We start from the raw sequence: 57,671 nt of genomic DNA, 5'->3' as shown, positions 1-57,671 counted from the left end.
TCGTCAGGGCGCTCGGGAATGGAACCCCCCGCGTGACGGTGCCGTCACCCCGATTGTGTTGGAGCAGGCTGATGACCGTCTCAGCGACATCGACTACCCCTACCTGGTGAAACTAGCAGAAACGCTTGACACCACTATTGAACTAACCACGCAAGTTGGCTCCTATATCGGGGCGGGCACCCAGGTCGGCGTGGTTTACGCCGAAGTTGATGAGGCTGCCCTGACAAAAATCCGGAAAGGCCTGGTTCTCTCCCCGCAACGTTCCCTGCGCCAAGATATCGGCTTTGGTATCCGCCAACTCGTCGACATCGCCAGCCGGGCTCTGTCTCCGGGTATCAACGACCCCCTGACCGCGGTGGAAGCCATCAACGCCCTGCACACCATCTTGATAAGGGCGGTAACCCGACAGACTCCGGTACCTTACGTGACTGACAAAGCGGGTACGATCCGTCTGGTTTACCGTCCGCAAACCGCCGATGAACTGGTGGAACTGGCGGTCACTGAGATAGCGGTGTGGGGAGCGGGAGCAGTCATTGTTCCCGAGCAGTTGCGCCGTATGCTGGAAATCCTGCACGGCGTGGCTCGTGAGGAATATCGGGACACCCTCAATCGGATGACGGAACTGGTCAATGAACTTGACGAAACCCCAGGTCATGCCCGCGCCACGAATCCGGCAGAGAAATAGCTACTTTTCGACCAACAGCTGTGGGTCGGGTAGGGTGTAACCATGACTTTGAAAATTGTTCCTAAACTGTTCCTCCTCACTGGCGCCGCGGCGTTGACTCTGAGCTTGAGCGCCTGCTCCACTCAGGCCAAAGACCAGGCTGCCAGCCAGAGCCCGGCTGCGTCCAGCTCTGCCACCTCCACTCCTGAAGAACCCAAGTCCACCCCTGCTGCCATCGTCGAGGGCGACCGTCCTCAGGTGGTCGGTTCCGGGGCTGACACCGCGGTAGGGTTCCCCAAGGATATGCCCGCCCCGGACCAGAACACGGCGTGGGTCGTCCAAGAGGGCACGGGTGCGGTGGTCAGTGAAACCGACACCGTCACCGCTAACTACGTGGGTCAAGTATGGGGCCAGGGGGACATCTTCGATTCTTCCTTTGCCCGCGGGGAAGCCGCATCTTTCAGCTTGCAGCAGGTCATTCCCGGCTGGACTCAGGGGTTATCCGGGCAAAAGGTCGGGGCGAAAGTTATCCTCGGTATCCCTTCCGAAATGGCTTACGGTCAGGAAGGTCGTCCGCCGGCGATTCCGCCAAACTCGCCTTTGGCTTTTTATGTGGAAATCGTTGACGCCCAACCCGCTTCTTAGAGGCGATAGCATGGTGTCATGCTGATTTCTGACCGTGATATACGCGCTCTGGTAGCCCAAGGCAAAGTCGTGCTGGATCCTTGGGATCCTGATGCCGTCCAGCCTGCCTCGGTGGACATTCGTCTGGACCGGTACTTTCGCCTGTTCGATAACCACAAATATGGCTTGATTGATCCGTCGAAAGAGCAAACTGAGCTGACTCGCCTGGTGGATACCGGTGACAAGCCGCTCATTTTGCACCCGGGAGAGTTCGTGTTGGGTTCCACTTTTGAACACGTGACCTTGCCCGAGGATGTCGCGGCGCGCTTGGAAGGGAAATCCTCGCTGGGACGTCTGGGATTGCTGACCCACTCGACCGCGGGGTTCATCGATCCGGGCTTTACCGGCCATATCACCCTCGAGCTGTCCAACACGGCGACTATGCCGATTGCCCTGTACCCGGGGATGAAAATCGGCCAGCTGTGTTTCTTCCAGATGTCCTCTCCGGCCGAGGCTCCCTACGGTTCCGGCGCGAAAGGCTCTCGCTACCAGGGCCAGCGCGGCCCTACCGCCTCACGTTCTTACCTGAATTTCAGTCAGGTAGAGGTCCCCGAAGGGCGCGGGATTGTGGCTGTACCACACCCCGACACGGAACTGTGAATCGTTTTTCCCCGTTGTGGGCGCGGTGAACAAACGCCGCGAAACACCGCCGTGCTTGCCCCTTGCGACCCAGAGTGCCGCCCCGGTAGCCCTGCCCGGTAACGACCCTGCAGACCACTCTTTGGAAGGAATATAACCATGTTGTCACCGGCCAATCGCCACGATTCCTTGGATTTGCACGCCGCCGAGCCTTTTCACTTGCTGGCGGTAGCCGATGACGTGCAGCCCGAAGAGATCGACATTCTGGCAGGCCAAATCTGGACCGAGTGTTCGCGCCTGGGGCCAGGGCTTTTAGAGCTGAAAAAAGAGGCGTATCTGACCGGTCCTTGGGATTTGACGCCCGAGGCGATTGTGGGTTTGGGGCTGCCCAGCCGCCTGAAGTTCGCGTATTTGGCGGGGGTTCCCGCCTTGCGTGGGAAACCGGTGCCGCAGTGGCTACAGGGCAGTGACCCCTTGTGGGATGCGTTTCGCGAAGGTGGCCCGGAAGGGCTGGAACTGGAAGTTTTGCAAGGGCTACGGCGTATAGCGCGGCGTTTGGCTGGCGCCTTGCGGTTCTCGACTGGTCCCATCATTGTCCCGGATCCGGATTCCGCGGTGAATCTGCGGGTTTTGTCCGAAATTTGGTTGGAACCCGCGGCTTGCCTCCAGGTGGTGCAGCGAGCTTTGCCTATCGCAACCCTGCTGATGGGAAATGAAACTGAACAGACACAGCGCCGCTCGGGGCCTAAAGCACCTCGACTGACCACCCCCGAGGAGCGCGCCAACTACGATCCCGACGGATTGCGCTCCCGCATTCAAGCCGGAGTCAGCCCGGACGAACGGGCGTGGCTACACGCGGAAGCGGAAGCTTACGATGAGGCAGCTATGTCCATGCCCATGATGGTCGACGCTTACGCGATTGCTGCTGACGTGACCCAGAAATCATCTGTTCACGTAGTGGTGCAGGGAGAAACCGCTATCCCTCCGGCCTTGGGACATGCCGAAGACGGCTGCGTGAGCTACGCCATTTCCTGGATGGCCCCGGAAATCACCATCACTGAGGAAAGTAAACTGAAACGGGCGATGCGCCTGGATCGGCTGACCGTCATTGACGCCATCGAAGCTGTCGCCAGGGAGCTGGCCGAAGCGACTAACGGGGTCGTCATTGACCAGGACGATTTTGTCGTTTCCCTCTAAGCCCGGACTCGAACTTGGCGGGCTTAGACGCGTTCGATGCCGGCTTCGCCGTGTTTATTAATCCACCACTGACTGGCGGTACGCACGGTGAAACGCCTGATAATGGCTAACAAAACCCCGGAAAGAACCGCGAAAACGATGGCTTGAGCCAATCCGACCTCGATATCATCGTCCTTGGGGGGATTGGCTCCGGTGGCCATCCTCCATCCCAACCTGACGATGTTGTCGCTGACCAGACCGGCCGCGGCCACAGCCGCCACATTCACAACTTTTTGTCCGATGTCCACGTTTTCTCCTTAAATCCTTGTCAGGTTTACGCCAAACAACAGCGTCCCCTCCATGTTATCGGGTCAGGCCTCGGTTCGGTCGAGAGTACCGCCGCGGGTTTTGCCGATGCGGTCGCGCGGGGTGGAACGGGCTATTCCCCCAGGGGATTTTTTGGCAGACGATATTCGTTGCCCAGCCGCAGCGAGGGCGCGATGAGACCTTGTTCGCGCTTTTTCTCAAGCAGTTCCACCATTTCGTCACGCAACGTCCACGGGTCGACCGAGTTGAGGTAAATCCGGGTGGAGCCTTCGAAACCCGCCAGGGTCGAGGTGCGCTGCTTTAACAGGATGCGGAACCGCATGGGGACATCGAGGTCAACAGGTCGGTGATACCACTCCTCGTTGGTGGGCACCGCGGGCCCGACTGCACAGTGCAGCGCGTGCAACACGTCAGAAATCCCATCAACCTGTTCGCGAGTGTATTCCCACGGCAGCAGCGCCGGTCCCAACGGCCAGACCGCGATGGTCTGATAGCGGTGACCGAAGTCAGCGAACCCTACCGCGTAGTCGTTGCCCAGAATCATCATTTGCCGGTGGGCCACATAATGCAGGATTTGCCGGTAGATGGCTGGGTTTGCTGCCACGCGCGCCGCTTCGGCTTCAATCTGGACCCCGTATTCGTCCACTGCCACCAGCTGTTTATGCAGGTGGTCAAAAGACGCTCCGGCTGGTTTCAACCAATTTTGGAAAGCGGTGACGTATTTCACGGCGGGATTCAAGTTGTATAAATCTTTCAGAGCGGCGATGGTGTAGCCGATGTAGGCACGGTGTTCCGCAACGCTCAAGGTCCCGGCTGAAGCGTTTTGATCCGTCCGGGTCGCCCCGTCCACGTAGTGACGCCGTGCCACAATAACGTCATGCCCTCCGGCAAACAGGCCGTTGGCGTATTGCAACAAAGCATCATCGGGGATCGTTTCCAAGTGGTTCTCACCGGAAGCCTCCAGGCGCATTTTCACCACGTGCAAAACGTGGTCATACCCCTCGGCGGAAGCCAGGTAGTCAGCCATGCGCCGATTCTGGGACTCGGTGGGGTAGTGGTTGTGGTTTTCGTGCCAGTAGTCGTAGGAAACAATCTCAAAAAGATTGGGAATCCGCCGAAACTCTGCCACCATGTCGTGCATGGAGGCGGCGGGTAGGCCTTCAATGATGTGGAACTTGGAGTCCAAGCCTTTGACCAACCGGGATTTTTCCGGTGGGGTGTCGAAGTAGCGGTCCGCGCAAAAGGCGCAGGCGTTGGTGAACTCGGAGGGAAGCAGCAGCCGTGGCCGGTCGAGCAGAACGCGCCGGTGGGAGTGGGGTCGTTTCCCGCGGCTCGTCACGGTCCACACTTGGGTCCCGGTCAAGGGATTGCGCTGTTTGATGGTGCCGTCTGCCATCCGATCCATCGGGTCAGGATTCAGTAGGAGAGGGTTTTTATCCTTCATTATGAACAGTATTCCTTTGGGGTTGGCGCCTGAGCTTACATATTGAGCCAGGCTTTGGCTTGGCCGGACACGTCTTCGAGTACGGCTTTGGCCTCGGCCGCCAGCTTGGACGGCACAAAAATATGGGTGTGATAGATGCCTGAAAAGATGTTTGCCGGGATGGAGCGGGAGGACAACACTTGAGCAATCCCCGAGTTCAACCCCACCACGTCCAGAGATCCGGGCGCTGACAGGGTAATAATCGTGTAGGGATCGTCAGTGCTGAGACCGGCACGGGCGGCTTCTTCCAAAGTCACCCCGATAGTGATACCTTCCGGTTCGCGAATCAACGCGACCGGCTCCACGTCCGGTGGCAGCTCGGTGACGCTGGCGAACACGTACTCCACCCCGATTTTGGGGTCAATCTGGGCCAGCATTTGTTCGTATGTGGCGTTCTCGCTCATAAAATCCTATTCAATCGCTTCTCAGGGTCTTTCCCGGTGACGTGACCTTTTCATTCTAACCGCCCTGGGGAGCTCTTGCCCGAAGCCTCGGGAAATGTATGCCAGTTTCAGCGAAAAAGCGAAGTTGTGCGTCCCCCGTGAATTTGTGCCAAACTGACTACTGGTTTTTAAATTATTTAACTAATCCCGGAGGTCCTGATGCTGTTAAAGCTGTGGCGAGAGCACATGCCGCGGCGTTGGGCCTTCCTGGTGATTGTGATTATTGCCCAGGTCGTGCAATGTTTAGCCAGCCTGTGGCTGCCGACTCTGAACGCAGACATCATCAACGATGGAATCGTCGGCCAAAACCTCGCCCTAATCTGGAAACTCGGCGGCATCATGCTGGTCGCGACCATCATTCAGACCCTTGGCATGGTCGTCTCGGCCTATTTCAGCGGTCGGATTGCCATGTGGATTGGTCGCGATGTGCGCCAAAAGGTCTATGACCAAGTGTTGACTTTCAGCTCGTCCCAAATGCACCACTTTGGCTCCGCCTCGCTCATTACCCGTGCTACCAACGACATCAACCAGGTGCAAAGCGTGATTCTGATGACTCTCATCATCATGATTCAAGCCCCCATAATGGGCGTGGGTGCGGTCATCATGGCGGTGTCCCTGGATGCCCCGCTGTCCTTGCTATTCCTGGTGGCGGTGCCGGTGCTGCTGGTCGTGGTGGGCATCTTGATGCACTTCATGTCGCCTTTGTTCAAAGTTCAGCAGGAACGTATCGATGCGGTGGCGGCGCGTATCCGCGGGGCGCTCTCCGGGGTTCGTATCGTGCGGGCTTTTGGCCGCAAACAGTTCATGAACGAGCGTTTTGATACCGCTAACCGGGATTTGCGTGATGTCGCTTTGCGTCTGGGTAACCTGTTTGCGCTGATGATTCCCGCAGTGCAGCTCATCGTCATGCTCTCCTCGATTGGGGTCATCTGGTTTGGGGCGGGCCGCTATTTCTCGGGTCAGCTGGAAATCGGGGATATTGTCGCTTTTCTGACCTACCTGATGCAGCTGCTCGGGGCGGTCATGATGGCTTCGTTCATGTTTGTGATGGTGCCTCGTGCTGAGGTGTGTGCCAAACGTTTGTCTGAAGTCATCTCAACCTCGCCCGAAATCAGCTCGCCCCGCGCTCCTGTGGCTTTCCCCGCAGAGCCGTTGACTTTGAGTTTCAAGGGAGTTTCGGTGGGTTTCGCGGGAGCCAGCCGGCCGTTGCTGCAGGACCTGAACTTCTGTATCGAACCGGGCCAGAGCACCGCCATCATCGGCTCCACCGGTAGCGGCAAAACCTCTCTTTTGCGCCTGATGATGCGCTCTTTGGACCCCACCGCGGGACAGATTACGGTCAACGGAGTGGACTTACGGGACCTCGACCTTGACCAGTGGCATCGCCACATCGCTTACGTTCCCCAAAACAGCTACCTGTTCTCAGGCACTATTGCTTCCACCGTTTCCGGGATGGAGGCATCGCAAATCACGGATGAGGTACGTGAGAAGGTTTGGGCGGCGCTGCGTCAGGCACAAGCCGGGGACTTTGTGTCCGCTTTGGATGACGGCCTGGACGCCGAGGTCAGTGCTGGGGGCAAGAATTTTTCCGGCGGGCAGCGTCAGCGGCTTTCGGTGGCACGAGCCCTGTTCCGAGGCTCGGCGCTGGTGTTTCTCGATGACCCGTTTTCGGCTTTGGATTTTGCTACCGAGGCGAAGCTGCGCGGGGAGCTCAACAGTTTGGAGGGGCCGGTCAGCCTGATTTTTGTGGCGCAGCGTATCGCTTCGGTGCGCCACGCGGATCAGATTATAGTGCTCGATGAGGGCCGGATGGTGGGTCTGGGGACCCATGAGCAGCTGCTGGCTGACTGTGAAGCCTACCAAGAAATCGTGGAGTCCCAGCTGTCCTTGGAGGAGGTGCAATAATGCCTCCAAATCAGAGGAACTCTGCCCGGCGTGGCCCGCACGGGGCGCCCAACCCGCACGATAAGCCTCGCAATGCCCGCGCGGCTTGGAAGCGGCTGTTCGTTGAGCTCAAGCCATTCCTGGGATTAATCGGGCTGGAATTCTTTATGATTCTGGTGGGAACCGTCTCGATGAGCTTGGTTCCTGCGATTCTCGGTTTCGCCACTGATAATATTCTGGCCGGAAAAGTGGACCGTCTGGTACAAAACCTCGTGGTGGCATTGGGCCTCAGTATCGTCGCCGCAGTCCTGGGCTACCTGGGGCAGCGGATTAACCGGCTGGTGGTGCAGCGTTTGGGATATCGGCTGCGAAACGTCGCCAGCGATAAGGTCAACCGACTGTCGGTGTCGTACCTGGAGTCACAAGACACGGGCGACCTGGTGTCTCGCACCACTAATGATGTCGATAACATCACCCAGACCCTGCAACAGGTTCTGGGGCGAGCCCTGGACTCGCTCATTTCCATTGTGGCGGTCACGGTAATGATGTTCGTGATCTCCCCGTGGCTGGCGTTGCTGACCTTGCTGATTTTGCCGGTCGTCGGGGCGGGAGCCGGGTTTATCATGAAAAAGTCCCAGCCCTACTTTAAACAGCAATGGGACCAAACCGGGGTGGTCTCGACCTTGGTCGAAGAATCCTTCTCCGGTCAACAAATCCTCACTTTGCACGGTTTGACACCGACCTATTCCCAACGTTTCGCGAGGGAAAATGAGACGTTCACCCAAGCCAGTTTCAAAGCGCAGTTCATCTCCATGCTGATGCAACCGATGCTGATTTTGGTGTCTAATCTATCCTTCGTTTTGGTGGCGGTAATCGGTGCCTGGTTCGTGCTATCCGGCATGATGACCATCGGGGGAGTCCAGGCGTTTATCCAATACTCACGCAACTTTTCTATGCCGCTGGCCGCAGTCATGCAGATTTTGAACCTGATGCAAAGCGCGCTGGCCAGCGCCGAGCGCCTGTTTGGATTCATTGACGAAACCGATTCCGAAATCGAAACCGACCGGGCGGCCCGACTCATCTGCGGACCCAACCCCGCTTCTGACCAGGACGAGGGAACAGCCGACTGCGGCGCGGCGCTACAGGACGGTCGCATCGTGTTCGACAACGTGACGTTCTCTTATGTGCCTGGCAAACCCGTTATCCGAGACCTGAACCTGACCTTAGAAAAGGGCCAATCCATTGCCATCGTGGGCCCCACCGGAGCGGGCAAAACCACCCTGGTGAATCTGTTGGAACGCTACGTTGACCCTGATAGCGGCACCATCACTATGGGCGGCCTCGATATCCGCCGGATTCCTATTGAACGGCTGCGGGCCGAAATCGGCATGGTGGCGCAAGACCCCTGGCTCATAGACGACACGATTCGCGCCAACATTGCTTTTGGTGAACTCGCGCCGGACCCAGCCGCGGTGGAACTGGCAGCGACTCAATCCGGACTGGACTCCCTGGTGAAAGCCTTGCCCGCCGGATACGACACGTTGATTGACAACGATTCCACGGCGCTGTCAGCCGGGGAAAAGCAGCTCCTCACCATAGCGCGAGCCTTTTACGCCGACCGGTCTATCCTCATTCTGGACGAAGCGACCTCCGCGGTTGATACCCGCACTGAACTGCAGCTGGCCAAGGCAATGTCGCGGCTGGGGCATGGGAAAACGACCTTCACCATTGCGCATCGGCTCTCCACGATTCGCGGCGCGGACATTATTCTGGTCATTGACGAGGGCCGCTTGGTGGAATCTGGCAATCATGAACAATTGCTTGCTCAACGCGGCGCTTACTACCAGCTGTATCACAGCCAGTTTAATGCAGGCGTGAGCGGTGCGGCCCGTCGACCCGCGCGTCAGAAATCGAGCAATCTCGCGAATCAGCGACCGGTATTGACCGCGGCACTGGAACTGCCCGGCGTCACGTCCTGAGACTGAGCTACCAGTGATTCCGCTGGTGAGGTGTAATCCAAGCCAATCAAGGTGGCGTTATCGAAATAAAACGAGGTCACGGAGGCCAAGGCGCACTCGCGTTTCCGCGGGTCGTGCACTAAGGACTTTCCCTCCACGAAACGCCGCAGGGTCCAAATCGGCAGTTGGTGGGAAACCACCAGCGATTCCCGGCCGGGGGGAGTCAAGGCTCTGGCGTGAGCGACCGCGCGAAACATCCGCTGGGCGATGGCTCGGTAGTGTTCCCCCCAGGACGGCAGCCAGGGTGCCACATAGAGCGGCCAGTATCGCGGGCTGGCCAAGGTCAGCGGGGAACGGTGAATCTTTTGCCCACGTAGCTTATTGCCCGCCTCGGTCAGGCGTGAATCGGTGAAAATGGGCAGCTGGAAAATTTCGGCCGCGGGGGCGGCGCTTTCCTGGGCGCGCTGCAGAGGGGAGGACATAATCATGGCAATATCGCGGTTTTCCGTGGCTAGCCAGCGAGCCGTCAGGGCCGTCATTTCCCGTCCTCGTTCGGTCAGCCCAAAGCCGTCAAGCCGTTCGTATAGCACCCCTTCGGGATTATCGACTTCGCCGTGGCGCATCAGGTGGACGGTGGTCAGAGCCATGATTCCTCACTTTTCAGGGTTGACGGTCAGCGATTATCAGATTTTAGGCCGTTAGCGGCGCCGGGGAAACAGGAAATGCCATACCCGTCCCAGGGTGCGTAAAATCCGGCGAATTACGTATCTCCAGAGAACCCGCACAGTCCACAGGAAACCTACCATGATGGCGGGCAGGTAGCGGCTGCGCACCTTGATAGCAATATCCAAGCGGCGGTGCGCGAAATCATAAACCGGCCAGTGTCGACGTTTGGCGATCCGGCGTAACTTCGGTTCGGGATTGACCACGCGGGGGTGTCCGACCAGGTTAAGGAGCTTTTCGTCGGACATGGAATCGGAATAGGCATAGCACTGTTTCAGGTCGTAGTCGTGTTCCCAAGACAGTTCCAACACCGCTTTGGCTTTCATCGTGCCGTGCATCAAAGACTGCGGCATCTTTCCGGTGTAGCGTCCCCACTCATCGACTTCCACCACCGTGCCTAGAGCCCCGGTCAAGCCCAAGCGGTGCGCCATAGATTGGGCGATTTCTCGCGGAGTGGCGGAAACCAGCCAGACATCGTGACCGGCATCGAGGTGCTTTTGGATAATGTCCAAAGCTCCCGGAAAGAGCCGTTCCTGCAGGAACCGGTCGTAGAGTTCCTCGCCGACCAGCACCAGATCCGATTCCAGTTTGCCTTCGATAATCTGCAGGGACCGTTTCTTCACCTGCTCCACGCGGTGGATGTTTTCCCCGAAAATGACATAAAGCAAGGCTTGGTGAGCCGCAAAAACAAAAAAATCCAGCCCGAAGTAGCCGCGGGAATACAAGTCCCGCGCCAGATACCAGGTCGAGGCACCGCGAATCAAGGTGCCATCGACATCAAAGAAAGCTGCGATTTTCGCCACGAATCAATCTTACTGAAGTGTTGTTCAGACGCCCAGAAAAACGTGCGCGGGCCCGGATACAACCCGAGCCCGCCGACGTCTACTTCTTGTTGCGACGCTGATGACGCGTCTTACGAAGCAACTTGCGGTGCTTCTTTTTCGCCATCCGCTTGCGACGCTTCTTAATAACGGAACCCACGCCGACCTCCTAAAATAACTGCTGCCGCCTAACATGCAGCAAATAACCACACAAGTTTACCTTTTTCAGACAACCTAGCCAAAATGAAAGAACTTCGCCCGTGGCAACGTCACAAACTATTGCGCGACGGCTTCGTCGTCGTTGCCAACCATCCAGTTGTCCAGGTTTGACGCGGAAAGCTCTTCGACAGCTTTCAAAGGCACTCGAAACGAACGCTTGACACGAACGGCGGGAAGGTCGCCAGCATGAACCATACGATAAACAGTCATCTTTGAGACCCTCAACAAATCCGCGACTTCCGCTACGGTGAGGAACCGTGGTGCCTGGTTCTGAGTCATTCCCGTCATCCTAAATTTGCCTAGACGCGCTACTGGAGCCACTTTAGTCTCACACTTAACACGCGTTACATACAGAAATATAGCGGTAATTTGCATAAAAGTGTTAGTTCTCAGCTCTCAATTTTCTCTAAAACCCCGAATTTCGCCGAAATTCCTCCTTTTTGAGGGGCTAGTATTCCGGTTTTAGCCTGCCAGAGGGTAACGTTGTAACCGAGTTTTCCTCACGTGGTTTCCGCCAGGATTCCACCGGAGCGGTGAAAGCTCCGCCAGAAAAACAGCCGGAACATCTCTGTCGGGAAAAAGGAACGGGCGACCTTGAAGTTTTTTGCGAACCTGCGCGAGAAAAGCGGGAAGTGGTTTGATGAACTAGCCCGCCGCGCCCCCGCTCGCCTGACTCTGGCGGTGTTCCTTTCCATCATCGTCGTTCACACCGCCATCCTGTGCCTGCCGATTTCCACCCGCGATCCGGGTCGCGCCCGCTTCGTTGACGCGCTGTTCACCAGTACTTCAGCAGTGTGCGTGACCGGTTTGACGGTGGTGCCTACCGATACCTACTGGTCGCCGTTCGGTCTGGTGGTCATCTTGCTCGGCGTAGAAATTGGGGGGCTCGGGGTCATGACCCTGGCCTCTATGCTGTCCCTGGCTGTTTCGCGCCACATCGGCCTGACCGCCCGCCTCCTGGCTGCGGGGGAAAAGAAATCCTCCCTTGGGGAGGTCGGTTCGTTGGGGAAAATGGCGCTTTTGGTGTCGGTTTCGGTCGAATCGGTCATTGCCCTGATGCTTTTCCCCGAGTTCATCCGGCAAGACTACGGTGTCGGCATGTCGGCCTGGTATGCGGTGTTCATGGCGGTCAGTGTGTTCAACAACGCAGGTTTCGTCATAGTGCCGGGCGGAGTGGAACAGTTCGTTAGCGACTTCGGCATCATCGGCCCGATGTGTCTGGGAGTTTTCATCGGAGCCATCGGTTTCCCGGTTTCCTTGGACTTAGCCCGCAACTGGCGGCGGCCGAAGCACTTGAGTTTGCACTCGAAACTGACCATCACCACCTACCTGGCGCTGGCCGTGGTCGGCGGCGGCATCACCGGGGCTATCGAGTGGGATAATCCGCGGACTCTGGGGGCTTTGGACTTGCCGGGCAAGCTACTGGCAGTTCTACTGGGGGCGTTTAATACCAGGTCATTAGGGGTTTCCACGGTTGATGTGGGTTCTATGCACGAGGCATCCTGGTTCGTTTCCTCCATCATGATGTTTATCGGAGGCGGTTCGGCTTCCACTGCCGGAGGCATCAAGGTTACGACTTTCGCGGTCATGGTTCTGGCGATTGTGGCAGAAGTGCGCGGCAATCGTGACATCGAGGCATTCGGGAGGCGTATCGGTCCTTCGACGGTGCGTCTAGCGGTGGCGGTTGTCGCCATGAGTTCTCTGGTCATAGGTTTGTCCACCGCCGGACTGCTGCTGTTGACGGACTTGCCGTTGTCAGAAGCCCTTTTTGAAGTCAACAGTGCATTCGGGACCGTCGGTCTGTCTACCGGCATCACCGGTTCTTTACCGGATTCAGGAAAATTTTTGCTCTCCCTGCTGATGTTTACCGGCAGGGTGGGTTCCATGACTTTCGGTGCCGCCCTCGCCATGCGAAACCGCCGCCGGGTGATACGTTTCCCCGAAGAAGCCCCCAATATCGGATAGGTCATAGCGGGAGTTCAACGAAATGGCGGTAACGAATTGGGCCTTCCCCAATCTGGAGGCGAAGCCGGGGGCGTGGCGTCGGTACTGGGTGGTGCTGGTGGCTTTCCCCAATCTGTATCGGGAAATTTTCGCGGGTTCGACCCTGGAATCGTTTTGTTTGGGGATGGCCGACGACCCTCTGCATCGCAAACTGCTGGACTCCTATATTCGGGCGCGGGCTCGCAATGAAAAGCACGCCCTTAAGGCGTTGCAAAACGGTACTGATGTGCGCGATATTCCCGGTGCTGACAAGGCCATTGACGCGTTTAAAACCCGGTTTGATGAGCTCAATCAGGAAAATGCTCAGGGTCTGTCAGAGCAAAAGCTGCCGCTGCTGGTCGAACGGCTCTCCGCAGCCGTGTGTGACTACACATTTTGCGAGGATATGCACCCGCGAATCGCGGACCGAGTCATCGGGCCGAGCGGCCGAAATGATGCGGATAACCTGGCGCAGCAGTGGCTGGAGTTTCCCCTGTTAAAGTACCTCAAACAGCGTTTTCACCCCCTAGCGCATCATTTGCGGTTTGATTCTTTGGATGCCGTGACACTGCGCCAGCCTTCCGATTCCAGCGCGGTGCAGCGGGTTCCCGGGCAGCTGCCGCGTTACGGGGCACCTCACGGGGGGACGAATCCCCACACTTTTCCTTACGTGACGAGTTTCATCGGTCCGGTTCCCCCGATTCCCGATCCGACTTCCGGCTTGCACTTCCCACAAGCGCCGCTGCTCCAGTTTGCCTGTACGCGTGACCTGTTCGACCCGGTGTGGGCGGCCAGTTCGGAACAGGCGCGCGAGATTCCGTTCCACTTTGATCAGATTCCGCCCCTCAACTTTGACCGGGTCTATCAAGTAAACACCCTAGAAAACTGGCGTGAACTGGTCAGACGCTACCCGCTGGAGTTCACTAACCTGGAGGTGCGCCAGGAGTTCCAACGCTTGAGCGGCAAAGACGCGGTGTTCCTGGGGGTCGATTGGGAGCGGGTTCGACAGGATTATGACGTGGTGTTTTTCGGGTTCACGGCGGTTTTGGACTGTGCCGATGTGGGTGTGGACATCGAGGCGAGTGAGCTGGGGGAGCTGGCGCAATCATGTTCGGGGGTGCGCCTCACCGCGGTCATGTATCGGGTGGTGCCGGGTTCGACCTATTGGCTGAACCTCTAAAGTTCCCTTCAGGGGCGATTCGCGAAATCTTCGAGCAGTTCTCCGTCCCCTGACACGATAATCAGGTCATTGGCTGCCACTACCGTGTCCGGGCCGGCATATTCAAAGTGTTGTCCTGGTGAGATAACGCCGAGGATATTGACCCCGTAGCGGCGGCGCACATCGGATTCCAACAGGGTAAATCCCTGGATTTCTGCCGGCGGGCGCATCTTAACAATCGAGAAGCCTTCCCGATCCATCTCTACGTAGTCCAGCATCCTGCCATCAACCAGGTGCGCGGTACGCCTTCCGGCGTCAAATTCGGGGTAAATGACGTGGTGGGCGCCAATACGGCGCAGGATTTTGCCCTGTTCTCGGCTGATGGCTTTGGCCCAGATTTGTTCCATCCCCAAATCGACCAGGTTGGCCGTAATCAGCACCGAGGCTTCCAGAGCGCCAACCCCCACTACGGTGGACGAAAAATCTTTGGCACCCAACTGTTCCATAGCGTCCAGGCGGGTCGCGTCCGCTTCCACCACGGGAAAGAGTGGGGAAAAACGCTCGACTTGAGCCGGGTCGCTTTCGACTGCCAGAATTTCGCGATCCAAAGAATTCAGCGTCATCGCGACCGCGGATCCGAAACGGCCCAAGCCGATGACCAATGTTCCCGAGGATTTTTCCTTTTCAGCCACCCTCAAAGTTTACCTGTTTCAAGCCTTCCAGTTGGTTTTCTGGCGGGAATTTGGCGAGATTTGAGGAATTTTTGTCTCCGCGATGGCGAGGTGGTGGACCGCTCCCATGCGGTCTTTTGTCATGACAAAGTCGCCCGTTGTGGACACTGTGGACCTACCCAAGACCCGTTTAGGCAAAGAAATCCGTAAAGAACCTAATGAAGTCCAAAACCGGCCGATAGTTACGGTTGTCACCAAGGTCGCCGGCGACGGCGTCACTGGGGTCAGAGACGATGACAATCCAAGGATGGGATGAAAATGAGCGAGCAACTCAGCGGTACAGACAAGCTGCAGACACCTCAGATGTTTGCGGTAGCTGTGGCTTCCACAGCTGGTCGCAGTGCCTACGATAATGTCCCCGTTTTCCCCAAGGTTGTCGCTCCCAGCAACGTGAATCGGGCGGATGGCGAGGCCCGAGCCTTTAAATCTGGCACGCTCGCTGAAGCGGTAAACAGGCTGGTCGGTCGTCCTTCCTTTAATGTTCCCGCTTCGGGAATCGTGGGGATTCTCAGCTCCCGCACGGTGGCTAACCAGGGCTTTGCTGCCTAGTTTGCGGGGTTTGGAAAACATTCTTTTTTCTTCATGATGTTCTCCTTTCGGGGCAAGGCGTCCGGGATTTTTTCCGGGCGCCTTGCCTTTTCTGGGTTGGGTGGCGCTTTCTGCCGGCCGTGTTGCGAGTGGGGTGTTGCTAATTCGCGATTAAATCGTGGTAGGTGGCCATATAGACCAGCAACCCCGATTTAATCTCAAATTTGGATCGCGCAGTCCCTTATTGTGTTCCGGGAATAAAACCGCTCTTTCAGAAGTTGAGTTAGATAGACTCAAGTTTTGCAGTCTTAGGTAGACAAGGAAAATCACCTGAGCTAAAATTGAGTCGTTAGAACTCAAGATTCCTAGTTCTTGGGTTTGAAATGTAAAGAATACGAACACACACAAAGAAAAAGGGGAGAAACACAATGGCAAAAGCAGTAGGCATCGACTTGGGAACCACAAACTCGGCTCTGGCAGTTTTGGAAGGTGGTGAACCCACGATTATCGCCAACGCGGAGGGGATGCGCACCACGCCTTCCGTGGTGGCGTTCTCAAAGACGGGCGAAGTCCTGGTGGGCGAAGTCGCCAAGCGCCAGGCAGTCACGAACGTGGACCGCACCATTTCTTCGGTGAAGCGCCATATGGGCACCGACTGGAAGGTCGCCATCGACGACAAGGAATACACTCCGCAGGAGATTTCGGCTCGTATCCTCAGCAAGCTAAAGCAGGATGCCGAAGCCTACCTGGGTGAAAGCGTGGAATCCGCGGTCATTACCGTTCCGGCATACTTCAACGACTCGCAGCGTACCGCGACTCAGGAAGCTGGTCAGATTGCGGGGCTGAAGGTGCTGCGTATCATCAACGAACCGACCGCGGCGGCGCTGGCCTACGGCCTGGAAAAGGGCCGGGAGGACGAGCTGATCCTGGTATTCGACCTGGGTGGCGGCACCTTCGACGTGTCCTTGCTGGAAGTCGGCAAGGACGATGATGGGTTTTCCACCATTCAGGTGCGCGCCACCAACGGCGATAACAAGCTGGGCGGTGACGACTGGGACCAGCGCGTCGTAGATTGGCTGGTTGACCAGGTTAAGACCAAGGACGGCGTGGATTTGTCCAAGGACAAAATCGCGTTGCAGCGTCTGCGTGACGCCGCCGAACAGGCCAAGAAGGAACTGTCCAGCGCGATGAGCACGAACATCAACCTGCAGTACCTGTCCATGAGCGAAAACGGCCCGATTCACCTGGACGAAAAGCTCACGCGAGCCAAGTTCGAGGAAATGACCGAGGACCTGCTCAATCGCTGCAAAAACCCGTTCAACGCGGTCGTCAAGGACGCCGGCATCAAGCTCAGCGAAATCGACCACGTGGTGATGGTCGGTGGCTCCACCCGGATGCCCGCCGTAACCGAGCTGGTCAAGGAGCTGACCGGCGGCCGCGAGCCGAATAAGGGTGTGAACCCCGATGAGGTCGTGGCGGTGGGGGCAGCTCTCCAGGCGGGCGTGATTGAAGGCGACCGCAAGGACGTTCTGCTCATTGACGTGACCCCCTTGAGCTTGGGTATCGAAACCAAGGGCGGCATTATGACTCCGCTGATTGAGCGCAACACCGCCATTCCGACCAAGCACTCCGAGGTCTTTTCGACCGCTGAGGACAATCAGCCTTCCGTGCTGATTCAGGTCTACCAAGGGGAACGTCAGTTCGCCCGCGACAACAAGCCGCTGGGAACTTTTGAACTGACCGGCATTGCTCCGGCGCCGCGCGGGTTGCCGCAAATCGAGGTTACCTTCGACATTGACGCCAACGGTATCGTTCACGTCTCGGCAAAGGACCGCGGCACCGGTCAGGAGCAGTCCATGACCATCACCGGCGGATCGTCCCTACCGAAGGACGAAATCGACCGCATGATTAAGGAAGCCGAAGCTCACGCTGCCGAAGATAAGCAGCGCCGCGACGAAGCCGAGGTGCGTAACGGCGCTGAACAGGCCGTTTACCGCATTGAGAAACTGCTGAAGGACAACGCTGAAAAGCTGCCTGAAGACGTGGTGGCTCCGGTGAAGGAATCTTTGGAACACCTTAAGAAGGCTAACGAAGGTGAGGACATCGAGGCTATCAAGACAGCGATGAGCGAACTGGAGGAAAAGGCCCAGGCCATTGGTCAGGCTCTCTACGCCCACGCGCAGGAAAACGAGTCGGCGCCGGCAGACGGTGCTTCTGCCGAAACCAACACCGCCTCCAACGATGATGACGAAGTGATTGATGCTGAAGTCATCGATGAAGACGATGAGGGCGGTAACAAGTGAGCGAAGACAAACTCAGTCAAGAAGCCCGCAAGGCGTATGCCGAAGCTCAAAAGGACTTCGATAAAGCCGCTGCTCACGAAGCCGAAAAGGCCAGTGAGGCACAGAAGTCTGCGGAGACTGAGGCCAAAGCCAAGTCGGGCTCCAAGAAAGGCAAGAAGGCGAAATCCGCGGCGGACTATTCCGCGCCAAGCCACGCTTCCCCCGGTGACTCTGCTGGTCACGAGGCCGGGGGGGCGGCTCAGGCGGGCGACAAACCCGCCTCGGGCGAAGCGGATGAACTGACCAGCGAGCTGGCTCAGGCGCAAGAGGACCGCATCGCGGCTCTGAATCAGGAGCTGGATCAGGTCAAGGACGATTTGGCGCGGGCGCGGGCGGATTTGTATAACCTCCAGCAGGAGTACAGCAACTACGCCAAACGCACCAAGGCGGAGATTCCCCAGCAGCAGGAAGCCGGGGTTGCCTCGGTGGTCGATGCCCTGATGGGCGTGTTGGACGACATCGATTTGGCTCGCCAGCACGGGGATCTGGAAGGTCCGTTTGGCGCGGTGGCGACGAAATTGGAATCCGCGTTACAGACCCGGTTTAAAGTCAAGCGCTACGGGGCGGTCGGGGACACCTTCGATCCAAATCTGCACCAGGCCATTCAAATGGCACCGGGTTCAGATGACGATGGGGAACACGTCATCGACGCGGTGGCGCAGCCGGGCTACCTGATGGGCGAACGGGTCCTGCGCGCTGCCATGGTGGTGGTGGGAGTTGAGAAAAACTCCTCTCCCGACCAACCTTCTGAGGCGTGAATCGTGAACCAAGAAAATGGAAAGGGGGTAAGCGATGGGCACCAATGATTGGATTGATAAGGACTATTACGCGGTCCTGGGAGTATCGAAGGGCGTGACGGATAAAGACCTGAAAAAGGCCTATCGCAAGCTCGCGCGTCAATATCACCCAGACCAGAATCCCGGCGATAAAGCTGCCGAGGAAAAATTCAAAGAAATCGGTGAGGCATACTCGGTTCTCTCCGATCCTGAACAGCGTCAGAAGTACGATGCCTTGCGGGCCATGGCCTCTGGCGGTCCCCGATTTCGGGCCGGGGGTTCCCGTCACGGTTCCGCCTCCGATTTCGAGGACGTGTTTTCGGCGATGTTTTCTGGCGGCTACGGCGGGGGCAGTACCACTTACGGCAAAACCGGACCGGATTTGAGCGATATTCTCAACACGTTCACCCGCTACGCGGATAGCGCTGACGGAGCGGGTCCGGGTGCGTCCTACACCGGTTTTGGGCAGGGTTTTTCCGGTTATCCGGGAGGAGCCCGGCCCGCGGCTGAGCCTAGTTATGGTGCCGGGGCGCCCAATGCGGGGGCACGTAAGTTCGCCTTCCGTGCGCAAGACGGTGCCGACCTCACGGCTTCCACGAAGCTGACCTTTAAACAGGCTTATAACGGCGCCACCATTCGCCTCAAGCTGCACGGTGAGGTAATTAGTGTGCGGATTCCTCCGGGGGTTCGGGACGGGCAAAAGATTCGTCTGAAAGGTAAGGGCAAGCCGGGCGTTAACGGCGGCGAACCGGGCAACCTGGTGGTGACCTGCAATGTTTCCCCGCATCCTTTCCTGCAGTTGGACGGCAAGGATTTGCTGTTTACCCTGCCGATTACCTTTGCGGAGGCCGTCAATGGGGCGCTCATTGAAGTGCCGCTGCCAGATGGCACGACCGTGAAAGTTAATGTACCTAGCGGTACACAATCTGGTGAGGAAATCCGCATTCCCGGATACGGCCTGCACACTAAGAAGGGGCGGGGGAATCTGCGCTTGACGGTGCAGGTCGCTGTGCCGCAAAAGCTCTCGCGAGCTGCCAAGAAAGCCGTCGATGATTTCGCGGCGGCGACTCGCAGCGCTGATCCGCGTGCCGAGTTGGATCGGAAGGTCGCGCTTTAGGAGGTGTCATGAGCCTAATCGATGAGATGAACGCGGCCCTGTCGCTGCTGTATTCCAACAATCGGCGGCTGGTCGAGACGATTCTGACCAAAGAATTCGGTGGGGCTCGAGGCGCTGGGGGGCTCAGCGAGGTGGAGGCTCAGCAAGTTTGGGTTAAACCCCGATTCCGGGTGTCTCAGGCAGCCGAACTGATGAGTATCCACCCGCAGACCCTGCGTCAATATGACCGGATGGGTCTGGTGGTTCCGGGACGCACCGGCGGGGGCGGGCGGCGCTACTCGCTGCGGGACTTGGCTCGGCTGCACCAGGTGCAAACTTTGTCTCAAGGGGAGGGTGTGAACCTGGAGGGGGTTCGGCGCATCATGGCTCTGCAACGGCGCGTGGATGAACTCGAAGCGGAAAACGCGGCGCTCGCTCTGGCGGCCAACCGGCAGAACCGGGTCTTTGCCGCCTCTTCCAGCGGTGAAGTCACCAAACTGAACCGCGGGCAGCGTCCCGAAAAAACCCAATCACTCGGTTTCCCTCTGGAAATGTCCTCCCAGTCGGGTGCCCTGGTGGTGTGGGGTCAATAGGGGTGTGGGAGTGAATGGCTTTGCTTGGTTATCCCGCACTTTCGGTTAAAAACCGCGGGGGCGCCGGTATCCCCAGCGTCCCCCGGAATAATCCTCTTAATCAGGGATTACGAAGCCAACATTCGAGGCCTTACTTGCCGCCCAACTTGTCGTCAGCAGCATTGCGGGCAGCGTCAATCTTGTCCGCGAACTTGCCGCCGGTAGCCTTATTGGCAGCGCCGGCAATGTCGTCCAAAACCTTGTCGGTCTTTTCCTCGGAAGTCACCGCGTCCTTGGCGGCGTCCACCGCGTCTTTGGCCTTATCGCCCAAATCTTTAGCGGCGTCCTTGGCTTTGTCACCCAAATCCTTAGCCTTGCCAGTCAAATCTTCAAAACCCATGAGAACTCCTTCTTGTTTAAAAACTGAAATTGGTAATTCTTTTCTATCAGACTTCACCGGAGCGCGGAAGGGAATTGACCAAATTACGCAGAGAGTGAAAACCCAGATTTTACTTTTCTATCGCGGAATGCGCCGCCCGCAAATGCTGTTTATATAAGTGCCGAATGGCGAAAGGGAATGATATCTATGGACCAAAAATTTACGACCAAGTCTCAGGAGGCTCTGGCGACGGCACTGCGTACCGCGGGGGCGGCTGGCAACGCCATGCTGGAACCGATACACCTGTTGTCTGCGTTACTGGAGGACCGTGAGGGGATTGCTTTCGAGGTCCTCAGCAGTGTGGCCGATGCCGACGCAATCGGCCGGGAAGTGCGCCGTGAACTTGCGTCTTTGCCGGGAGCGACCGGCGAATCAGTGGCGGAACCGCAGCCTTCCCAGGCTATGTTAAATGTCATCAGTGCGGCTGGCACGAAAGCCCAAGAGCGGGGCGATGATTACGTTTCCACCGAACACCTGCTGTTGGGGTTGGCGGACAACGAAGGCAAAGCTGGCAAGATTCTGCGCGATGCGGGAGCGAGCGACAAAAAACTGCGCCAAGTCATTAAAAAGGTTCGCGGAGACGCCAAAGTGACCTCCCCGAACCCCGAAGCCACGTTTAAGGCGCTGGAAAAATACGGCGACGACCTGACCCAGCGGGCTATGGACGGCAAACTCGACCCGGTCATTGGGCGCGATGCCGAAATCCGGCGCGTTATCCAGGTACTCAGCCGGCGCACCAAGAACAACCCGGTGCTCATCGGGGAACCCGGCGTGGGTAAAACCGCTGTGGTGGAAGGCTTAGCGCAGCGTATCGTGGCGGGAGACGTGCCGGATTCCTTAAAGCACAAGCACCTCATTGCCCTCGATTTGGCTGCGATGGTGGCGGGGGCGCAATACCGTGGCCAGTTTGAGGAACGCCTTAAGGCGGTACTGGAAGAAATTAAGAACGCCGAGGGCGAAGTGGTGACCTTCATTGACGAGCTTCACACCGTGGTCGGGGCGGGAGCCAGCGGAGGTTCGATGGATGCCTCGAATATGCTGAAACCCATGTTGGCGCGCGGTGAGTTGCGCCTGGTGGGGGCCACGACTTTGGACGAATACCGCGAACACATCGAAAAGGATCCGGCTTTGGAACGCCGGTTCCAAACCGTGTTCGTGGGGGAGCCCAGCGTGGAGGACACCGTCGCGATTTTGCGCGGCATTGCCCCGAAATATGAAGCCCATCACAAGGTGACTATCGCGGACGGGGCATTGGTGGCGGCCGCGCAGCTTTCTAATCGCTATATTTCCGGGCGTCAGCTGCCAGATAAGGCTATCGACTTGATTGACGAGGCGGCTTCTCGGCTGCGGATGGAACTGGATTCTTCCCCGGAGGAAATCGATTCCCTGCGCCGCGAAGTCGAGCGGGTCAATATGGAGCTGTCTTATTTGAACGCCTCCGACCCGGATCGCTCCGATCCGGCGACCGCGGGGCGGGTGGCGCAACTGCAGGCCAGCTTGGATGAAAAGCAGGCTCATCTGGACCGGCTGAATCTGCGGTGGGAAGCCGAAAAGGCCGGTCACAACCGGGTCGGTGAACTGCGTGTGAAGTTGGACGAACTGAATACGGCTTTGGAACAAGCCATGCGCGAGGGGCGTTGGGAGGACGCAGGCCGCCTGCAAAATGGCGAAATTCCAGCGATTAAAGCCCAGATTGCGGCCGCGGAAGGTGACTCGTCGAGCGAGGGTTCGGCGGGGCAAGCCTCCGTAGATTCCCCAGATTCTGTAACGGACAGTACAAAACTGGGTTCTGCGGGCATCAATGGAGCTGAGGAAGGTCCCATGATTGCCGAGAAAGTCGATGCTGCCGAAATCGCGGAAGTGGTTGCGGCTTGGACGGGGATTCCGGTCGGCAAGCTGCTGCGGGGTGAATCCGAGAAGCTGCTGCACATGGAGGAATACCTGGGACAGCGTCTCATCGGGCAAAAGGCCGCGGTGAGGGCGGTGGCGAACGCGGTGCGCCGGGCGCGTGCCGGCGTGTCTGATCCGAATCGTCCCACGGGTTCTTTCCTGTTCCTCGGTCCTACCGGGGTGGGCAAGACTGAGCTGGCTAAAGCTCTGGCCGATTTCCTATTTGACGACGAAAAGGCTTTGACCCGCATTGATATGAGTGAATACGGTGAGAAGCACTCGGTCGCACGCCTGATTGGAGCCCCTCCGGGCTATGTCGGTTACGAGGAAGGCGGCCAGCTGACTGAAGCCGTGCGGCGGCGCCCCTACGGGGTGGTGCTGCTCGATGAGGTCGAAAAGGCACACCCGGATGTGTACGACATTTTGCTGCAGGTCCTGGACGATGGTCGTTTGACTGACGGCCAGGGTCGCACGGTTGATTTCCGCAACGTGATTCTGGTGCTGACCTCGAATCTGGGGTCCCAGTTCCTGATGGATCGCGCGGCTGACCATGCTGAGGCGCGCCGCCAGGTCTTGGATTTGGTGCGTGCCGCTTTCAAGCCGGAGTTCTTAAACCGTCTGGACGAAACCATCATGTTTGAGGCGCTTTCCACCGAGGACCTGGAACAGATTGTCGACATTCAGATTCACCAGCTGACGGCGCGCTTGGCGGAAACGCAGCTGACCCTCGAGGTCACCGAGGCGGCGCGGTCCTGGCTGGCGGTAACCGGCTACGACCCGACTTACGGAGCGCGTCCGCTGCGCCGTCTGATACAGCGTGAAATCGGCGACCAGCTGGCGGAAAAGCTGCTGGCGGGCGATGTCGCTCCCGGTTCTACAGTGGTCGTGGATATGCCCGATTTCAGCCCCACCGATTTAATAAAATCTGGGGATTTGAGTGAATTGACAGGACCAATGTCAGATCAATATCGGCTGGAGCTGCGGGTGAAAAACCCTCAATAATCCGATAAATTACCTGTTCAAGGCGGTGCAGATGTGATTTTGCGCCGCCTTGAGGTAATTTTTACCTGGAGACCGCGTCTCAAAACGTGGAAGTTTACCGGGTGGTAAGTTAGGATTAGATGTGAGTTTCCTGGCATTTTACTGGGAATATCTATTTAAAGTGTTGGTTTACCAGCGGGAGAGGTTATGGTTGCGGAAAAACGGGAGCGCGGCCCCTATCAATCGGGCCTAGCAAGGCGTGAAGCAATCCTGGACGCGGCTGTTGATTTACTCGCTGAGGTCGGCTATCACGGTATGTCTCTGCGTGACGTCGCCCGTCACGTAGGCATTTCGCATCCCGGGGTCATCTACCACTTTCCCTCCAAAGAGGCTCTCTTAATGAGCGTGGTGCAGCGCTACGAAACGCAGGTTGGTTTTGACCTGGATAACCTTGAAAAGTTAGACGCGTTGCCGGTTTTGGACACCTTGTTAGAGGTCACCTCACGCCTGAACGAAAATCCCATGATTATCGAAGTGGAATGCATGATGATGGTGGAAGCCTCGTCTGAGATTCATCCCGCCCATGATCATTACATGCGCCGCTCTGAACGTTTGCTTAGCGTTTTAAAGCGGGTTTGGTCTCGCCTACAGCAGGACGGCAAAGTCGCCGCCACAGAAGATCCGACTCATTTAGCGGAAATTCACGCCGCCGTTTATAACGGCATCATGATTCATTGGCTTTATGACAGGGAATTCGACGCGGCGGAGGAACTGTCGCGTTATTTCCTCTCGGTGTTCCTGCCTGAGTATCAGGAGGAACTGCTGTTGCACTACCGGGAGTCCGGCTGGATTCATTAATTTGTATCGGTCGGTCAAAAACTGATGAGTGTAGCATTCGGGTCTCTCGAGGTGGCGCACCTGCCGGCACGCCGGGGTTTTAACTTTCCTTATGCCTTAGCGGTTTTGTCGCGTCAATCCAGCGGGAATGTCTACGTGTGGACAGCTGCTTCCGACCCGGCGGACCTCAACCGGCCTTTTCCCTGGATGTCGGTCACCAAGTTCTTGGTCGCAGTGGCATTTTGGCGTCAATCCCTGGCCGCGCCCGCGCTGTCTTTACACACCTTGGTCGGCTCCCCGGCGGCTGCGGAAGTGAAGCTGGTGGACTTGCTCTCGCACTGTTCCGGTCTGCCTTTTGATGCACCGATGGCCGCGCCTGGCCAACCTCGCCTGGGGGTAGAGTTCGGGATTGCTCGTCCCGATGCGCGCGCAATTGCGCCGTTTACCAAGCGAATCTACTCGAACTACAACTTCGAATTGGCCGGGGAGATAGCGGAAAAGGCCGTGGGCAAACCGTGGGCGGACTGGGTGCGAGAAACGGTCTTGGAACCTCTTGGAATGAACGGTACAGTTTTATCACGCTCTCCGGCGTGGGGTGCGGTGGGCCCGGTGAGCGACCTGGCACGCCTAGCAGGGGAACTGTTAAGCCCCGAAGCGGGAGTTCTCGGCTTTACCGAGCGTGACCTTGATGGGTTTTGCGCTCCGCAGCATCCCGGACTGCGTGGACTGCTGCCGGGATACGGACCGCAGAAGGACAATCTCTGGGCGACCGGGGTGGAGTTGCACGGCGTGAAGTCGCCACACTATTTGCCGGTGTCTTTCCCCCCGGAGGTCATCGGCCACTTCGGGCAGTCGGGGTCGTTCATCTGGGTGGACCGCGTGGCCGGGACGGCGGGCGCGTTCCTGGGTGCGCAAAAGTTTGGTCCGGTTCACAAGGCGCTGTGGCCCGACCTCAACGCCCAGATTCGCGAGCTTGCTCTCTTGGCGCAACAGTGAGGTGCGGGATTTTCGGGGTGCATCCTGGCGAACTACGAGTCTGCGGGGCTGGCGGGACGTGGCGGATAGGTGCGCCGCCAAGCCCAGATACTGATGGCGGCCGCGTGGCCCACGTTTAGTGACCGGGTCGAACCATACTGCGTAATCTGTACTAATCGTTCCAAAACGTTTTGCATGGCAGGGGTCAGGCCCTGTGATTCCTCGCCGAAAACCATCAGGGTGCGCGGAGGCAGCACGACGGTTTCTAGCGGTTCGGCGCCGGGGAAATTATCCATCCCCACTAACGTGAGTTCCTGCTGGGCGGCGTACGCCACTAGATCCCGTACCGCCGGGTGGTAGTGCAGGTGCAGGTAGCGGTCCGTAACCATTGCTCCGCGCCGGTTAAACCGCCGCCTGCCCACGATGTGGACGTGGCGCACTCCCAGGCCGTTCGCGGTGCGGATGATGGATCCGGTATTGAAATCGTGACCCACGTTCTCAATCGCGATTTCCAGCGTGGGTTCCCCCGGTCCAGACTGTAACAATCGGTCCAAATCTTCCCTGATGGCCTCCTGCTTCCAATACCGGTAGTGGTCCGGCACATTGCGCGCGTCGCCGTCCCGCAGCAACTCCGGGTCATATTGGGGACCGACCGGCAGAGGCTGATCAGTCGGCCAGGGACCCACCCCCACCGTTCCAGGCGCTAACTCTGCCGGGTCTGCAGGACTATCCACCGGTTTATTGCTCTCATCCACGCTTTACACTTTATGCTTAAAGCGTGAAAAAGAATGATCCGCAGCTGACAAAACTCGCTGAACTTGTGAAAACCCTTTCCGTGGTCCACGGGAAAGTTACTCTGGCATCGGGCAAAGAATCGGACTTTTATGTCGATATGCGCCGCGCTACCTTGCACCACGAGGCCGCCCCGCTGATTGGCCATGTCATGCTGGATTTGCTGGAAGAAAATGGGTTCCCCGTTTCGGAAATCGACGCGGTGGGCGGGTTGACGATGGGCGCTGACCCGGTCGCCACGGCGATGCTGCACGCAGCGGCGGCCCGAGGCTTGAGCCTCGATGCTTTCGTGGTGCGTAAAGAAGCGAAAGACCACGGCATGAAACGCCAGATTGAAGGCCCGGAAGTGGCGGGTAAGCGTGTCGTCGTCCTGGAGGACACCTCGACCACCGGCGGTTCGCCCCTTCAAGCTGCCCAAGCCTTGAAGGATGCGGGCGCTGAAATCGTCGCTGTGGCGGTAGTGGTCGACCGCGCCACCGGGGCGAAAGAAAAAATCGAAGCTGCCGGCTATCCTTATTTTGCGGCGCTGGGTCTAGCGGACTTGGGACTGGCATAACGTTCCTTAGAACCAACCCGCCTGTCCGGCCGCGCCGCCGCAACCTCCCTTGTGCTAGGGCCAATTGACTTTTGCCCTCCAGCTTTTCTTCGGTAAAACCAGGCTGGGAAATCCGCGAAAGACGCGAAAACTGCGAGCAAAAGTGAAAGAATGGAACACGTCATCAGACAAACCGACGCTATATAAAAGGAGATAATTGTGGCTCTTGCAACCCCCGAAGTTTATAAGGAAATGCTGAAGCGCGCCAAGGAAAACAAGTTCGCCTACCCGGCTATCAATGTGACTTCCTCGCAGACGCTGACCGCTGCCCTGCGTGGTTTCGCCGAAGCCGAATCTGACGGCATCATTCAGGTGTCCGTGGGCGGTGCGGAATACTGGTCTGGCTCAACGATTAAGGATCGCGTGGCGGGTTCGCTGGCTATGGCGGCTTATGTTCGTGAAGTTGCTCAGAATTACCCGGTTAACGTGGCTATTCACACCGACCACTGCACCGAGGACAAGCTGGCCTCCTGGACTGAAGCGCTCATCGACCTGGAAATCGAGGAAGTGAAGGCCGGCCGTTTACCGTTCTATCAATCCCATATGTTTGACGGTTCTTCCATTCCTCTGGCAAAGAACCTCGAAGTTGCCAAGCGCCTGTTGCCCAAGGCGGCCGCGGCCAAGACCATCCTCGAGGTGGAAATCGGCGTCGTCGGCGGCGAAGAAGACGGCGTTGTCGGGGAAATCAACGAAAAGCTCTACACCACCACCGAGGACGGCATTAAGACTGTCGAAGCGCTGGGCTTGGGCGAAAACGGCCAGTACCTGACCGCTTTGACCTTCGGCAACGTCCACGGTGTGTACAAGCCGGGCCACGTCAAGCTGCGTCCCGAACTCTTGGGCACCATTCAGGAGGAAGTCGGCGCGCACTTCAATGCCGGCAACCGCCCGTTCGACCTGGTGATGCACGGCGGCTCAGGCTCCTCTGCCGAGGAAATCGCCACCGCGGTAGCCAATGGCGTCATCAAGATGAACGTTGACACCGATACCCAGTATGCGTTCACTCGTCCGGTCGTGGACTTCATGATGAAGAACTACGAGGGCGTGCTGAAGGTTGACGGCGAAGTCGGCATTAAGAAGCAGTACGACCCGCGTGCTTGGGGCAAGGCGGCAGAAGCCGGGATGGCCGCGCGCGTTGTCGAGGCTTGCGAGCGTCTGGGTTCGGTCGGGACCAAGATGAAGTAAACCGCGTCTGTCTTACGGAGGGGAGCCCGCCCGGGTTCCCCTCCTTTTTATGCAGATGAGAATCACGAGGAGAAACGAATACTCGATTTCGATCGTAATTTTGCCTCAGTCGATGAAAGTTGTCGGTGTTTCATCAACCGGGAAATAAGACAAGGCAATATCGGTAGGACATTGCCAAGATTCTGGGGCACTGAGGAAGTGCAGCAAGGAATTCCAAGCCGCACCCTGCAGAGAAGAACCTTCCTTAACAATTGATTCTTGTAAGTTGATTTCCATCCACTTAGAGCACAATGCGCGACGGGTAAGTTCATCGCGAAGTGCGTCTTCGTAATAGGGAAGTAATTTTTTCAACACTCCGCCCAGGACAATGGTGGTGACATCAACCAGGTTGATATAGGTGGATAGAGCGCGTCCCAGATATATCCCACAAAGCCTTACCGCTTCGGTCGCTTGGGAATTGCCCTTGTGTAAGCTCGCAAATAGTTGTTCCCACGGTGAATTTGCTGGTAAGCCGGCTCGGTCCAGAAGATTCTCTTTGTCTATATACGCGTCTAAACAACCTACTGCTCCACAATCGCAGGGCCGATCTTCATCGCTGACTGCGATATGTGCAATTTCACCGGCCCATCCATGCAACCCCGAAGAAACTTTTCCATCGAGTACCAGAGCAGAACCGATTGCGCTATTTTGAGAAATAAAAATAAAATCACTGAGCTCCTGCCCTGTTTTTTGCCGAGCTATACTCTCGGCTAACGCAGAAAGATTTGCTGTATTCTGGTAGTCAACCGGTACCTGGGTATTGAGCTTCGAGCGGAAGTTGTTCTCCAAATCAATGTTTCTCCACCCCAAATGAGGCGACATGTGCAAGTTACTGGTTGAGGATGAAATAATTCCCGAGAATCCACAGGTAATCCCGCACAGAGACAAACCAGAGCGTTGTATCTGGGTAGTTAACTCGTTCACCATAGATGCAAGTTTTCCAAGTGTGCTCTGAGGTGAGTAGGCGGGCACGTCAACTTGGTCAAATTGTTCGGCAATGATGTTTCCGCGCAAATCCATCACGCAGGCACAGATGTAATCTTGACCAACTTCGGCTCCAATGCTCCCGTGAGTACGTCTGGCGGGAGTCAACATAATGGAAGGTCGGCCGGAAGGTCCGATTCGGGTAGAGCCTTCTTTGATGATGCCGAAGTCGATGAGACGTTCTATGAGCCTGGTTACAGTTGAGCGGTTGAGCCCTGTCTCATTTGCAAGGTCGGCTCGAGACATGACTTCAGAGCCGGTAACGATGCGATTGGCCAGCAGTTGCAGATTGTGATTACGCAAGGATTCCGCCCGCATTCCGGGGACTTCGTGATCCGAGGACTGCAAGGACGTTTGTTTCGATTTGGCTGCTCTACTCAAGTTGACTCCCTTGTCATCTGGGACAATCATATCCCAAATTAGTCTTTCTCCACTCAGATTCAAAGAGTGTTAGTTGCTAAAAGCAACTTAACATCCTGGCGAGGGAGGGTTTTTTCACACTGTTTGTGAGTGAAACCAAAACCTTTTCAGGGAATCAACCCTAAACTCAGGGAAAAATTGGGTAAATCTCGTGTTTAGAAAAAGTTATAAAAGACGCTTGACAGGATTTGCCAGAAGGTGCTAACGTGCATAGTGCAACAAAGGCAGCTCTGGGCGGCGATGCTCAGAGTCTAGTGACACGATGAGGTGGAACGTGAGTAACCGGTTGGTAGCAGGAGTAGATTCCTCGACACAGTCATGCAAAATCATGATTCGTGACGCTGACACCGGTGTACTGGTGCGTTCTGGAATGGCTTTTCATCGTACCGGGACCACAGTCAATCCTGCGGTTTGGGTGCGGGCCTTCGACGAAGCGGTACAGCAGGCTGGAGGCTTAGAAGATATCTGCGCTATTTCAGTAGCGGGTCAGCAGCATGGTCTGGTTACTTTGGATGAAAACGGTGAAGTCGTTCGTGATGCTGTGCTCTGGAATGATACCAGCGCGGGAGCTGACGCCAAGGACTTAATCACAGAGTTAGGGCGGGGGGATGATACTGCAGGACGGAAAGCCTGGGTGGCAAAGACGGGTTCAGTACCGGTTTCATCGCTAACCGTCAGTAAGTTGCGTCATCTCGCGGTGAACGAACCGGAAAATCTCTCCCGAACTCGTGCTATCGCCCTTCCTCATGACTACCTGACCTGGAAAATCACCAAGAGGAACAAAATCACGGATTTGGTGACTGATAGGTCAGATGCATCGGGCACCGGCTACTTTGACCCGGTGGAAAATGTCTACTTACCTGACATTTTGGAGTTAGCTGCAGGCAAATCCGGCGCAGACTTGGTTCTTCCGAAAGTTCTCGGTCCCCATACTCCTGTCGGGGAGTTCAGTGTGCTAGGCCATGAAATGCTTGTTGGTCCCGGAGCTGGGGACAACGCCGGAGCTGCTCTTGGTCTTGACCAGAAACCTGGTCATGTCATCATTTCTCTGGGTACCTCAGGTGTCGTCTCCTTAGTCTCGAAAAAACCCACCTGTGATGAAATCGGTGAAGTTACTGGTTTCGCTGATGCAACCGGCAATTACCTTCCGTTGGTGTGCACGCTCAACGCGTCTCGAGTGCTTGATACTACGGCGGCGGCCTTAGGCGTCAATTATGAGAGGTTTTCTGAATTTGCACTGAGCGCACCTCCAGGGTCTGAAGGTTTGGTGATGGTTCCTTATCTCACCGGCGAACGTACTCCGAATGCGCCGTTAGCTACCGGCTCTCTCTTGGGCATTCGAGGAGATAACTTGACCGCGTCAAATATTGCTCGATCGGCAGTGGAAGGGATGCTGTGCCTAGTGGGATACGGCCTCGAAATCTTCAAGAGATTAGGCGTGGAAGTCAACGCAGTTTCCCTAATTGGCGGTGGGGCAAAGTCTGAGGCAGTGAGGCGTATTGCCCCGTCTGTCTTAGGGGTAAAGGTCACAATACCGGAGACTGGGGAATACGTGGCCGATGGCGCCGCACGCCAGGCCGCTTGGGTTCTCAACGGAGGGACTCGTCCACCCGTCTGGTCGCCCCGGTTGACCTCCTCATATACCGCGCAATCGCAACCTTTTATTATGGAACGCTATCAAGAAGTCAATGGCCTTTACGCCGATACGACACAGTTAGAATTGGAGTAAGCGAGATGAAAAAATTTCGTCTACCGCAGGAGCTGGGAGTTGCCGGGGTGGTCCTGGCTGTGGGTATCATCATGGGTATCATATCCCCGGCTTTTCGCACCTTAGATAACCTTGAAGTGCTATTCCTCAATGGTTCTGTGGTGTTGTTCTTGGCCTTAGGTCAAACTTTTGTACTGCTAACAGGTGGTATCGACCTGTCTGTAGGGTCTAACATCGCCTTGACCGGGGTCATCGCAGCAATGGCGATGCAATCCGGCGTTCCTTGGTGGGCAGCGGCTCTCATCGCCATACTTGTCGGTGTTGGTGTGGGACTGTTCAACGGAGCGATGGTGTATTGGGGCAAGATGCCGCCTTTTATCGTCACCTTCGCAACTTTTGGCATTTCGGCGTCGATTCCGAAGATTCTCACCGACGCGAAATCGGTTACCGTTTCAGACCCCATGTTTGCGATTTTCGGACGCGGGCGTCTATTTGGAATCCCGATACCTGTAGTTATGGTGTTGATTGCAGCTGTCCTTTGTGCGTTGTTCCTTCGACATACCGCCACTGGCGTACATATTTATGCAGTTGGTGGCAATCCGGCAACATCTCGGTTGGCTGGTATTAACGTTGCCAAGATTACTGTCTTGGTTTACGTAATCTCAGGTGTGACTGCAGCTTGTGGCGGCATCATCACCGCTTCGCGTCTGATGGTGGGGTATCCCACGGCAGGTTCTGGAACTGAACAGTTCTATTCAATCGCATCTGCTGTGGTCGGCGGGGTTTCACTTTTTGGCGGGGTCGGCTCAATTCCCGGTGCTTTTTTGGGAGCGCTGCTCATCGCCGAGGTCTCAAACGGCATGAATGTCATAGGAGTGTCTTCTTACTGGCAACCTTTGGTTATTGGCGTAATTATCTTGATTGGTGTGCTTATTGACACAAATCGCCGAGGCTTCTCGATACGCCGTTTGCTTCAGCATTTTATGAAACCTAGCGGTTCCGCAACGACTCCAGATTCTCCTGCACAAGGAGACAAAATGCTTGAACACTCAACGAGTGTAAAAGATGATCAGAAAACACAACCCTCACTGAAAGAAGGATAGAAATGAAAAAAATTCTGGCAACCTTAGGCGTGGGAGCACTTGCCGCCTTCGCTTTATCTGCCTGCAGCAATGCGCTGGATACCGGAACTTCTGCAAGTTCCGAAAAGGATAATGGGGCGGCGTCTATTCCTGCAGCCTGCAAGGGAGACAATCCCTATTTGGCAGTACTTTTGCCTAACCAGACAAATCCCTACTACGTAGCAATGAAGGAAGGCTTCGAGGACGAGGGCTCCAAGAATGGCTTCAAAGTCGAAGTTCAAATTGCAAATGACGACGATGCCAATCAGCTGGCTCAAGCCCAAGCTATGCTAGGTAAGAATCCCTGTGCCTTGGCGCTGAACCCGGTTAAATCTGAACCGGCCGCGGCTATTGTCAAGGCCGCAAATGATAAGGGCGTACCGGTGTTTACCGTTAATATCTCGGCTGATCCCGATGCTTTGAAAGCACAAGGGGCATCCGTAATTCAGTATTTGGGGGCCGATAACGCAGCTGGTGGAGCTCAGATGGCTGAGCAGATTATGAAAGATCTGGGTGCCGACACCGCAATGGAAATCGGCTTTGTCACCGAACCTGATGAGGTCGTAGTGGTAGAACGCGACGAAGGTTTTAAGAAAGCTATTGCAAAAAATCCCAACGCCAAGGTGGTAGCAGAAGTCGATGGCAACGTGAAGCTCACAGATTCATTAAACGTGACCTCTGAGATGCTGCAGGGGAATCCCGGAATCAGCGTAATCTTTGCGTCCACCGGTCCTGCTGCACAAGGTGCTGTGGAAGCGGTCAAAGCCTCTGGTAAGGATGTTAAGGTGTACGGATTCTGCGCGTCTGAAATGCAGACAGACGATGCCTATCCTGCCTGTGTCGCTCAGGAACCGGAAGACTACGGTCGTCGTACCGTACAGCAGATTAAGACTTATATAGGTGGAGGTGAGGTGGAAGAAAATATTCTTCGGCCCCTGAAGTTGTTCACTAAGGGCCAAACACCCGCTCCCGGTGAAGTCGGCTAATAATAACCAATCAGTAAACCTTCATCGAGAAGGAAGGAGACGCCTGCGATGATGGAAGTATTCGAAGCGCGAAATATTGCGAAATATTATTCTTCGGTGCCTGCTCTCGCAGGCGTCTCTATCAAAATTCATCCCGGTGAAATTGTTGGCTTGGTGGGTCACAATGGCGCTGGCAAATCTACCCTGTTGAAGGTCCTTTCGGGGGCTCATGGTGCAGATAGCGGACAAGTGCTGATCGATGGGACAGAAGTTAGCTTTACCTCACCAGCAGATGCCCTGGCAAAGGGCGTGGGGACCGTCTATCAAGAGCTGTCGTTGTTGCCGAATCTGACAGTAGCGCAAAATGTCTTTTTGGGAAGGGAAAAGTCTGATTGGAAAGGGCTTAAAAAGGAAGAAATGCGCAGCCAGGCAAAAGAGCTGGTACAGCGTTTCGGTATCGACGTAAACGTTGATACGCCCCTGGGCCACTATGCTGTGGCGACGCGCCAACTTTTGGAGATTGCTGTCGCCACGTCTAAAAATATCAAGTACTTGCTATTGGATGAGCCAACGACCTCTCTGGAAGGTGAGCAGGTCGATTCCCTTTTGAAATATATTAAAAACTTGGCAGAACAATCCAATATCGGAGTGCTAATCGTCAACCATAAGCTCGATGAGTTATATCGTATTTGTGACAGAATTGTTGCTTTGGTTGACGGAAAAGTACGTATTGACGGTAATGTAAATGAAGTTTCCCACGAAGACGTGGTGGTGGCTATTGCCGGGGAGGATGCATCGAGCCTTATTGATTCGGAGCCAAAGAGGGAAACCATACCTGAGCCAGCTTCAGAACTATCAGAAGTGCGGGGCAGCAGCGAACCGTTAGTACAGGTCAGGGAGCTTCGCTCCGCAGTATTAAAAGGTGTTAACCTCGATATTTATCCTGGAGAAGTGCTTGGAATTTATGGCCTGATTGGTTCGGGGAGAACCGAATTCCTCCGCGCGCTGGGCACATTGCATCCAATAGAGAGTGGAAGTATTTCTGTTCACGGTCAACCATTCCAAGGACATAAACCTATTGATTCATTAAAAGCAGGTTTGGTTTATGTTACTGAAGAAAGAAAAATGGACGGTATAGTTCCGCAACTTTCACCAATCGTAAATACGTCATTGCCTGTAATGAAACAATTTAGTAAGTTTACTTGGCTGAGTTTGAAAAAAATGGATTCTGCGATGCAGAGTATCCTCGCTCGGCTCCAAATTCGGGGTAACCTTCAAGGTCCTGTGGTCAGCCTTTCGGGTGGAAACCAACAGAAAGTTCTGCTGGGACGGGCTATTGCGCTGAATCCTCAGTTACTGATGCTTGATGAACCCACCAAAGGCGTGGATATCGGCGCTAAGGGTGAGATTCACCGCATATTCAAGGACATGGCGCATCAAGAGAATGTAGCGGTAGTGGTAGTTTCCTCTGAGGAAGAAGAAATCCTCGAAGTCTCTGACCGGGTATGCGTCTTTGCGCAGGGGCGCAATATTTGCGAACCCGAAGATGTCGCTAACTTCAGCGTCCAACGGTTACGCAAACTGGCTTGGTCTAAAGACTAAAAGCCCCAGAAACTGCACCCAAAGAGAGGCTCGACCTCACAGCGCCCGGGAGAATAGGCGGGAGTTGAACAGGGCGCGCATCAGCCAGCGGGGAGCCAGGCGCGCGCCCGCCATCGCGATTTTGTACCGAACGGTCGGGGTGACCAGGACGCGGCGGTGGCGAGCTGCTTCGATGGCGGCTCTGACGACTGTTTCGGGGTCGACAAAGCCGTATTCGGGCCAGACTGAGGCGTTCATCTGGGCTGATTGGTGGAACTCGGTTTTCATTAGTCCCGGTGCCACGGCGGTGATGGATACGCCGGTGCCGCGCAGCTCGGTAGAAACAGCCTCGCTAAAGAACCGCACCCACGTCTTCATCGCCGCGTAGGTGCCCATAGCGGTGTAGGCGGTAGCGGAGGAAACATTGATGATGACCCCGCCGCCCGAAGCTTTCCCCAGCGCGGGCTGACCGGTCAATTTTTGTAACAACCGTTCCACTTTGCCGGGTGTGCGGCGATGGGTACGTGACCCCATCGCTTGTGCGCCCTCAAACGTCAGCCGGCACAAGGCCCGCACCATCACCTCTAGGGCTTCGTCCTCGCGGTCCCACTTTCCGCCCACAAAAGTTTGCCCCAAACCAAAACCCGCGTTGTTGACCAGCACCGCGACCGGGCGGGAGTCGTCGCGCAGGCGGCGAATGACCGCATACTGACCGGCCTTGGTGGACAAATCTTCGACCAAAACTTCCGTTTCGACGCCCAGAGTGGTGTGAATCCGCTGCGCCAAAGCCTCCAAACGGTCTTGACGCCTGGCGACCAGTACGACGTTGAGCGGCTCGGCAGCCAATTGCCAGGCAAACTCCTCACCTAAACCGCTGGAAGCCCCCGTAATCAGCGCCCATTTCGCCACAAAAATCACCCAATCATTGCAATAAATTCTTCTATTGCATAACCTTATAAGTGAACGTTTGAGTTGCCAAAGCCGGCGCGTCCGGTAGTCTTTGCCGGTGTTCCGGCGTTGGGGGTTCTGTCGCCTCCCCAGAATCTGGGGACCGAAGTAAATTGAGGGGAACACATTGAAAAGCCAAACAGCTGACAAACTTGAAGCGATGATGGACGCGACTTTCGGCACGAAAGAGGACCGGGAAAAGGAAATCACCCCGGTCATGAAACCCGTCAAGTACTGGCTGACCGACATGGACGGCGTCCTGGTGCATGAAACCAAGGCGATTCCAGGTGCGGCTGAGTTCCTGCAAGCCCTGCGGGACAAGGGCCGGGAATACCTGGTTTTGACCAACAACTCCATCTTTACGCCTCGCGATCTCTCCGCACGTCTGGCGGCTTCCGGCCTGGAGGTCCCCGAGGAACGCATCTGGACTTCCGCGCTGGCCACCGCGTCTTTCCTGAAAACCCAGTCCCCGAAATCCAGCGCTTATGTGGTGGGCGAAGCCGGTTTGACCACCGCCCTGTACCAGGCGGGCTACGTCATGACTTCCACAGATCCGGAATACGTGGTGTTGGGCGAGACGCGCTCGTATTCTTTCGACCAGATTGCCACGGCGGTGCAGCTCATCAACAAGGGCGCCAAGTTTATCGCCACGAATCCTGACATGACCGGCCCCACCAAGGACGGCCCCATTCCTGCCACCGGCGCAATCGCCGCCATGATTACGGCCGCCACCGGCAAGAATCCGTACTTTATCGGCAAACCCAACCCGGTCATGTTCCGCACGGGATTGAACAAGATTGGCGCCCACTCCGAGGAAACCGCCATGATTGGCGACCGGATGGATACGGATATGTTGGCGGGGGTAGAGTCCGGTCTGCATACGTTCCTGGTGTTGACCGGTTCCACGGATCGCGAAGAAATCACTAATTTCTCTTATCGGCCTAACGAAGTCGTGGACTCGATTGCCGACATTATCGCCAGGGTATGAACTGTTTAGCGCACACTCTTTACCTTATACACCAGCGCGGCCCCGACCAGCACAATGAGGGCCGCGAAGATGTATAGCGCCATATAACCGCTGGTGTAATCCGGAAACGCTTTTACCAGCGGCGCGGCCAGCAGGGGAGCCAGCGCCTGAGGCAAAGCGGCCGCGATGTTGATAACTCCGAGGTCGCGCGCCGCGTCATTGGTTGGCGGTAGCACCTGCGTGACCAGCGCAAAGTCTACGGAAACATAGATACCGTAGCCTATCCCGAGTAGAAACGCCCCCAGGAGCGCGCCTTCCCAAGTCTGGATGAACGCCAGGCTGAGACCCGATAGTGCCATGGTCAGGCCAGAGAGCGCCACCAAGGGCTTGCGTTTCCCCATCCGGTCAGAGATAGTTCCACCGGCGAGGGTCGTCGCCACGGTCATCAGCGCGTATAGGCCGGAGAGCACAAATACTCCGAAGTCGGGATGTGCGTAGCCCACCGCATCCATGAGGTAAAACAGCAGGTAAAGCGTGCAGAGGGAGTTAGCTAGGTTGATGAGGAAACGACTGGCCCAGGTCCAGGCAAAGTCGGGGTAACGCCGGGGGGATACCCAAAATCGTTTCAGGAAGGCCCAAAGATTGAAGGGCGCGGGTTTCTCGACGAGGTAACGGTCGTGGGCGGTGAACAGGTAGGGAATCACCAGAGCGATGAGGAGGGCGATGCAGGCCAGGTATCCCCAGGTCAGGTTGCCGAAAGCGGAGGCCATCCCCGTTCCCGCGACGACCCCGAGGGTTTGTCCCATTCCCAACCAGCCGCCCATTTGACCGCGGTATTCCACTTTCACCTGGTCATTGACGGTGGCGGTGATGGCTGCGTACATAGCGTTTAGGCAGGCTTGTACCAGCGCCCAAGCGACCACCATGGCCCACACCGAATGAGAAAATGCCAACCAAGCCAAGGCCAGCGCCCCCAGAATTGTTCCCCAAAATACCCAGGGCAAACGGCGTCCGAAGCGGGAAGTCGTGCGGTCAGAGAGCGCCCCAAAGATTGGGTTACCCAGGGCAGAGACGAAAGCTCCGACACCGGTGACCAGCGAGAGCACGTATTCCTTATAGTCCGGGGCGACAGCGGCCGCTTGCAACCCCAGCAGTACCTGGATAGGTCCGAACCAGGCCGTATAGACGGCGAGGTTCGCTGCGGAAACGCTGACGCGCCACCTTAGCCGGGGTTTTTCCAGAGGTGCGTCGGCGGGAACTTGGGCGTGAAAGCGTCCCGAGCGTGCGGAGCTGGCGGGGTCGGCGCTCATTGCTGGCGTACCTGCGCAATCAAGTCTCGATACCAGTAATAAGAATCTTTGGGAATCCGGGTCTTATCGGCGGTGTCGAAGTCCGTGTAGATCAGCCCGAACCGCTGGGTTTCGCCGTCGGCCCATTCAAAGTTGTCCAGCAGAGACCAAACATAGTATCCGGCCACGTTTCCCCCGGCTTGGCGAGCCGCCGCGACAGCCTGGAAGTGTCGGGCCAGGTAGTCGATACGCCGCGGGTCATGAACCCGCGCTTGACCGGAGTCGTTGGTGGTGACGGTTTCCGTAAACGCCGCACCGCCCTCGGTCACAATGATTGGGGGCAAGGCCGACCCGTAGCGTTCCCGGAGCTGTACCAGGATTTCGGTCAGTCCCGCAGGATAAATCGCCCAGTCGAAGCTGGTGCGGTCCTCCATCTTTAGGGATTCAATCGTGAAGGGGATACCGTCCGGCATCGCGTACAGATTGGCGTTGTCTGCGTGCAAGGGGGGTGCGGCCGCGGGTGCGGCTGTTGGAGGCGTGTCGTCGCCGGGCAGTCGTGAGACCACTACGGCCGGTTCATAGTAGTTGATTCCATAAAACTCCAGGGGCTCGCATGCGTTTCTGACCTGCTCGCTCATGGTTGCAGCAGTCTCGGGGTTGACCTCCTGGGCTATGAGGTCCAGAACCGCCTGCGGGTAAGTCCCTTTCAACATGGCCGAAGCGAAGAAGTCGTTGTAAATCGCGTCATAGAGACCGGCCATCTGTACGTCCATCGGGTTTTCTGTGTCGGCCGGATAGACCGGGGTATGGTTGGGGGCGCAACCCACCGACTGAGCACCCAAACCGTGCAGTAGCCGCACTGTCTCACCGTGAGCCAAGTTCAAGGCGTGTCCCACGCCAAGCGCCTGGTAGCCAAGCGTCAGACCGGGAGCGTGGATGCCGATAGCGTGGCCGAGCAGGGTGTGGACATTCGGCTCGTTAATGGGAATCCAGTGTTTCACCCGGTCATGGAATGCTTCGTAGGCAATCCGGGCGTAGCGCAGGAACATGGCGGTGGTCTCGGGATTGAGCCAGCCGCCCTTTTCCTGCATGGCTTGGGGCAAATCCCAGTGATACAGCGTCGCCATGACTTCGATGTCTGCCTCAGCTAGGGCATCTAGGACGCGGTTATAGAAATCGATTCCGGCCTGGTTCGGTGTCCCTGCCGCGGTCAGGATACGCGGCCAAGCCAAGGAGAGGCGATAGTGTTTCAGGCCAGCTTGTCGCATCAGTTCCACATCGCGGTTGAACAGGTGGTAGTGGTCACAAGCGGTGTCGCCGGTGGTGTTATCAATGACTTTGCCGGGGGTGTGGACAAAAGCATCCCAGATGCTCTCTTGGCGTCCGTCGGCGTTGACGGCTCCTTCAATTTGATACGAAGCCGTGGAAGTGCCGAAGGCAAAGTCTGGGGGAAATGCGAGTTCACGTGCCAGGTCACAGACCTTTTCAAATTTGCTCTCCATAAAGCAATTGTAGTCATCCTTGCCCAGGGAAAATGGGAATTCGGTAGACTGGAAACGCTGGTTCTTAGGGAGGTAACGGTGCGTATAGCGACTTGGAACGTGAACTCGATTCGCACTCGCTTGAATCGAGTGACGGCGTTCCTGGAACGCGAACACATCGACGTTTTGGCGATGCAAGAAATCAAGTGCCGCAACGATCAGTTCCCTACCGCCGCTTTTGAAACCGCCGGCTACCAGGTGTTTGTTAACGGTTTGAATCAGTGGAACGGGGTCGCGGTGGCGGTGCGCCAGGGGATTAGCGCTCACCTGCTGGGTACCGAGTTTTACGGTGCCATCGCCCAACCGTACTTTTCTGTCCCGCCCAAACCGCCTCAGCTGGAACCACGAGTGTTGGGGGTGCGCGTGGCCGGGGTGGAGTGCTGGTCGCTCTATGTTCCCAATGGGCGCGAAGTCGGCCACCCTCACTACCAGTACAAGTTAAAATGGCTCGATTCCCTGCGTTCCCACGTGATTCGCACTCTGGACACGGATCCGGAGAGTTTGGGGCTTTACCTGGGGGACTTCAACGTGGCTCCCCGTGACGAGGACGTGTGGGACATGGCGGACTTTGCCGGGGCGACCCATGTTTCCGAACCGGAGCGGCAAGTGTTTGCCAAGCTCCTGGACCCCGACACGGTCGGTGACGCGGTCACCCTCCACGATGACCTCATTGCGGGTTTGCCCGGAAATCTGACCGAAATTACCCGGCAATTCGCTCCCGGCTGGACTTACTGGGATTACCAGCGGGCCCGCTGGCGGCGTAACCAAGGCATGAAAATCGACTTCGCCTTGGCTACTCCGCGCCTGGTTTCCCGTGTGACCGGCGCGTTTATTGATACTGCGGAACGTGATGGGGAACAGCCCTCCGACCACGCTCCGGTGGTCGTGGATTTTGAATAAATCCTGGTCAGTCCCAAAACGACTCCACTTTTTCCTAAGATTTCTCCCCGCAGTGCCGATATAAAACCTGTAGTGTGAGAAGTAGTTAAGTTTTAAAGAAAAAGGGGGCGGGAACGATGAGCATCTTGCGTCGTTTGACTGTCGCGGGCACCGCGTTGGCTTTGACCCTGTTGGGGCTGGTTCTGCCTACCCCGGCTCTGGCTGAGGAGCGTTCCGCGTTCCCCGGCGCAATTGACCTGCCGACTTGGATTATGAAGGGACGCGAACCGATTGAATCCGATGCTTCCCCGCAGGATAACTGGGTGGTGACCGGGAAAGTCGTTACCTATCTCTCGGGGGAACGCGCTGGCGCGACTGATGATCAGGGCGAGAAAGTCGTTGCTGGTATCCATGTATTTGCCCGCTACCAGGCCAATAATGGGGCGTGGTCACCGATTTTCAAAACCACCACCACCTCTAACGAAACAAAATCAAAAACTGACCGGCTCTCGAACTATGCCATCAAAATGCGCGACTTTGTTGATTACAACGGGGAACTGGGACAATTCCGCCCCGGCGAAGGCCACGCCCAGCGTCTCCAGGTGTGGATTAACCCCGAACAGGTTCCTGGATACCGTCTGACTTTCTCGGAGCGAACCGGCGGGGTCATCCAGGGTTACTCCACCAGGAAAGATTTCAACTGGACTGCCAGCCAGATGATGCAGTGGGGTTTCCTTTCTGTAGGCAGGAACTCTACCCAGGTATCCCAGGTGAATATCGGGCTCATTAAAGTCGCGGAGTCGCAAGAGGAACTGCTTGGAAACGGGGTAGCTATCGAGCCTTCCCTTCCCTCACCACCTGGAGCCACTCCGGCAGCCAAGAAGAGAAAGACTCTGCAGGGCTATGTGCGTTGGGAAAACCAAACCCTTAACAGGGGCGGCGGCAACCCTTACGTGGGGCGAGCGAACATCGCAGATTATCCGGCGAATACCCCCGCAGGGGGTTACGTAGTGGTCGCGGCAGTGAAAGATAAAAACAACAGGGTCGAGGCTCGCTGCACCACTACTTCAAACTTGGACCCATCGGAAGATAACGGTAAAACCCCTAACTGGACGATTTACTTTAACAACGATGTTGATGTTAAACAAAACATGAAGTTCCAGGTGTTCAAAGGCTCCTGTGAGTCAAACAACGTAAGCCTGCAGCCGTTGCCCAAGCGGATGGCCTACTGGAGTCCGTTCCCCACTGCGGTTGATGGCTGGGGAACCACGCTTAACGGTATCCTCGGCAGTGCCAACCAGGGCTGGACCGGCACCCACTGGGAGGATAACGTTCGGGTACTGTTGCGGCCGCTGCAAATGCAGCTGCTGCCCCACGGGGAAAGTTTGGGGTCGAGTGCTGGCACCCAATCCTTCTATGGGGATAAAGTCCAAGTGGATTACAGTCGGTTGCCGCTAAACACCCCGCTGGTGGCGCATCTGTACACCGGAACGTTGAACGATAACGGTTCGGGAACCCCCATCGAGTCCAAATCATTTACAGCACAAGGTGGTCAAGGCAGCGGGTCGGTGACCTTTGACACGGAACTGACTGGCGACACTTTTCAGGAATACTGGGTCGATGTCGTACCCGAAACCGTCACTGAACATCCCGAATGGCAGGTGTTGGCCTCGCAAAGTTTCCTGTACAAGCCGATTCAACTTGAAATCAACAAGGGAGCGGCGAACACACCGGGAACCTTCACAATCACCAAGAAGGCACCGGCTGATAACTTGGTTAAGCTCACCGGTTGCCAGGCGGTTTCAAATACTGACACCGCGGCCGCCACAGATGCCCTACCTTACGACTTGAAGCGGGAAAGCACGGGTAACGGCTGCACACTTAGCGGTACGCCGGAAAAATCTGGGGTTCACTCGCTGTGGGTCAAATTCACTTTCACCGACAAAGATGGCAACTCGCACACGTCAGTGCAGTATCTGCCTTGGACAGTCGAGCCGCGTCTAAAACCGCAGATAGAACCGGGGACCCAGGATTCTGAGGTGAGCAAGTACTCCCCGCTGGAAAAGTTTCCCGCCGTCGGGGTGCCCTACTCCGGCTTGGTTTCGCCCTTCCCGGATTGGCAAGGCCGGCACTTCACCTATCAGGTGTTCGACACTGACCCAGGGAACAGTGGCACCGCGCTCGTGCCCGACATGAACGGGATGGTGAGCCTGCGTAACGGCAACGCTAAGAGCGGATTGAAGTTTAATACAGCGACCGGCCAAGTCACCGGAACCACCCAAGCGGGTAAATCCGCCGTTTTCTGGGTGAAAGCCACCGACGAGGACGGTGGGGTCACCCCCGCCATGAAGTATGAGATTTACCCCGGCTCGCCCTTGATTTTGCAGCGCGCCCAGCTGCCCACCGGCTCTGGTGGCAGTGACTACCAGAACGCGAACGGAACCCCCATTGTGATTTGGGTTTCCGGTGGGGAACCTTCGGCTAATGAATTGACGGTTAGCGGTACTACTTTGCCTCGCAATACCTACGCTAATGCCGAAATTCTGGGGGTGTATGACGGCGACAATAATCTGGTGTCCGGCAGTATTGGCGGGATCAGCTGTGAGCCGAAAGACAATTCCGGCGACGGGAAATTTATTCTCTGTTCCGGAACCCCGAACGTGTCCAAGGCTACGACCTATTACCTGCAGGTGAAATACACCGACAAAAATGGCCGCACCTTAAACGGCGCCAAATACACCCTGCCCCAAGTGAAAGCCCTGACCACCCTGACCGGGTCGGAGGGCTGGCTAAAGATGACGCTGCTGCCTCAAATCGTGGCAGACACCGACCCCGCCCCTGTCGTAACCAGCGCGGACCTGCCCGATGGCACGAAAGGATTGAGCTACGGACCGCAGAACGTAAAGTCCTATCTGTCGGGCGGCACCGGGAACTTCGCGAATTACACTTTCAGCGCTGCCGGTTTGCCGGCCGGTTTGACCATGGACGCCAATGGTGTAATCACTGGCAAGCCTTTGGAAACCACCACGCCAGGTGGGGTGAGCGTCAAGGTTTACCTGCGGGGTAAGGACGGCACCGTGGCGGAACGCTCCTCGACTACCGTCACTTTCCAGCTGCGCATCAACACTGACCTCAAGGCGGCAACAGATACCCTGTCTGCGACTGCTCAGGGCGGAACGACCTACACTTCCGGCAATCCGCTGCTTGACGTGAGTTCTGCGGCTGGCATTACCGGCGGGGTCTCACCCTACAGTTACAAACTGCAATACCGGGATAACGATAACGATACTTGGCATGATGCCACCACTTCCGGGGGGCGCGACCAGGTTCCCAATGCGGACACAAAACATAACCCCTCCGGCCTGTTGTTGGATAGCAACGGCAAACTGGTGGGGGCAACTATGGGCACCGCCGGCTTCCCGCAGCTGCGGGTGGTGGTGACCGATTCTGATACGGTTTCTTGCACACATGGATGTTCGGTGAATGTCGGCTTGAACCTGAAACGGGCCGATGACCGGAGTCCTAGTGTGGCCGAGGACGCTTCCATCACGGCAAACGTAGGGGAAACCGTCACCGGGTTTTTGCCAGTGAACGACCCCTCGGGCAAGCCCCAAAAATATGAAATCGACACCAAGGTGCTGCCGGAGGGGGTCACCCTCGAGGTTAACAAAACCACCGGGAAGTACACTCTGAAAGCCACCAATCAGGCTGTGGCGGACACTATTGGCTCCGTCACCCTGATAGTCACCGGTGCCAACGGAATGGTAGGCACTGTAACTTTGCGGGTGCACGTGGTGGATCAGCGTGTCCCTCAGACAAATAACAACAATGTCGCCATCAGCCTGGAACAGGGCATTCCCGTTCCCGCCACCGCGAAAGTAACCGGGGCGATTGACGCGGCGAGTTCCCCCGAAATCAAGTGCTTTGTGCCCGCAAACTACACCTCGGCTAACTGCCCCACTGCGCCACAAAAGCTGCCCGGACTGGCCGGGGTCACCCTGAACCCTGACGGGACGCTCACCGGCACCCCAGTTAAGGGTGACGTCGGGGAACACCAGGTTCCCTTGAAAGCGTTGGGTGTGAATGGAAAATGGTCGGCTGAGTTTAGCGTGAAAATTACCGTCTCGCCCTCCACCCTGGTGTTTGAGCCGGGTATCGCACCGGGCGGAACCAAGGGACAGGCTTATGAGTGGACCTTTAACCCCGCCACCGGCGCCGAGGGCCTCACCAAGACATACAAGGTTTACTTGGGCAATCAGCGAGTCAACGGCTGCAGCGTGGATACCAGCGGGACCAAACCGAAACTCACGTGTCCTGACGGCGCGCTAACCAACGGCGAAACCTATACCCTGCGGGTGAGCGCCGGAACGGGTACTGCCGCGGTCAGCATTGACCGGGTGTTTACCCCGGAGATTTATCCGCCGCTGAAGTTTGCGAACTTTACCCTGCCCAGCGCCGCCGTTGGGGCGGTATACCAGCAGGAAGACGGCTCAACCTTCCGGTTCACCGCTACGGGAGGCAGTGGAAGCTACGGGTTCGGGTTCGCCACCGGTTCCGGACACACGCAGCCTACTGCTCCGCATAGCTGTACCGGATGGGCCTTGTACACCACAGAAAACAAGGATTCGGGGCTGTGCCTGGAACGTGACGGGCGTGTCACCGGAACTCCAAAGGAGGCGGGCACTATTGACCTGTCTAAACTGGAGGTCACCGACAGCGCCCAGCATCGGGCCGGATTGCCCGAGGGCGCAACAGCTCAGCTGGTCATTCACCCGCTGTTGCAGCTCACTAACATGTGCGTGAAGCCCGAGAGCGGACCCGATAAGCATGATAACTACAAGTGCAAGGGCGAAAAGAACCAGCCGGTCGGGACGAACGGAAAACTTAAGATTGCCACCGTGTCCGGCGGCGCTACGCCTTACCGCAATCTGCGGGTGAAAGGGCTGGACGCCTATAACGACGGGGTTACCGATCCCGCCCAGCAACTAAAAGCTGATTGGTGTGATGGCGCCCCGACCACCAAGGCGGGTGAAGACATCTGTTTGACCGGAACCTGGCCCAAGACGATGGCGCCCGGGTCCTCCCTGAACATTTACGTGACTGGGGCGGCGGGACGGACCGTCACCGTAGAAGCTTTTATCCCGGTAGCCACCGACCTGAAATTTATCGATAATCCGAGGGGCGTGCCTGGGGGCGTGACCCTGAAACAAACTTCCGGTAACGCGCGACCTGAAAATATCGACCAGTCAACCTGGACTAAGGTTTCGAGCAAGATTGACGGTGATCTGCCCACTATCGGGATTAGTTTGGACAAGGACGCCGTAAAGGACGGTAATAAGGTGGACATCCCGTCTTTGGTTACGGGCGGGGTCGGTTCTTACGCTTATCGGACTCTACCCTGCGACAATACCGACGACCAGGGCAACTGTGCCCTGGGGGACACGGGTTTGTTCCTGAACAAGTCCACCGGTGAGCTCTTTGGCACCCCGAAGCCCGGTGCCAGCGCCGCCGTGGTGGTGAGCGTCACCGATTCGGATTCTCCGGCTCAGACCAAGAAAGCCAACCTGGTGTTTTCTATCGCCGACACCCGTAAGCCCAAGGTTACCGCGACCACGATAAACGCCGAGGTCGGCAAAAATGTGAGCCAGGTCATACCGGTTAGCGACGGTTCCGGGCAATATGAGAGCGTGACTCCCACCGGCAAGCCTGACTGGATGACGCTAACCTTAGCCAATAATGTACTGACCGTTACAGTAAAGCCCGGCCCTGGCCATGTCACCAGCACGGCCGGCACGTTTAGCGTGAAGGTTACGGATAAGAACGGCAACGTCAGCGAGCCTGCCACCATCACGTACACTGTCGTGGATAACCGGGTCCCGAACTTGAGCAGCCTCAAGCCTAATGAGAACCTGACCGGGACGGAAGGCAAGAGCGTTGATGGCTGGACAGAATTGCCAAAGGGTACGACCAAATACGGCCCAAAGATTAAAGAATGGAAGGTTGAGGGGTTGCCCCAGGGGGTAGAATTCGACTCCGCCACCGGCACGCTTTCGTCCAATAAGATTGCTTCCGGGGAATCTGGAACCTACCCCATCACCATTACCGCCACCGCTGAAAACGGCAAAACCACCACCATCGTGAAAAACCTGGTCGTGACGCCGTCCACTCTGAAAGTTGCGGAACACGATGCCGAGAATCTTAACAAAGACCGGAATCTAAATGCTGACCCACCAGCCATTATCGCAACCGTGAGCGGCGGAGCCGGGCTCTACCAATTGGTTAGTGTGACCGGTTTGCCGAGCGGCCTTAGAGCCGAACATGATGGTAACGGAAAGATTGTACTGAAAGGTACAATACCTGATGAGTATAATGACTACTCCGTGACGATTACCGTTAGGGATAAGGACGGGGTTCAGCGGACTCTCACCCGCACCCTGCGTATTGGCGAGGGATTGTCGGTTGCCAAGACCACCATGCCCACCGCCACCGTAGGGGGTCGCAGCTATGGTCCGTACTGCTTGGGTGTTTCGGGCGGAACTACGCCTTATAGCATTAGTGGAATAACCGACTTGCCCACTGGCATGACGTTGAATGTCAGTAATAACGATGTGTGCCTGTCGGGCGTGCCCACAACAGGGGCTGGAAGTGTGGCTAAGGTCACATTTACCCTGACGGATAGCTCCTCTCCGCAATCTGGGAAAAAACAGGTCGAAGTGAAAATCCCGGTGAATAAAAAGTTCACCGCAAAGGAGCCAAATCCGAACAGCCATAGCTTCTACGCTGGTAGTGAAATTATTGCCTTTACTCCGACAGAGGGTAGCGGGGACAGCTGCTATGGGCTGGACACGTCTGGAGGGTGCCAGAGCGCCACATTTACCTATGCGGCATCTGGTTTGCCTGCGGGACTGTCCATTAATCCTCAGACTGGGGTGATTTCCGGTACGCCGACAGAACTGGTGAAGAACAACCGGGAGATTAGCGTGACGGTGGCTTCCAGTGCGCCGGGGAGCGATCCGATTACCAAGCAATTCCAGATTACGGTGGCTTCGGCATTTTCCAACCTGGAAAACCATTTCAATGTGCCCCCGAGTGCCACCACACCGGCGTTGGACGAAAACGGCACGGTTGAGACCGATAACCCCAGCAACCAGGTATTGCCCGTCCCGGAAATCAAGAAGGGGCAGAACACTATTGCGACCGGGAAGTACTCTATCCAGGGCGGTACCCCTGATTCGCAGGGGAACTATCCGCTGGGTGATACCGGCCTGGCTTTGACCCCGGACGGGAAACTCGTGGGCACCCTCAAACCTGGACAGCCCGGTACACAGGGCACCAACGGCACTTTTGGCCTTGGGTCATACGATGTGGTTCTTCAGGATGATGCTGGTGGTGACCAGATTGGCCCTAAGACGGTTGCCTTTACCGTGAAAGATACCCGCACCCCTCAGATTACGGTGAATAGCGCCACTGTCGAGGTCGGCCAAGCGGCAGACATCCGTATTGGGGTGACCGGCGGGTCTGGACAGATTGACAAAGTCGAACTAACGGGTTGCAAACAGACCAATACCAATGTGAAGGCGGAAGGCGCCACAATTAAGGTGTCGGCAGGTGCCTTTACTGAGGGCGGAAAGATGGAGTGCCAGGTTAAAGTCACAGATCACAACGGTCTCACCAAGACCGAACAATTCACTATTAAGGTCAACGATAGCCGTCAGCCGAAGTTCAATACGAACGAGAGGGAACGCTACGCCTGGCAAGGCCTGGACTTCACCAACGTCACTTTGGACAGCAGCGGCGTTAAGGGCATTCCGGTGATGACATGGCTGGTCGACCCCAGCAAAGACTCTACGGCGGCGCCGCTTCAGTCGGTAAAGATTGCTGGCCTGCCCAAACAATTCAAAGTTACCTCCCAACATGGAACAGTTACGGAGAAGTCAGGGTCTTACACGTGCAGCAACCCAGCGGACTGCACCATTGTGGACTACGCTGCTAAGGACGTCAGCGGGGTAACGGACTTTACCCTCACGATTACAGCCGACATCAAGACACCCAGTAACCCGACTGGCCTCACTGCCAGTAAGTCGATACCGCTGCGCGTGTTTGCCTCCCCGCTCCAGCTAAACACCAGCACTCCTACCGGCATGATTCGCGCCACCAACGGTAGCTACACTTCCACAGTCGGTACGGTCGACTATCTGGGCGGAACCATTACTCCGACTACATCGGCGGGACAGGATTTTCTCAAAAGCCCTAGTGCCTGGAACGAAACCTACGCCCTAGACAACGCCAACTACACGATTGAGAAAGTCACGGCATACAAGCGTGACGGTAAAAGTGAAAATGTGGGTGTTGACAATCTGACCCTCAAGGCCACACCTGCTACGGCTGCTGCCATGCCACATGGAGACCAGTCCAAGATGGCGAAAACCTTGACGCTCAGCTCCACGAACACTGGGGCTATCCCCGAGGGCACCACGTCCCTGGCGGTCGAACTGAAAGTTACTGACGGACACGGAATCGAGCGCAGCGCCACCGTGAACATTCCGGTGGTGCAAAAGCTGGAATGGGCTGGCCCGCCGTTTAAGAGCGATCATGACCCGGTGACGTTGGACACGGTCGGGGTACAAGGTGCGCCCTATCCGGCGTATTATGCCGAAGCCAAGGGCGGGGACGGCAGTTTCAGTACCTCCCTAGCCGAGGAAAATGCTGAGATTCGGACCGCGGCGGACGCTGACGCGAAAGCCAAGTTCCTCCACAGACCCGGCTACAAAGGTATAGACCCGGTGTATTGCGCCGCACAGGGTGAGCCTAAGTCGGATACTCGCCCGAAGTGTTTCCCCATTCCCGGCTTGAGTGGGACTATTCCAGCTAATGCCTGGAACAATCCGGTGCCGGCTGATTATCAGGGACTGTTTATGCTCTCTAACGGGAAGCTCTCCGGGTCTATCCCGCCGAATGCCAAACCCGGCACCCATACTGCTCAGGTTTTGGTCATTGACGGCTCCGGCCAGCTGATCAAAAAGACTTTCTCTATTACGGTGGAAAAGAAACTGACCCTAACCATAGAGAATAATGAGTTGCAGAAAGGTAAGAAGGGCATTTGTTACGGTTCCAATATCAAACTGAAAAAAGGTGAGGTATGCCCCGCGGATGGACCCGATTCCGGGGTCAAGGTAGGCACCTATGATGGGCCTGCTAATACTACTGCGAAGTGTGAACTTATCCCGCCGGTAGACGGGCTCAAGGTGACTTGCGAAAATAAAGAGGTAAAGATTTCCGGTGCCCCGACCCAAACTTATGACGGCGATGTCACGGTTAAGGTCAGCTTGGACAGCGGCGCGAAACAGCGCATCGAACAGACTGTGCCGTTGCTGATTGAAACCGACATGATTTTCAAAGATGACCCCCACAACGGCAATGTCGATGTGAAAACCAACCCGGATGGCACGCAAAAAATCGAGGTAAACACCACTGCCAATGGTGGGATTTTACCCAAGATGAAGCTGGAAGTTACAGGAGGGGAAGAACCATACACCTATTACGTCGAGGACAAGGATGGAAACCGGGTTTCCCCCGTACCTTGCCCCGCGGGTGTAAAAAGCACGACCAGCAAGCCAATCGTGTGCTACCCCATCGGCACCACCGGACTGGTGCTGGACTCCGAAGGCAACGTACATGGTACTCCGATTCCTGGCGGTAGCGCGGAAGGGAATTTCGTGGTCGCGGACTCCGACACGACCTCGCGCACCAAGAAGGCCGCTATCACGGTGAACATTGCCGACCAGCGTCCCCCGCAGGTCTACGGCCTAACTATTAACACGACTGTAGGAGCGACTTCCTTGAGCGGTTCTACCCAACTGGTAGCAGAGGATCCGCAAAACCCGCGGGTTGACATCGGCAGTTTGCCATCAGGACAGCAGACCGCTGCCGGTAAGCATGGCTTCTCTACGGGTAAGCCAACCGGCGCACTTGGCACGCCGGGTGGGTGTTCCGTCACGGGTTCCATGCCGACCTGGTTGACGCTCGACGCCCACGGGGCGATTTCCCTGGCCAGTGGCGTGTCCGCAGTTCCGGTCGACGCGGCAGGGCAAACGCTGCAGTTCTGCGTGTGGTATGTCGGTCCCAATGGGGTTAATGCCCCGAAACCCGCTGTGGTCAGTGTGAACGTCACCGACAAGCGCCGCGTAACTATCGACAGTGGAAACGGCGGCACTACTGATGCCAAGATTGGCAATGAACTGGCTCCGACCTCAAACCCTGCAACGTTAATTGGAACGACCATTCCAGCCGATATGGTAGACAACGCCAGCAAACCTATTACGGTTACGAAACTGAACTCGGACGGCACTCCCTGTATGGGGACTAGCTGCAAGTTCAGCCTTAATAGCCCTAATGGAGCTAACTTTACTGACACCAGTATCGACGGACTCAGGGTCACGGGCTTGAACTGTGCCACTAGCGGCGACCCGCGCAGTTGCTCTATTGCAGTTTCGGGAACCCCAACTCCGAGTGCTGCCGGGGATCATCAGTTGTCTTACCAGCTCACCCTGCCCAACGGTCAGACCCAGATCATTTCCCACACCATTCACATCCCGCCCTACAACCTGGCGTTGAGCGTGGAACCGATGAACCCGGCGGTCGTGGGACTGGATTATCTCCAAATTTCCAAGCCGGTCCTGGCCCAGGGTGGCTCGGGGAATTACTGGTTCCAGCTGTGGGATCCGAACAACCCGGTAACTGATGCCTCTGACCCAGACAATAAGGCGAAGGTCGGGGATATGGACCTGGTGACTACTGGTAACCAGGTGAAACTCCAGTGGACCCCCTCCGCTGAGGACCTCGCGAAAGCCTCGGGCGGAAACATTCCGGTCACCATCACCGTGTGGGATAAGGCTGCCTGCAACATAGATCCGGGTGGCATGGGCCAGAACAAACCGGGACCGGCTAATTGCCCCTACAAGGTCACCAAGACGGTCAACATCCCCCTGCACGCCGCCCCTGTCACCACGGACATCACCGTCCCGGAGGTGACGGAAGGCACCAGCGCCTCCTCTTCACCGGTCTATACCGGAAGCGGCAAGGCGGAACTGTCCGGTACCATAGCACCCGGCAACGAGCACCTATTCACCTTCGACCCGAATTCGGGTGTCGTCACGCTCAAGGACACGGCGCGTCCTGGCACCTATACAGCCGTGATTCGCGTCACCCTGCCGGGCGTGGCCATCCCGTTCTACCGTAACGTGACCTTTACGGTGAAGGAAAAGCCTGTGCCAGAGCCGACTAACCCCACACCCATTCCCACCACGACTCCGGAACCGCGTCCCGGTGTGGCACCCATCAGCCCGTCTACCGGCATCACGTATCCGGTGCGTGACCTCGACACCTTGGTGGTCCGTCACGGAGGGAATGACCGAATCGACACGTCTCTGGCAGTGCTGGACTTCTTTAGCGCCAAGTCCTCGACCCCGACCGAGGCGAACAACCTGACGGTGGCTTACGCTGATTACGCGGGAAAGGTGAGCTTGCCGTGGTCAGATACGGCGGTCTTGGTGCGCGACGATGACTATCCTGACGCTTTGGTCGCCGGTCCTTTGGCAGCTAACTACAACGCGCCTATCCTGATGACTCCGACTAAACAAGTCCCGCGTCGGGTTGTGGATGCTCTGCGGACCCACGGATTTACGAAAGTTATTTTGGTCGGTAATCCCGGTGCCATCAGCGCCGGGGCGGCATCTCAGCTGCAAAATGCCGGATTCCAGGTACAGCGCCTGGGTGGCCAGGACCGCTATCGTACCGCGGGAGCCGTCGCTGATCACCTGTTGGCGGCACGTGGCCGGGATAAATCAGATGTGTACCTGGCGACCGGCGTTGACTACCCGGACGCTTTGAGTGCTTCGTCGGCGGCCATCAAGAATGTTGGCGTGGTGTTGCTCACTCCGCGCCGCACGGTGGATGGAACCAGCCAAGGCTGGATGAACTCCGCCAAGGCGGCAAAGGTCGTGGCAGTGGGTGGGCCGGCAGTAGCGGCTGCCGAGCGGTCGGTGCATCTCGATGAGAAGCAAGTCGGTGTTGACCGTTACGAAACCGCGGAAAAGGTCGCCTCGGCGTACTTCCCGCCGAATCCGGGTCGAATTGCCGTTGCGACCGGCAAGGACTTCCCCGATGCGACCCTGGCGGCTTCCCTAACCGCCCGGACCGGTTCGCCTCTGGTGCTGACCAGGCCGGACACCCTAACCAAACCCACTACCCAGTTCCTGACTCGGAATCGGGCCAGTGTCCGCAAGGTTGACGTGGTCGGAGGGAAAGCCGCGGTCACTGAGAAAGTGCGTGGCGAAATCTATAGTGCCCTGCGCTAATCCTGGGTTTAGAGCGAAATAGCAAAGAGCCGGTTCTGTACCAAACAGTACAAAACCGGCTCTTTGCGGTTTTCGCGCAATCCGCGGCGCTAGGCCACGTAGTTGGCGTAAACCGGAACGGTCAGGAAGGTCGGGAACTCATCTTGTAGCGAGATGTCGCCAAAAATCTGGACCGCGCGGGTCAGGTTGGCTTGACGCTGCGGGTCATCCCCGATTTCAGCCTTGAACTTCGCGGATTCCTCATCCATGAGGGACTGGCACAGTTCGCGAGTGACCTCGCGGCCGTCGTCGAGCTTGACGCGGTTGTGAATCCACTGCCAAATCTGGGCGCGGGAAATCTCGGCGGTCGCGGCGTCTTCCATCAGGCCGAAAATACCGACCGCGCCGTTGCCGCCCAGCCAAGATTCCAGGTAGCGCAAGGAAACCGAAATGTTGGTGCGCACACCCGCTTCGCTCACCGCGCCCTCGGTAGCAGACACGTTCAACAGGTCCTCCGCCGTAACGTTCACCTCGGGACGCTGCTTCGAGATTTGGTTCGGGTTCGTGCCCAAAACCTTGTCGAACTCGTCGCGGATGTAGGGCACCATGCCGGGGTGAGCACACCACGAACCGTCGAAACCATCGGCGGCCTCGCGGGACTTATCCGCCCGGACTTTCCGCTCGATCTCAGCGTTTTCGCTCGCGTCACGGGAAGGAATAAAGGCAGACATCCCCCCGATAGCCGACGCCCCGCGCTTGTGACACGTTTTCACCAACAACTCGGTGTAGGCGCGCATCATCGGGGCAGTCATGCCGACCAAAGCACGATCCGGCAGAATGTACTTGGAGCCGGAATCGCGGAACTTCTTAATGATTGAGAAAATGTAGTCCCAACGCCCGGCGTTCAGCCCGGCGCTGTAATCGCGTAGCTCATAGAGGATTTCTTCCATCTCGAAAGCGGCCATGATGGTCTCAATCAAGCAGGTGGCGCGAATCGTGCCGTGAGGAATCCCCACGTACTCTTCGGCGTAAGCAAACACGTCAGCCCACAGCCGCGCCTCACGGTGAGACTCCATCTTTGGCAGGTAAAAGTACGGTCCGCGGCCTTTTTCAATCAACGTCTTGGCGTTGTGGAAAAAGTACAGACCGAAGTCCACCAAGGCGCCCACCATCGGCTCTCTGCCAGCCATGATGTGCTTTTCCACCAGGTGCCAGCCGCGCGGACGCACCAGCAGGGTCGGCAGCTTGGTGATGTCGCGTTCCTTTAGCTCGTAGTGCTTGCCTTGCGGGGAATCAAAAGTGATGGTGCCCGCAATCGCGTCCCGCAGGTTGACCTGGCCGCCAATGACGTTTTCCCAGTGGGGCGTGTTGGCATCCTCGAAGTCCGCCATCCACGCAGCAGCCCCGGAATTTAGGGCGTTAATAGTCATCTTACGGTCGGTCGGGCCGGTCATTTCGACCCGGCGATCCTCCAGGCCGGGACCCAGCGGGGCGACTTTCCACGAGTCGTCCTCGCGCACGCCCTTGGTCTCTACCAAGAAGCGCGGCAGCCGCCCATTGACCAGCTGCTGACGGCGGTCGTGGCGGTCACGCAGCAACTCGGCGCGACGCCCGGAAAAATTCACGTGCAATTTTTTGAGGAAAGTCAAGGCTTCCGGGGTGAGGATTTCGTCCTCGCGCTCAGCTACAACTTCTGTGCCGTCGACAACCGGATGAACCACTTTCACAGGACGGAGTTCCATGTGTGTCTCTTTTCTATGTCTCAGTAGATGGGTGACCGGGCGGCGTCGACGGTCTCGCAATCGAGGACGCCGCCCGGTTTGGGGGTTGAATTCGCAACGATATTAGAACTGGGCTTCTTCGGTAGAACCCTTCAGCGCCAAGGTGGAGGATTCGGGGTTCACCGTGGTGGACACCAAGTCGAAGTAGCCCGCACCAACCTCACGCTGGTGCTTGGTGGCGGTGTAGCCGCGAGATTCGGAGGCGAACTCGGCCTGCTGCAGCTTCACGTAAGCGCTCATGCCTTCGCGAGCATAGCCGTAGGCCAGGTCGAACATGCCGTAGTTGATCTGGTGGAAGCCCGCCAGAGTGATGAACTGGAAGGCGTAACCCATCGCGCCCAAGTCCTTCTGGAAGGAAGCGATTTGATCGTCGGATAGGTTGGCTTTCCAGTTGAAGGACGGCGAGCAGTTGTAGGCCAGCATCTTGTCCGGGTACTTGCCCTTGACCGCTTCGGCGACCTTGCGGGCCACATCTGGATCCGGAGTGTTGGTCTCGACCCACAGCAAGTCTGCGTAGGGGGCAAAAGCGAGCAAACGCGCGATAACCACGTCCACACCTGCCGTGGTGTAGTAGTGGCCTTCGGGGGAGCGCTCGCCGGTCAAGAACGGCTTGTCGGTTTCGTCCACGTCGGAGGTGATGAGGTTCGCGCCCAAGGAGTCGGTACGAGCCACCAGCAAGGTCGGCACGCCTTCCACGTCAGCCGCCAAACGGGCCGCCTTCAAGTTTTGGATGTGCTGCTGGGTCGGAATCAACACCTTGCCGCCCAAGTGACCGCACTTCTTTGCCGAGGACAGCTGATCCTCGTAGTGCATCCCGGAAGCACCGGCCTCAATCAGATGCTTGGCCAGTTCGTAAGCATTCAGCGGGCCGCCGAAACCGGCTTCTGCGTCAGCTACGATAGGCAGGAAGTAGTCCACATCAGACTTGCCTTCGGAGTAGTCCACCTGATCGGCGCGCACCAGGGCGTTGTTAATCCGCTTGACCATCTTCGGTACCGAATCGTAGGGGTAAAGGGACTGGTCGGGGTAGGTTTCAGAGGCGGAGTTGCCGTCGCCAGCGACCTGCCAGCCGGACAGGTAGATAGCCTTCAAACCGGCCTTAGCCATTTCTACGGCCTGATTACCGGTAATGGCACCCAAAGCGTGTACGTAGTCGTTCTCGTGCAGTGCCTTCCAGAGTTTCTCAGCGCCCATCCGTGCCAAAGTGTGTTCCTGAGTGAGGGAGCCCTGGAGGCGAGCGACCTGTTCACCGGTGTAATCGCGCACGACCCCTTTCCAGCGAGGGTTGGTCTTCCAGTCTTTGTCGATTTCGGCGCCTACGCGGGCAATGCGTTGTTCAGCAGTTTCGGTCATTTTGCGGTTCCTAACTTGTCGGGCACTCAGGGTGTGAACTTACGGGGGTTGTAGGCTCGCCATTGAGTGAAAACTTTTATTAGTTTTATTGTGGCGCTGGGTTGTCGGCGTTTTCAAGGCAAAATAGTGTAAAAAAATGCAAATGTTTACAATAAGATAAAAAAATACTTTACTTGACCCCTGATGCGTAAAATTAGGATGTGAAAAAATCCTAAACTTTCACATAAGTGAGAAAGAGCGTCCCCTTCGCGGGGAAGAATTTAGAGGTGCGCCGATGACCACTAAAAAGCCCGTCCGCGGTGAAATCCCTGCCCCCTTGCCCCCGGCAGAAGCGGGTAAACGCCACCACGATATCGATTTAGCGACCTTGGGAGCCCGGATTCGCTACGCTCGCACCAGCCAAGGTATGACCCTGACCGTCTTAGGGGAACGGGTCAACCGCGCCACCTCCCTTTTGAGCCAAATAGAGAACGGCAAACGCGAACCGAGACTGAGCCTGCTCACTGCTATTGCGGCGGCGCTGGGGGTCAGCGTCGAAACGTTGATGCAGCCCAGTCCCCCCAACGAGAGAGCCGCGCTGGAACTGGAACTGAACGAGTGCCAGACCAGTGCGGAGGCGGTCAAAATGGGCATTCCCCAGGTGCATATTGGTCCGCGGCTGCCTCACGACGCGTTGAAAGCGCTGGTCGCATCGCATCGGAAACTGCGGCAAATCACGGCAATCAGCCTGGATTCCCCCGAGGCGGCCCGCAAAGCCAATCAACAGCTGCATATCGAGATGCACCACAAAGACAACTACCTGGCTGACATTGAGCAACTCGCCACGGAAATCACCGAGGCGACCGGTTTCACCGGCGGACCGCTGCTGCAATCCGGAGTCGAAGAAATTGCCAACTACCTGGGATTTTCCATAGTCAAGCTGCCCGACTTGCCGCGGGGGGCACGTTCCATCACCGACTTGAAACACCAGCGAATCTATCTGAACTCTCTGGAAGCCCGCGATCGCGACCAACGCAACCTGATTCTTCGCGCCCTGGGTGACCAGGCGTTAAATCATCCCAAACCCACGTCCTACCACGAGTTCTTGCGTCAACGGGTCGAGGCTAACTATTTCGCTTCGGCTGTGCTGATGCCTCAAACCGCCACTGTTGCCCAGCTGATGGAGGACAAGCGGCGCCGGGATTTGTCCATCTTGGATCTGTCTGACCGGGTCGCCGTTACCTATGAGACAGCCGCCCACCGATTCACGAACCTGGCGACCCGACACCTGGGCATTACGGCGCACTTCTTGCGAGTTGGCACGGACGGCACTATCTATAAGGCCTACGCCAACGATGGCGTAGTGTTTCCCACGCATAATGACGGTTCGATTGAAGGGCAGCTGGCGTGCCGCAAATTCGGAGCTCGCCAGCTGTTTGAACAAATCGACCCGGCAGCTCCGTATTATCAATACACGGACACCCCTACCGGCACCTATTGGTCGGTGTCCAAGCTGGAACACTACCGAGCAGGGGACTTTTCGATTTCGGTGGGCACTCCCTTTGAACACGCCCAGTTCTTTCGCGGTCGGGACACCCCGCGGCGTTTCCAATCCAGCTGTCCCGCCGCGACTTGCTGCCGGGAGCCTTCCGCGGATTTACAGGCCAAATGGGCGCGTTACGCCTGGCCTTCCGTCAAGGTTCACTCACATTTGCTGGCGGCGACCCCGACGGGAACTTTCCCCGGCGTGGATGATCGCGAGGTCTACGAATTCCTGGATAAACACGCCGCTGACTGAGGGGCAAACGGGCCGCTGGCGAATCCGGAGCTCTGGGGCGGGGGCCGGAGCCGGCCGGGGGGAACTGTAGGGTTAGAAAAAAATGGGGGATTCTGGGGTCCAGAATGGGCCCGGTTTCACCGGCAGGGGGGTGGGGTTTGG

Annotated in this window: 43 protein-coding genes (1 of these 43 running past the window's edge); 27 read left to right on the top strand and 16 right to left on the bottom strand. The window is 57.0% G+C overall.

The features are described from left to right. The 4 genes from AC5LBQ_RS02010 to AC5LBQ_RS01995 all read left to right on the top strand — a co-directional run. Nucleotides 1-685 carry the 3' portion of a DUF2254 domain-containing protein gene (locus AC5LBQ_RS02010; RefSeq protein WP_297345884.1) on the top strand. It extends 647 nt beyond the left edge of the window, so 685 of the gene's 1,332 nt are visible here — the last part of the coding sequence; its start codon lies beyond the left edge, outside the window; the stop codon is at nucleotides 683-685. Between the two features lie 42 nt (nucleotides 686-727). Next, nucleotides 728-1,309 (top strand): FKBP-type peptidyl-prolyl cis-trans isomerase, encoded by a 582-nt coding sequence (locus AC5LBQ_RS02005; RefSeq protein WP_493264476.1) that lies wholly within the window; start codon nucleotides 728-730, stop codon nucleotides 1,307-1,309. 18 nt (nucleotides 1,310-1,327) lie between these two features. Further along, nucleotides 1,328-1,948 (top strand): dCTP deaminase, encoded by a 621-nt coding sequence (dcd, locus tag AC5LBQ_RS02000; protein WP_295026222.1) that lies wholly within the window; start codon nucleotides 1,328-1,330, stop codon nucleotides 1,946-1,948. A gap of 138 nt (nucleotides 1,949-2,086) precedes the next feature. Next, a complete protein-coding gene (locus AC5LBQ_RS01995; protein WP_295026221.1) occupies nucleotides 2,087-3,124 on the top strand; it encodes a hypothetical protein in 1,038 nt (345 codons plus the stop codon). A 23-nt stretch (nucleotides 3,125-3,147) separates the two neighbouring features. Here the strand turns inward: AC5LBQ_RS01995 and AC5LBQ_RS01990 are convergent, their stop codons facing one another. The 3 genes from AC5LBQ_RS01990 to AC5LBQ_RS01980 all read right to left on the bottom strand — a co-directional run bounded on the left by AC5LBQ_RS01990 (nucleotide 3,148) and on the right by AC5LBQ_RS01980 (nucleotide 5,317). Beyond that, nucleotides 3,148-3,411 (bottom strand): DUF4235 domain-containing protein, encoded by a 264-nt coding sequence (locus AC5LBQ_RS01990; RefSeq protein WP_282922314.1) that lies wholly within the window; start codon nucleotides 3,409-3,411, stop codon nucleotides 3,148-3,150. A gap of 131 nt (nucleotides 3,412-3,542) precedes the next feature. Further along, nucleotides 3,543-4,874: a DUF4921 family protein gene (locus AC5LBQ_RS01985; RefSeq protein ID WP_297345881.1), complete on the bottom strand. Its 1,332-nt coding sequence runs from the start codon at nucleotides 4,872-4,874 to the stop codon at nucleotides 3,543-3,545. Between the two features lie 35 nt (nucleotides 4,875-4,909). Further along, the gene (locus AC5LBQ_RS01980) at nucleotides 4,910-5,317 is read right to left on the bottom strand and encodes an ACT domain-containing protein (protein ID WP_493264475.1); all 408 of its coding nucleotides are present in this window, start codon (nucleotides 5,315-5,317) and stop codon (nucleotides 4,910-4,912) included. Nucleotides 5,318-5,515: 198 nt separating this feature from the next. On the opposite strand from AC5LBQ_RS01980, the gene AC5LBQ_RS01975 reads away from it, so the two are divergent. Both AC5LBQ_RS01975 and AC5LBQ_RS01970 read left to right on the top strand, forming a co-directional pair. Next, nucleotides 5,516-7,261 carry an ABC transporter ATP-binding protein gene (locus AC5LBQ_RS01975; protein WP_493264474.1) on the top strand — a complete coding sequence of 582 codons (1,746 nt, stop codon included), beginning with the start codon at nucleotides 5,516-5,518 and terminating at the stop codon, nucleotides 7,259-7,261. Further along, the gene (locus AC5LBQ_RS01970; RefSeq protein ID WP_493264473.1) at nucleotides 7,261-9,219 is read left to right on the top strand and encodes an ABC transporter ATP-binding protein; all 1,959 of its coding nucleotides are present in this window, start codon (nucleotides 7,261-7,263) and stop codon (nucleotides 9,217-9,219) included. The genes AC5LBQ_RS01975 and AC5LBQ_RS01970 overlap by 1 nt, the downstream gene beginning before the upstream one ends. On the opposite strand, the gene AC5LBQ_RS01965 is transcribed toward AC5LBQ_RS01970, so the two are convergent. From AC5LBQ_RS01965 to AC5LBQ_RS01950, 4 genes are all read right to left on the bottom strand, one after another. Then, a complete protein-coding gene (locus tag AC5LBQ_RS01965; protein ID WP_493264472.1) occupies nucleotides 9,168-9,845 on the bottom strand; it encodes a histidine phosphatase family protein in 678 nt (225 codons plus the stop codon). The two genes, AC5LBQ_RS01970 and AC5LBQ_RS01965, sit on opposite strands and share 52 nt — an antisense overlap. 51 nt (nucleotides 9,846-9,896) lie before the next feature. Then, complete coding sequence (locus AC5LBQ_RS01960) at nucleotides 9,897-10,724, bottom strand: HAD family hydrolase (RefSeq protein ID WP_282922308.1); 828 nt, start codon at nucleotides 10,722-10,724, stop codon at nucleotides 9,897-9,899. Between the two features lie 79 nt (nucleotides 10,725-10,803). Continuing rightward, nucleotides 10,804-10,902 (bottom strand): 30S ribosomal protein bS22, encoded by a 99-nt coding sequence (locus AC5LBQ_RS01955; protein WP_003792170.1) that lies wholly within the window; start codon nucleotides 10,900-10,902, stop codon nucleotides 10,804-10,806. 116 nt (nucleotides 10,903-11,018) lie between these two features. After that, a complete protein-coding gene (locus AC5LBQ_RS01950; protein WP_295026212.1) occupies nucleotides 11,019-11,240 on the bottom strand; it encodes a helix-turn-helix domain-containing protein in 222 nt (73 codons plus the stop codon). A 315-nt stretch (nucleotides 11,241-11,555) separates the two neighbouring features. Here AC5LBQ_RS01950 and AC5LBQ_RS01945 point away from each other — a divergent pair, with 315 nt between their 5' ends. Together AC5LBQ_RS01945 and AC5LBQ_RS01940 are read left to right on the top strand one after the other, a co-directional pair. Then, the gene (locus AC5LBQ_RS01945) at nucleotides 11,556-12,926 is read left to right on the top strand and encodes a TrkH family potassium uptake protein (protein WP_493264471.1); all 1,371 of its coding nucleotides are present in this window, start codon (nucleotides 11,556-11,558) and stop codon (nucleotides 12,924-12,926) included. 22 nt (nucleotides 12,927-12,948) lie between these two features. After that, nucleotides 12,949-14,124 (top strand): DNA mismatch repair protein MutL, encoded by a 1,176-nt coding sequence (locus AC5LBQ_RS01940; RefSeq protein WP_493264470.1) that lies wholly within the window; start codon nucleotides 12,949-12,951, stop codon nucleotides 14,122-14,124. Nucleotides 14,125-14,132: 8 nt separating this feature from the next. Here AC5LBQ_RS01940 and AC5LBQ_RS01935 read toward each other — a convergent pair whose 3' ends face one another. Beyond that, the gene (locus AC5LBQ_RS01935; protein ID WP_491680309.1) at nucleotides 14,133-14,795 is read right to left on the bottom strand and encodes a potassium channel family protein; all 663 of its coding nucleotides are present in this window, start codon (nucleotides 14,793-14,795) and stop codon (nucleotides 14,133-14,135) included. A 121-nt stretch (nucleotides 14,796-14,916) separates the two neighbouring features. Here AC5LBQ_RS01935 and AC5LBQ_RS01930 point away from each other — a divergent pair, with 121 nt between their 5' ends. The 6 genes from AC5LBQ_RS01930 to AC5LBQ_RS01905 all read left to right on the top strand — a co-directional run bounded on the left by AC5LBQ_RS01930 (nucleotide 14,917) and on the right by AC5LBQ_RS01905 (nucleotide 20,169). Continuing rightward, nucleotides 14,917-15,090, top strand: a complete 174-nt coding sequence (locus AC5LBQ_RS01930) for a hypothetical protein (protein ID WP_493264469.1) — start codon at nucleotides 14,917-14,919, stop codon at nucleotides 15,088-15,090. Nucleotides 15,091-15,092: 2 nt separating this feature from the next. Beyond that, complete coding sequence (locus AC5LBQ_RS01925; RefSeq protein ID WP_295026206.1) at nucleotides 15,093-15,383, top strand: hypothetical protein; 291 nt, start codon at nucleotides 15,093-15,095, stop codon at nucleotides 15,381-15,383. Nucleotides 15,384-15,790: 407 nt separating this feature from the next. Beyond that, nucleotides 15,791-17,665 carry a molecular chaperone DnaK gene (gene dnaK, locus AC5LBQ_RS01920; RefSeq protein ID WP_493264468.1) on the top strand — a complete coding sequence of 625 codons (1,875 nt, stop codon included), beginning with the start codon at nucleotides 15,791-15,793 and terminating at the stop codon, nucleotides 17,663-17,665. Next, nucleotides 17,662-18,462 (top strand): nucleotide exchange factor GrpE, encoded by an 801-nt coding sequence (locus tag AC5LBQ_RS01915; RefSeq protein WP_493264467.1) that lies wholly within the window; start codon nucleotides 17,662-17,664, stop codon nucleotides 18,460-18,462. The genes dnaK and AC5LBQ_RS01915 overlap by 4 nt, the downstream gene beginning before the upstream one ends. Nucleotides 18,463-18,496: 34 nt before the next feature. Beyond that, nucleotides 18,497-19,597 (top strand): DnaJ C-terminal domain-containing protein, encoded by a 1,101-nt coding sequence (locus tag AC5LBQ_RS01910; protein WP_295026201.1) that lies wholly within the window; start codon nucleotides 18,497-18,499, stop codon nucleotides 19,595-19,597. Nucleotides 19,598-19,605: 8 nt separating this feature from the next. Further along, the gene (locus AC5LBQ_RS01905) at nucleotides 19,606-20,169 is read left to right on the top strand and encodes a heat shock protein transcriptional repressor HspR (protein WP_282922299.1); all 564 of its coding nucleotides are present in this window, start codon (nucleotides 19,606-19,608) and stop codon (nucleotides 20,167-20,169) included. Nucleotides 20,170-20,299: 130 nt separating this feature from the next. Here AC5LBQ_RS01905 and AC5LBQ_RS01900 read toward each other — a convergent pair whose 3' ends face one another. Beyond that, the gene (locus tag AC5LBQ_RS01900; protein WP_493264466.1) at nucleotides 20,300-20,548 is read right to left on the bottom strand and encodes an Rv0909 family putative TA system antitoxin; all 249 of its coding nucleotides are present in this window, start codon (nucleotides 20,546-20,548) and stop codon (nucleotides 20,300-20,302) included. 186 nt (nucleotides 20,549-20,734) lie between these two features. On the opposite strand from AC5LBQ_RS01900, the gene AC5LBQ_RS01895 reads away from it, so the two are divergent. The 3 genes from AC5LBQ_RS01895 to AC5LBQ_RS01885 all read left to right on the top strand — a co-directional run bounded on the left by AC5LBQ_RS01895 (nucleotide 20,735) and on the right by AC5LBQ_RS01885 (nucleotide 25,291). Continuing rightward, complete coding sequence (locus AC5LBQ_RS01895; RefSeq protein WP_493264465.1) at nucleotides 20,735-23,479, top strand: ATP-dependent Clp protease ATP-binding subunit; 2,745 nt, start codon at nucleotides 20,735-20,737, stop codon at nucleotides 23,477-23,479. 186 nt (nucleotides 23,480-23,665) lie between these two features. Beyond that, on the top strand, nucleotides 23,666-24,316 hold the full coding sequence (locus tag AC5LBQ_RS01890) for a TetR/AcrR family transcriptional regulator (protein ID WP_493264464.1): 651 nt from the start codon (nucleotides 23,666-23,668) through the stop codon (nucleotides 24,314-24,316). A 24-nt stretch (nucleotides 24,317-24,340) separates the two neighbouring features. Continuing rightward, nucleotides 24,341-25,291: a serine hydrolase domain-containing protein gene (locus tag AC5LBQ_RS01885; protein WP_493264463.1), complete on the top strand. Its 951-nt coding sequence runs from the start codon at nucleotides 24,341-24,343 to the stop codon at nucleotides 25,289-25,291. A gap of 32 nt (nucleotides 25,292-25,323) precedes the next feature. On the opposite strand, the gene AC5LBQ_RS01880 is transcribed toward AC5LBQ_RS01885, so the two are convergent. Beyond that, nucleotides 25,324-26,025, bottom strand: a complete 702-nt coding sequence (locus AC5LBQ_RS01880; protein ID WP_295026193.1) for a TrmH family RNA methyltransferase — start codon at nucleotides 26,023-26,025, stop codon at nucleotides 25,324-25,326. 23 nt (nucleotides 26,026-26,048) lie between these two features. Here AC5LBQ_RS01880 and pyrE point away from each other — a divergent pair, with 23 nt between their 5' ends. Both pyrE and fbaA read left to right on the top strand, forming a co-directional pair. Further along, on the top strand, nucleotides 26,049-26,618 hold the full coding sequence (gene pyrE, locus AC5LBQ_RS01875) for an orotate phosphoribosyltransferase (protein WP_295026191.1): 570 nt from the start codon (nucleotides 26,049-26,051) through the stop codon (nucleotides 26,616-26,618). Nucleotides 26,619-26,816: 198 nt separating this feature from the next. After that, nucleotides 26,817-27,842, top strand: a complete 1,026-nt coding sequence (fbaA, locus tag AC5LBQ_RS01870) for a class II fructose-bisphosphate aldolase (RefSeq protein WP_282922292.1) — start codon at nucleotides 26,817-26,819, stop codon at nucleotides 27,840-27,842. A gap of 105 nt (nucleotides 27,843-27,947) precedes the next feature. Here the strand turns inward: fbaA and AC5LBQ_RS01865 are convergent, their stop codons facing one another. After that, nucleotides 27,948-29,246 (bottom strand): ROK family protein, encoded by a 1,299-nt coding sequence (locus AC5LBQ_RS01865; RefSeq protein ID WP_491680319.1) that lies wholly within the window; start codon nucleotides 29,244-29,246, stop codon nucleotides 27,948-27,950. 313 nt (nucleotides 29,247-29,559) lie between these two features. Between AC5LBQ_RS01865 and AC5LBQ_RS01860 the strand changes: the two genes are divergently transcribed. The 4 genes from AC5LBQ_RS01860 to AC5LBQ_RS01845 are packed head-to-tail and all read left to right on the top strand — an operon-like array spanning nucleotide 29,560 to nucleotide 34,681. Continuing rightward, on the top strand, nucleotides 29,560-31,014 hold the full coding sequence (locus AC5LBQ_RS01860) for a xylulokinase (protein WP_491680320.1): 1,455 nt from the start codon (nucleotides 29,560-29,562) through the stop codon (nucleotides 31,012-31,014). A 5-nt stretch (nucleotides 31,015-31,019) separates the two neighbouring features. Continuing rightward, the gene (locus AC5LBQ_RS01855; protein WP_282922289.1) at nucleotides 31,020-32,096 is read left to right on the top strand and encodes an ABC transporter permease; all 1,077 of its coding nucleotides are present in this window, start codon (nucleotides 31,020-31,022) and stop codon (nucleotides 32,094-32,096) included. Between the two features lie 2 nt (nucleotides 32,097-32,098). Beyond that, a complete protein-coding gene (locus tag AC5LBQ_RS01850) occupies nucleotides 32,099-33,100 on the top strand; it encodes a substrate-binding domain-containing protein (RefSeq protein ID WP_295026185.1) in 1,002 nt (333 codons plus the stop codon). A gap of 48 nt (nucleotides 33,101-33,148) precedes the next feature. Next, nucleotides 33,149-34,681 carry a sugar ABC transporter ATP-binding protein gene (locus AC5LBQ_RS01845; protein WP_295026184.1) on the top strand — a complete coding sequence of 511 codons (1,533 nt, stop codon included), beginning with the start codon at nucleotides 33,149-33,151 and terminating at the stop codon, nucleotides 34,679-34,681. A 36-nt stretch (nucleotides 34,682-34,717) separates the two neighbouring features. On the opposite strand, the gene AC5LBQ_RS01840 is transcribed toward AC5LBQ_RS01845, so the two are convergent. Next, complete coding sequence (locus AC5LBQ_RS01840) at nucleotides 34,718-35,569, bottom strand: SDR family NAD(P)-dependent oxidoreductase (RefSeq protein ID WP_295026387.1); 852 nt, start codon at nucleotides 35,567-35,569, stop codon at nucleotides 34,718-34,720. Between the two features lie 199 nt (nucleotides 35,570-35,768). On the opposite strand from AC5LBQ_RS01840, the gene AC5LBQ_RS01835 reads away from it, so the two are divergent. Next, nucleotides 35,769-36,596: an HAD-IIA family hydrolase gene (locus AC5LBQ_RS01835; protein WP_295026385.1), complete on the top strand. Its 828-nt coding sequence runs from the start codon at nucleotides 35,769-35,771 to the stop codon at nucleotides 36,594-36,596. Between the two features lie 5 nt (nucleotides 36,597-36,601). Here the strand turns inward: AC5LBQ_RS01835 and AC5LBQ_RS01830 are convergent, their stop codons facing one another. Together AC5LBQ_RS01830 and AC5LBQ_RS01825 are read right to left on the bottom strand one after the other, a co-directional pair. After that, nucleotides 36,602-37,885: an MFS transporter gene (locus tag AC5LBQ_RS01830; protein ID WP_493264462.1), complete on the bottom strand. Its 1,284-nt coding sequence runs from the start codon at nucleotides 37,883-37,885 to the stop codon at nucleotides 36,602-36,604. Further along, nucleotides 37,882-39,366 carry a glycoside hydrolase family 1 protein gene (locus AC5LBQ_RS01825; RefSeq protein WP_493264461.1) on the bottom strand — a complete coding sequence of 495 codons (1,485 nt, stop codon included), beginning with the start codon at nucleotides 39,364-39,366 and terminating at the stop codon, nucleotides 37,882-37,884. Before AC5LBQ_RS01825 ends, AC5LBQ_RS01830 begins: the two co-directional genes overlap by 4 nt. Before the next feature lie 78 nt (nucleotides 39,367-39,444). Here AC5LBQ_RS01825 and AC5LBQ_RS01820 point away from each other — a divergent pair, with 78 nt between their 5' ends. Both AC5LBQ_RS01820 and AC5LBQ_RS01815 read left to right on the top strand, forming a co-directional pair. After that, entirely contained in the window at nucleotides 39,445-40,305 is an 861-nt protein-coding gene (locus AC5LBQ_RS01820; protein ID WP_493264460.1) for an exodeoxyribonuclease III, read from the top strand. Nucleotides 40,306-40,421: 116 nt separating this feature from the next. Next, the gene (locus AC5LBQ_RS01815; RefSeq protein ID WP_493264459.1) at nucleotides 40,422-52,640 is read left to right on the top strand and encodes a cell wall-binding repeat-containing protein; all 12,219 of its coding nucleotides are present in this window, start codon (nucleotides 40,422-40,424) and stop codon (nucleotides 52,638-52,640) included. An 89-nt stretch (nucleotides 52,641-52,729) separates the two neighbouring features. Here AC5LBQ_RS01815 and aceB read toward each other — a convergent pair whose 3' ends face one another. Together aceB and aceA are read right to left on the bottom strand one after the other, a co-directional pair. Continuing rightward, nucleotides 52,730-54,361 carry a malate synthase A gene (gene aceB / locus AC5LBQ_RS01810; RefSeq protein ID WP_295026175.1) on the bottom strand — a complete coding sequence of 544 codons (1,632 nt, stop codon included), beginning with the start codon at nucleotides 54,359-54,361 and terminating at the stop codon, nucleotides 52,730-52,732. Between the two features lie 102 nt (nucleotides 54,362-54,463). Then, nucleotides 54,464-55,753 (bottom strand): isocitrate lyase, encoded by a 1,290-nt coding sequence (aceA, locus tag AC5LBQ_RS01805; RefSeq protein WP_297346023.1) that lies wholly within the window; start codon nucleotides 55,751-55,753, stop codon nucleotides 54,464-54,466. Nucleotides 55,754-56,027: 274 nt separating this feature from the next. Between aceA and AC5LBQ_RS01800 the strand changes: the two genes are divergently transcribed. Beyond that, complete coding sequence (locus AC5LBQ_RS01800; protein WP_493264458.1) at nucleotides 56,028-57,530, top strand: helix-turn-helix domain-containing protein; 1,503 nt, start codon at nucleotides 56,028-56,030, stop codon at nucleotides 57,528-57,530. Nucleotides 57,531-57,671: the final 141 nt, after the last annotated feature.

This window comes from Mobiluncus sp., assembly GCF_985070215.1.
The sequence above is the reverse complement of the archived record's forward strand: the minus strand, read 5'-3'. Positions and strand labels throughout refer to the sequence as shown.

Bases quoted from the DNA above. Each gene is read 5' to 3' on its own strand.
- AC5LBQ_RS02005 (WP_493264476.1), top strand. From the start codon at position 728: ATGACTTTGAAAATTGTTCCTAAACTGTTCCTCCTCACTGGCGCCGCG.
- dcd (WP_295026222.1), top strand. From the start codon at position 1,328: ATGCTGATTTCTGACCGTGATATACGCGCTCTGGTAGCCCAAGGCAAA.
- AC5LBQ_RS01995 (WP_295026221.1), top strand. From the start codon at position 2,087: ATGTTGTCACCGGCCAATCGCCACGATTCCTTGGATTTGCACGCCGCC.
- AC5LBQ_RS01985 (WP_297345881.1), bottom strand. From the start codon at position 4,874: ATGAAGGATAAAAACCCTCTCCTACTGAATCCTGACCCGATGGATCGG.
- AC5LBQ_RS01980 (WP_493264475.1), bottom strand. From the start codon at position 5,317: ATGAGCGAGAACGCCACATACGAACAAATGCTGGCCCAGATTGACCCC.
- AC5LBQ_RS01975 (WP_493264474.1), top strand. From the start codon at position 5,516: ATGCTGTTAAAGCTGTGGCGAGAGCACATGCCGCGGCGTTGGGCCTTC.
- AC5LBQ_RS01970 (WP_493264473.1), top strand. From the start codon at position 7,261: ATGCCTCCAAATCAGAGGAACTCTGCCCGGCGTGGCCCGCACGGGGCG.
- AC5LBQ_RS01965 (WP_493264472.1), bottom strand. From the start codon at position 9,845: ATGGCTCTGACCACCGTCCACCTGATGCGCCACGGCGAAGTCGATAAT.
- AC5LBQ_RS01950 (WP_295026212.1), bottom strand. From the start codon at position 11,240: ATGACTCAGAACCAGGCACCACGGTTCCTCACCGTAGCGGAAGTCGCG.
- AC5LBQ_RS01940 (WP_493264470.1), top strand. From the start codon at position 12,949: ATGGCGGTAACGAATTGGGCCTTCCCCAATCTGGAGGCGAAGCCGGGG.
- AC5LBQ_RS01930 (WP_493264469.1), top strand. From the start codon at position 14,917: ATGACAAAGTCGCCCGTTGTGGACACTGTGGACCTACCCAAGACCCGT.
- AC5LBQ_RS01925 (WP_295026206.1), top strand. From the start codon at position 15,093: ATGAGCGAGCAACTCAGCGGTACAGACAAGCTGCAGACACCTCAGATG.
- dnaK (WP_493264468.1), top strand. From the start codon at position 15,791: ATGGCAAAAGCAGTAGGCATCGACTTGGGAACCACAAACTCGGCTCTG.
- AC5LBQ_RS01910 (WP_295026201.1), top strand. From the start codon at position 18,497: ATGGGCACCAATGATTGGATTGATAAGGACTATTACGCGGTCCTGGGA.
- AC5LBQ_RS01905 (WP_282922299.1), top strand. From the start codon at position 19,606: ATGAGCCTAATCGATGAGATGAACGCGGCCCTGTCGCTGCTGTATTCC.
- AC5LBQ_RS01900 (WP_493264466.1), bottom strand. From the start codon at position 20,548: ATGGGTTTTGAAGATTTGACTGGCAAGGCTAAGGATTTGGGTGACAAA.
- AC5LBQ_RS01895 (WP_493264465.1), top strand. From the start codon at position 20,735: ATGGACCAAAAATTTACGACCAAGTCTCAGGAGGCTCTGGCGACGGCA.
- AC5LBQ_RS01890 (WP_493264464.1), top strand. From the start codon at position 23,666: ATGGTTGCGGAAAAACGGGAGCGCGGCCCCTATCAATCGGGCCTAGCA.
- AC5LBQ_RS01885 (WP_493264463.1), top strand. From the start codon at position 24,341: ATGAGTGTAGCATTCGGGTCTCTCGAGGTGGCGCACCTGCCGGCACGC.
- AC5LBQ_RS01855 (WP_282922289.1), top strand. From the start codon at position 31,020: ATGAAAAAATTTCGTCTACCGCAGGAGCTGGGAGTTGCCGGGGTGGTC.
- AC5LBQ_RS01850 (WP_295026185.1), top strand. From the start codon at position 32,099: ATGAAAAAAATTCTGGCAACCTTAGGCGTGGGAGCACTTGCCGCCTTC.
- AC5LBQ_RS01845 (WP_295026184.1), top strand. From the start codon at position 33,149: ATGATGGAAGTATTCGAAGCGCGAAATATTGCGAAATATTATTCTTCG.
- AC5LBQ_RS01835 (WP_295026385.1), top strand. From the start codon at position 35,769: ATGATGGACGCGACTTTCGGCACGAAAGAGGACCGGGAAAAGGAAATC.
- AC5LBQ_RS01830 (WP_493264462.1), bottom strand. From the start codon at position 37,885: ATGAGCGCCGACCCCGCCAGCTCCGCACGCTCGGGACGCTTTCACGCC.
- AC5LBQ_RS01825 (WP_493264461.1), bottom strand. From the start codon at position 39,366: ATGGAGAGCAAATTTGAAAAGGTCTGTGACCTGGCACGTGAACTCGCA.
- AC5LBQ_RS01815 (WP_493264459.1), top strand. From the start codon at position 40,422: ATGAGCATCTTGCGTCGTTTGACTGTCGCGGGCACCGCGTTGGCTTTG.
- aceB (WP_295026175.1), bottom strand. From the start codon at position 54,361: ATGGAACTCCGTCCTGTGAAAGTGGTTCATCCGGTTGTCGACGGCACA.
- aceA (WP_297346023.1), bottom strand. From the start codon at position 55,753: ATGACCGAAACTGCTGAACAACGCATTGCCCGCGTAGGCGCCGAAATC.
- AC5LBQ_RS01800 (WP_493264458.1), top strand. From the start codon at position 56,028: ATGACCACTAAAAAGCCCGTCCGCGGTGAAATCCCTGCCCCCTTGCCC.